The sequence below is a fragment of the Mycobacterium gastri genome (genome assembly GCF_002102175.1).
GTDB lineage: Bacteria > Actinomycetota > Actinomycetes > Mycobacteriales > Mycobacteriaceae > Mycobacterium > Mycobacterium gastri.
In genome coordinates this window covers 1-50,365 of the sequence record NZ_LQOX01000117.1, presented here as the reverse complement: position 1 = coordinate 50,365, position 50,365 = coordinate 1, and the positions used below count along the sequence as shown (strand labels likewise).

At 66.2% G+C, this 50,365-nt stretch carries 45 protein-coding genes and 1 pseudogene; 17 read left to right on the top strand and 29 right to left on the bottom strand.

Annotated features, from left to right (window positions below):
• Positions 1-621: 621 nt before the first annotated feature.
• The 3 genes and pseudogenes from AWC07_RS27005 to AWC07_RS16410 all read right to left on the bottom strand — a co-directional run bounded on the left by AWC07_RS27005 (position 622) and on the right by AWC07_RS16410 (position 2,596).
• The gene (locus AWC07_RS27005) at positions 622-1,224 is read right to left on the bottom strand and encodes a hypothetical protein (RefSeq protein ID WP_139829733.1); all 603 of its coding nucleotides are present in this window, start codon (positions 1,222-1,224) and stop codon (positions 622-624) included.
• A gap of 492 nt (positions 1,225-1,716) precedes the next feature.
• A pseudogene (locus tag AWC07_RS28825) lies at positions 1,717-2,302 on the bottom strand (hypothetical protein); the annotation flags it as partial.
• Positions 2,303-2,596 carry a hypothetical protein gene (locus AWC07_RS16410; RefSeq protein WP_036409700.1) on the bottom strand — a complete coding sequence of 98 codons (294 nt, stop codon included), beginning with the start codon at positions 2,594-2,596 and terminating at the stop codon, positions 2,303-2,305.
• Positions 2,597-3,083: 487 nt separating this feature from the next.
• Here AWC07_RS16410 and AWC07_RS16405 point away from each other — a divergent pair, with 487 nt between their 5' ends.
• The 3 genes from AWC07_RS16405 to AWC07_RS16395 all read left to right on the top strand — a co-directional run bounded on the left by AWC07_RS16405 (position 3,084) and on the right by AWC07_RS16395 (position 6,219).
• Complete coding sequence (locus tag AWC07_RS16405; protein WP_085105145.1) at positions 3,084-5,063, top strand: putative alpha/beta hydrolase; 1,980 nt, start codon at positions 3,084-3,086, stop codon at positions 5,061-5,063.
• 76 nt (positions 5,064-5,139) lie between these two features.
• Entirely contained in the window at positions 5,140-5,601 is a 462-nt protein-coding gene (locus tag AWC07_RS16400) for a hypothetical protein (protein ID WP_051507822.1), read from the top strand.
• A 156-nt stretch (positions 5,602-5,757) separates the two neighbouring features.
• Complete coding sequence (locus AWC07_RS16395; RefSeq protein ID WP_036410331.1) at positions 5,758-6,219, top strand: hypothetical protein; 462 nt, start codon at positions 5,758-5,760, stop codon at positions 6,217-6,219.
• A 23-nt stretch (positions 6,220-6,242) separates the two neighbouring features.
• On the opposite strand, the gene AWC07_RS16390 is transcribed toward AWC07_RS16395, so the two are convergent.
• Complete coding sequence (locus AWC07_RS16390; RefSeq protein WP_036410314.1) at positions 6,243-8,480, bottom strand: prolyl oligopeptidase family serine peptidase; 2,238 nt, start codon at positions 8,478-8,480, stop codon at positions 6,243-6,245.
• Positions 8,481-8,508: 28 nt separating this feature from the next.
• Positions 8,509-9,627, bottom strand: a complete 1,119-nt coding sequence (locus AWC07_RS16385) for a M24 family metallopeptidase (RefSeq protein ID WP_036410315.1) — start codon at positions 9,625-9,627, stop codon at positions 8,509-8,511.
• 46 nt (positions 9,628-9,673) lie between these two features.
• Between AWC07_RS16385 and AWC07_RS16380 the strand changes: the two genes are divergently transcribed.
• The gene (locus AWC07_RS16380) at positions 9,674-10,630 is read left to right on the top strand and encodes a 5'-3' exonuclease (RefSeq protein WP_036410316.1); all 957 of its coding nucleotides are present in this window, start codon (positions 9,674-9,676) and stop codon (positions 10,628-10,630) included.
• Between the two features lie 3 nt (positions 10,631-10,633).
• Here the strand turns inward: AWC07_RS16380 and AWC07_RS16375 are convergent, their stop codons facing one another.
• The 14 genes from AWC07_RS16375 to dop form a co-directional block, all read right to left on the bottom strand.
• Positions 10,634-11,395: a DUF4333 domain-containing protein gene (locus tag AWC07_RS16375; RefSeq protein ID WP_036410317.1), complete on the bottom strand. Its 762-nt coding sequence runs from the start codon at positions 11,393-11,395 to the stop codon at positions 10,634-10,636.
• Positions 11,396-11,452: 57 nt separating this feature from the next.
• Positions 11,453-14,191 (bottom strand): DEAD/DEAH box helicase, encoded by a 2,739-nt coding sequence (locus tag AWC07_RS16370; RefSeq protein WP_036410319.1) that lies wholly within the window; start codon positions 14,189-14,191, stop codon positions 11,453-11,455.
• Between the two features lie 21 nt (positions 14,192-14,212).
• The gene (gene tatC / locus AWC07_RS16365) at positions 14,213-15,070 is read right to left on the bottom strand and encodes a twin-arginine translocase subunit TatC (RefSeq protein ID WP_036410321.1); all 858 of its coding nucleotides are present in this window, start codon (positions 15,068-15,070) and stop codon (positions 14,213-14,215) included.
• 138 nt (positions 15,071-15,208) lie between these two features.
• Positions 15,209-15,490 carry a Sec-independent protein translocase subunit TatA gene (gene tatA, locus AWC07_RS16360; RefSeq protein ID WP_036410323.1) on the bottom strand — a complete coding sequence of 94 codons (282 nt, stop codon included), beginning with the start codon at positions 15,488-15,490 and terminating at the stop codon, positions 15,209-15,211.
• Positions 15,491-15,558: 68 nt separating this feature from the next.
• On the bottom strand, positions 15,559-16,536 hold the full coding sequence (locus AWC07_RS16355) for a helix-turn-helix transcriptional regulator (RefSeq protein ID WP_036410325.1): 978 nt from the start codon (positions 16,534-16,536) through the stop codon (positions 15,559-15,561).
• Positions 16,533-17,531 carry a helix-turn-helix transcriptional regulator gene (locus tag AWC07_RS16350; RefSeq protein WP_036410327.1) on the bottom strand — a complete coding sequence of 333 codons (999 nt, stop codon included), beginning with the start codon at positions 17,529-17,531 and terminating at the stop codon, positions 16,533-16,535. The genes AWC07_RS16355 and AWC07_RS16350 overlap by 4 nt, the downstream gene beginning before the upstream one ends.
• 10 nt (positions 17,532-17,541) lie before the next feature.
• Positions 17,542-18,900, bottom strand: coding sequence for a Pup--protein ligase (gene pafA / locus AWC07_RS16345; RefSeq protein WP_139829731.1), 1,359 nt, complete (start codon positions 18,898-18,900; stop codon positions 17,542-17,544).
• 358 nt (positions 18,901-19,258) lie between these two features.
• On the bottom strand, positions 19,259-19,693 hold the full coding sequence (locus AWC07_RS16340; protein WP_036409998.1) for a type II toxin-antitoxin system VapC family toxin: 435 nt from the start codon (positions 19,691-19,693) through the stop codon (positions 19,259-19,261).
• A gap of 101 nt (positions 19,694-19,794) precedes the next feature.
• Positions 19,795-20,049, bottom strand: coding sequence for a hypothetical protein (locus tag AWC07_RS16335; protein WP_036410005.1), 255 nt, complete (start codon positions 20,047-20,049; stop codon positions 19,795-19,797).
• A gap of 58 nt (positions 20,050-20,107) precedes the next feature.
• Positions 20,108-21,637, bottom strand: coding sequence for a PE family protein (locus AWC07_RS16330; RefSeq protein ID WP_036409996.1), 1,530 nt, complete (start codon positions 21,635-21,637; stop codon positions 20,108-20,110).
• Between the two features lie 208 nt (positions 21,638-21,845).
• Positions 21,846-22,640 (bottom strand): proteasome subunit alpha, encoded by a 795-nt coding sequence (gene prcA, locus AWC07_RS16325; protein ID WP_036409994.1) that lies wholly within the window; start codon positions 22,638-22,640, stop codon positions 21,846-21,848.
• On the bottom strand, positions 22,637-23,506 hold the full coding sequence (gene prcB, locus AWC07_RS16320; RefSeq protein ID WP_036409992.1) for a proteasome subunit beta: 870 nt from the start codon (positions 23,504-23,506) through the stop codon (positions 22,637-22,639). Before prcB ends, prcA begins: the two co-directional genes overlap by 4 nt.
• Entirely contained in the window at positions 23,503-23,697 is a 195-nt protein-coding gene (locus tag AWC07_RS16315; RefSeq protein ID WP_023364687.1) for a ubiquitin-like protein Pup, read from the bottom strand. The genes prcB and AWC07_RS16315 overlap by 4 nt, the downstream gene beginning before the upstream one ends.
• Positions 23,698-23,830: 133 nt before the next feature.
• Positions 23,831-25,327 (bottom strand): pup deamidase/depupylase, encoded by a 1,497-nt coding sequence (dop, locus tag AWC07_RS16310; RefSeq protein WP_036409991.1) that lies wholly within the window; start codon positions 25,325-25,327, stop codon positions 23,831-23,833.
• A 253-nt stretch (positions 25,328-25,580) separates the two neighbouring features.
• Here dop and AWC07_RS28820 point away from each other — a divergent pair, with 253 nt between their 5' ends.
• The 4 genes from AWC07_RS28820 (at position 25,581) to AWC07_RS16295 (ending at position 28,099) form a co-directional block, all read left to right on the top strand.
• Positions 25,581-25,751 carry a hypothetical protein gene (locus tag AWC07_RS28820; RefSeq protein WP_244187611.1) on the top strand — a complete coding sequence of 57 codons (171 nt, stop codon included), beginning with the start codon at positions 25,581-25,583 and terminating at the stop codon, positions 25,749-25,751.
• 232 nt (positions 25,752-25,983) lie between these two features.
• Positions 25,984-26,178: a DUF2314 domain-containing protein gene (locus tag AWC07_RS28815; protein WP_051507803.1), complete on the top strand. Its 195-nt coding sequence runs from the start codon at positions 25,984-25,986 to the stop codon at positions 26,176-26,178.
• Between the two features lie 79 nt (positions 26,179-26,257).
• Positions 26,258-27,445, top strand: a complete 1,188-nt coding sequence (locus AWC07_RS16300; RefSeq protein WP_208622432.1) for a hypothetical protein — start codon at positions 26,258-26,260, stop codon at positions 27,443-27,445.
• 9 nt (positions 27,446-27,454) lie between these two features.
• The gene (locus AWC07_RS16295) at positions 27,455-28,099 is read left to right on the top strand and encodes a hypothetical protein (RefSeq protein WP_051507802.1); all 645 of its coding nucleotides are present in this window, start codon (positions 27,455-27,457) and stop codon (positions 28,097-28,099) included.
• Between the two features lie 4 nt (positions 28,100-28,103).
• Here the strand turns inward: AWC07_RS16295 and arc are convergent, their stop codons facing one another.
• A complete protein-coding gene (gene arc / locus AWC07_RS16290) occupies positions 28,104-29,942 on the bottom strand; it encodes a proteasome ATPase (protein ID WP_085105143.1) in 1,839 nt (612 codons plus the stop codon).
• A 294-nt stretch (positions 29,943-30,236) separates the two neighbouring features.
• Between arc and lppK the strand changes: the two genes are divergently transcribed.
• On the top strand, positions 30,237-30,857 hold the full coding sequence (gene lppK, locus AWC07_RS16285) for a lipoprotein LppK (RefSeq protein WP_036418390.1): 621 nt from the start codon (positions 30,237-30,239) through the stop codon (positions 30,855-30,857).
• A gap of 8 nt (positions 30,858-30,865) precedes the next feature.
• A complete protein-coding gene (locus AWC07_RS16280; RefSeq protein WP_036418388.1) occupies positions 30,866-31,159 on the top strand; it encodes a DUF503 domain-containing protein in 294 nt (97 codons plus the stop codon).
• A gap of 5 nt (positions 31,160-31,164) precedes the next feature.
• Here AWC07_RS16280 and trmI read toward each other — a convergent pair whose 3' ends face one another.
• Positions 31,165-32,007 carry a tRNA (adenine(58)-N(1))-methyltransferase TrmI gene (gene trmI, locus AWC07_RS16275; protein ID WP_036418385.1) on the bottom strand — a complete coding sequence of 281 codons (843 nt, stop codon included), beginning with the start codon at positions 32,005-32,007 and terminating at the stop codon, positions 31,165-31,167.
• A 73-nt stretch (positions 32,008-32,080) separates the two neighbouring features.
• Between trmI and AWC07_RS16270 the strand changes: the two genes are divergently transcribed.
• Both AWC07_RS16270 and AWC07_RS16265 read left to right on the top strand, forming a co-directional pair.
• Positions 32,081-32,950, top strand: a complete 870-nt coding sequence (locus tag AWC07_RS16270) for a RecB family exonuclease (RefSeq protein WP_036413197.1) — start codon at positions 32,081-32,083, stop codon at positions 32,948-32,950.
• Positions 32,947-33,750, top strand: a complete 804-nt coding sequence (locus AWC07_RS16265; protein WP_036413195.1) for a thioesterase family protein — start codon at positions 32,947-32,949, stop codon at positions 33,748-33,750. The genes AWC07_RS16270 and AWC07_RS16265 overlap by 4 nt, the downstream gene beginning before the upstream one ends.
• Before the next feature lie 674 nt (positions 33,751-34,424).
• Here the strand turns inward: AWC07_RS16265 and AWC07_RS16260 are convergent.
• The 4 genes from AWC07_RS16260 to AWC07_RS16245 form a co-directional block, all read right to left on the bottom strand.
• Entirely contained in the window at positions 34,425-35,813 is a 1,389-nt protein-coding gene (locus AWC07_RS16260; protein ID WP_036413193.1) for an FAD-containing oxidoreductase, read from the bottom strand.
• A complete protein-coding gene (locus tag AWC07_RS16255) occupies positions 35,810-36,295 on the bottom strand; it encodes a membrane protein (RefSeq protein WP_036413191.1) in 486 nt (161 codons plus the stop codon). Before AWC07_RS16255 ends, AWC07_RS16260 begins: the two co-directional genes overlap by 4 nt.
• Positions 36,296-36,420: 125 nt before the next feature.
• Positions 36,421-37,275 (bottom strand): ATP phosphoribosyltransferase, encoded by an 855-nt coding sequence (hisG, locus tag AWC07_RS16250; RefSeq protein ID WP_036413189.1) that lies wholly within the window; start codon positions 37,273-37,275, stop codon positions 36,421-36,423.
• 2 nt (positions 37,276-37,277) lie between these two features.
• Positions 37,278-37,559: a phosphoribosyl-ATP diphosphatase gene (locus tag AWC07_RS16245; protein ID WP_036413187.1), complete on the bottom strand. Its 282-nt coding sequence runs from the start codon at positions 37,557-37,559 to the stop codon at positions 37,278-37,280.
• Between the two features lie 186 nt (positions 37,560-37,745).
• Between AWC07_RS16245 and AWC07_RS16240 the strand changes: the two genes are divergently transcribed.
• From AWC07_RS16240 to AWC07_RS16230, 4 genes are all read left to right on the top strand, one after another.
• Positions 37,746-38,588: an alpha/beta fold hydrolase gene (locus AWC07_RS16240; protein WP_036413185.1), complete on the top strand. Its 843-nt coding sequence runs from the start codon at positions 37,746-37,748 to the stop codon at positions 38,586-38,588.
• 244 nt (positions 38,589-38,832) lie between these two features.
• The gene (locus AWC07_RS27655; RefSeq protein ID WP_167380089.1) at positions 38,833-38,973 is read left to right on the top strand and encodes a hypothetical protein; all 141 of its coding nucleotides are present in this window, start codon (positions 38,833-38,835) and stop codon (positions 38,971-38,973) included.
• Between the two features lie 26 nt (positions 38,974-38,999).
• Complete coding sequence (locus tag AWC07_RS26985) at positions 39,000-39,434, top strand: hypothetical protein (protein WP_208622431.1); 435 nt, start codon at positions 39,000-39,002, stop codon at positions 39,432-39,434.
• A 17-nt stretch (positions 39,435-39,451) separates the two neighbouring features.
• Entirely contained in the window at positions 39,452-41,806 is a 2,355-nt protein-coding gene (locus tag AWC07_RS16230; RefSeq protein WP_036413181.1) for an arylsulfatase, read from the top strand.
• A gap of 109 nt (positions 41,807-41,915) precedes the next feature.
• Here AWC07_RS16230 and metH read toward each other — a convergent pair whose 3' ends face one another.
• Entirely contained in the window at positions 41,916-45,503 is a 3,588-nt protein-coding gene (gene metH, locus AWC07_RS16225; protein WP_085105142.1) for a methionine synthase, read from the bottom strand.
• 83 nt (positions 45,504-45,586) lie between these two features.
• Between metH and AWC07_RS16220 the strand changes: the two genes are divergently transcribed.
• Positions 45,587-46,477, top strand: a complete 891-nt coding sequence (locus AWC07_RS16220) for a PAC2 family protein (RefSeq protein ID WP_084293264.1) — start codon at positions 45,587-45,589, stop codon at positions 46,475-46,477.
• Here AWC07_RS16220 and AWC07_RS16215 read toward each other — a convergent pair.
• Genes AWC07_RS16215 through mshC form a run of 3 tightly spaced genes read right to left on the bottom strand, consistent with a single transcriptional unit; the run spans position 46,474 to position 49,836 of the window.
• Complete coding sequence (locus AWC07_RS16215; protein WP_036409031.1) at positions 46,474-47,664, bottom strand: FAD-dependent monooxygenase; 1,191 nt, start codon at positions 47,662-47,664, stop codon at positions 46,474-46,476. The two genes, AWC07_RS16220 and AWC07_RS16215, sit on opposite strands and share 4 nt — an antisense overlap.
• A 21-nt stretch (positions 47,665-47,685) precedes the next feature.
• A complete protein-coding gene (locus AWC07_RS16210) occupies positions 47,686-48,567 on the bottom strand; it encodes an SDR family oxidoreductase (RefSeq protein ID WP_036409034.1) in 882 nt (293 codons plus the stop codon).
• A 24-nt stretch (positions 48,568-48,591) separates the two neighbouring features.
• A complete protein-coding gene (mshC, locus tag AWC07_RS16205; protein WP_036409037.1) occupies positions 48,592-49,836 on the bottom strand; it encodes a cysteine--1-D-myo-inosityl 2-amino-2-deoxy-alpha-D-glucopyranoside ligase in 1,245 nt (414 codons plus the stop codon).
• Between the last annotated feature and the right edge of the window lie 529 nt (positions 49,837-50,365).

The following is a 50,365-nucleotide window of genomic DNA, read 5'->3' as shown; positions in this document are numbered from 1 at the left end:
CACCAACCCAAAAAACCACCACTGACCAGCACAAACAACGCTGATCAGGCATCAAGGGCGGAAACTCCCGCTAGATCATCCTGCGGCTCACCGCAAACCGGACCTGACCAGCCCTCTTCAAGGTCGAGGAGGTAGTAATACAACGCCGGATCATCAAAGTCGGTCCACGGCCCAGGATCTATGAGGGACTTCCTGGTGTCACGGACAAGGCCCCAGGTAATTTCTGACGGTGGCGCCTGGTACACCAGGTACATCATGGGACCTTCGGTCCACGCATGGGAAACCAACCAAAAACACGTAGTATCCCGGCACTTCTCTCCCGGCATTGTCAGCGTTCTTAATCACGATGTGCCGCAACAACTTTTGCAGGACATCGGCGGCGAACTGTCGCTGCCCTTCTGCCGGATCAGTTGATGGGGACATAGTTGTTCACCCATGGTGGTGTCCAGGTCCAGTTCGGCCCAATTTCTACCACTCCACTACCCCCTGCCAGGGGATACATGGTGATCACTCCCTTCTGTCCGCCGCCGGGCACGGTCGGATTGCCTTGGCTTACGTTGGCGATTCGTGAGACTTTCGCCAGAGGGCGGCAGCGATCGGGTTTTGCCGTACGAGCCTGGTTCATGGCGAATACGTGTACTGCTCGCGCACCTCCATCACTGATTCCCACTGGGGGAATCCGGCGATTATTTCCGCATCGGACAACTCCGTCATGTCCGGTGGCGCGCCGTCTAGGCCATCGATGTGTCCGATGTAGATCCGAGCGGTTAGTCCCGACAGGGACAACCAATCGAAGTTCAAGACGTACTCGGTCAATTTTTCAATGGCGGGCATCGCCCTTGGATCAGCGACTGTGCCGGGACGATCCGCGTCTCTTGCCCATATGTCGCCACCATTCCGTGCGATCAGCGGAGGGATATTAGACGTTGTCGGTGTCCAATAGCCTCGTGTGGAGTACCACGGATGCTGGCGACTGGCATCGTTCGACCAAGCGACCTTCCCGACGCCCGTTACCACGACGAGAGCAGTATTTGAACCCTCGAAACCGCTCCATCGGATGTCGAAGATAACGCCGGCGCGCGAGCGCTGCGGCGAAAGGCGCATATCAATAAACTCGGCTTCATTTAGAGCGCCCTGCTCGATTAATGGGTTCGCCTTAGAAACTGTAGTCAGCATGACCTCCGGCGCGAACTCATAAAGTTCGCGAATCGAATAAGCGTTCATATGAAAGATCCTATCATCAGTTTGGCACGGGTATATGCGCAAAGGGATCTGAAGATGACACCGTCCGACCAGTAAACGGGTCCACTTCTTGACCCATAATATTGAGGTAATTCAAATACCTGTGGGGGTACTGGGCTGTTGGTTCCATGACTCGGATCGATACGACGCGTGGATCAATGCCTGGTTGATTTGGCGTTATCGAATAGATCCAACCTTGTCCAGATTTCGCCGGGGTGTCTGAGATAACTCCAGGCGGAACACCGGGCAGGTTGACTCCGCCCGGGCCGATTACATTCGTGGGCGAGTGCTGCTGCGGTAAGACGTCTAGGTATTGTTGCTTTTCGGCGTTAAGCAGTTGGGTTTCGACATGGAAATCAGCTCTTCGTGGATCGCTGGGAGGCAGTGACTAAATAAAGGTTTATAGATATGGTTGTGCTCCCATATCCTCCGGTTGACATCCTTCAACCCAGCGGCAGCTTGCTCACGCGACATCGGCGGCTGCGGCGGTGGCGGCTCTTGTTTCCAGGTGTGGTCGACGGCCTGGACGTGCGGTTTGTGGTCGTGGGGTGTTTCCGGGAAGGTGGTGGCGATTCCGGCCGTCGCGGTCGTGATTTTGGCGCCTACTTCGTGTTCGACCCCGACGAGCTGGGTGGCGCGTTGGCGGATGTCGGCGGCGAAAGCTTGTGCTTGTGCCTGACGAGATGCCTGTTCTGCGGCGGTGCGGCTGGTTCGGGTGTCGGCGACAGAGAGGTCTTCGCCGACGTTGAAGCCGGCGTCGTTGGCGTCTTGGACGGCATAGATGACCCGCCGTTGGGCGGCGCCGATGGTTCCGGCGCCCTCACGCGATGACCGCAGCCTGACGCAGCTGGTCGGCCTTGGCGGTGACGATCACCAAATCACCGCCGGTTCGCGCTCGCAGCGCCTCACCGCCAGCGCCTTCCCAGACTATGGTGTGAGACTGGTTGCGCATCTGCAGGAACACGTCCTCCCACAGGTCCGCGGTCCTGGACCAGTAGTGGGCCGCATCGATGAGATGCTCGGTATCCCAGGCCTGAAGCTGCGACAGGGTCGGAAGCATCTACACCATCCGCGGTCGGACGGCCGCCATCTCCCCCGCCGCCGTCACTTCGTTGCTGCCATACTCCACGGCACCTGCCTCCACCGCACCGGTCGTCGCCTGGGTCCGGATGGTCAATACTTCTGCGGCGAGGCCGACCGCCGTATGAGCGCCGCCCACCGCCGCGGTCGTGGGTTGACACGGCCGCCCCGGTGTCGGTGATGCCAAAACGCTGAACCTAGTGCTTAGCTCACGCCACTGGCTCGCCGAGGCTTTGAGCTGATAGACATCGACGCGCAGCTCACCGGTCTCCATCCTCGGGAAGTCTAATGATGTGGCGAGGGTCGGCAACTCACCGCAGGTCGTCGGTCGCGGTGAACTGGGCCCAAGGGGACGACCAGACGAACTCTTGATCCCGACGCCAGGACCAGTCCAAGCGTTGGCGGGATCCGCCCAGCAATTTGCAGCGACGCCCTGTTGATCGACCAGTACCCCCAGGAAGTCAGCGCGATCGAAACAAGAGCACGCGCGAGCGGAGCAGCCGGCAATGGCATCAGCGATTGTTGCCCAGTTCCGCGGCGACGCAAAGCGTGTCGCGGCCCTGCTCGATGTGGTGTGACAAGCTGCGGCCGATGCACTGCAAGCATTGCAACCGCACAGCTGGCTAGGATGAGTTCGTGATGTTGGTCGACACCGGCAGCGTCATCCGCGCGACGCGCAACTGGACAATAATGCGCCGGCCGCCGCGGAAGGATAGGCTGCGGAACGAGAAACGTCAGGCCGCGAAACATCCGGTGATTCAATGCAACTCCACTGCATCAGCGTCGCCCTGCTGATCGCCGAGGCCGGCGGCGATCCGTGGGCGATCAACCGGAGCCTCCAAGCAGGTCGTCCAGCGCAAATTTCCGATCTGGCCAAAGCTTTCCATGACGCCGGTGCCTCAACGGCCGAGGCCGACGCGGCCTTCAATCAGGCGCTGCGGCGTTTCGAATGGGCCTGGAACCGGGAGAACGGCGAACACCCAATCAACGACTCTGCCGAGGTGCAGCGCGTAACCACGTCGCTGAAGCTCCAGGCTGCGCAATTGCCCAGGATCGCTGTCGATTTGGAGAATATTGCGGCTGCCCTGGCCGAGGCACAGCGCTCCGCCGGGTGGTACATCTCGGCGCTCGAGCAGGACCTTGAGGATATCGACTGCGAGATCGGTGAGGCCCTCGCCGCCGACGATCAGGCCGAGGCCAATGCGCTGTGCGACGACGCCGTTGCCGAAACACAGGCAGTTCTGGCCCAGCTCAACCACATTCGCGACAATTATTCGGCGATTTTGCAAAGTGGGCTCGGCAATCTTCGCGCCGACGGCGTCGACCCGGCAGAGGTCGCAATAGCCGACGAACTCTTGATCCCACCGCCTGACACCGGTCCAGAGCAGGTCAAGCGCTGGTGGGATTCACTCAGCGACGAGCAAAGACGACTGTTGGTCGATCACCACCCGCAGGAGTTGGGCAACCTCAATGGCATTCCGGCCGAAGTGCGCGGCCAGGTCAACCTTGCGGTGATGAACGACGACCTCCGCCGGGTCGAAGATGCCGCCGGACAGCATGGACTGTCACCCGATAGCCTTCGTGGAAACGCGCTTAACAACGTGAGCAACGATGTTTTCAGCAACCCCGGCAAGTACGGCCTGACCGCTGCAGACATCACCAGGTATCAGAACGCGGTGAAGACCAACGAGGGCCTAAACCATGATCGCGGGGACCCCGCGAAGCCGAGGCCTGTCATGCTGTGGGCCTACGATCCGTTGGCGTATAACGGCAAGGGCAGGGCGGCGATCGCAATCGGCAACCCGGATAAAACGCCGAACATCGCCGTCATCGTGCCCGGTACCAACAGCAGCGTAAAGGGAGGCTGGTTGTACGACGGGCACAACGATGCCATCAATCTCTTCGAGCAGTCGACCAAAGCTGACCCGACCCATCCCACCTCAGTGATCGCCTGGATGGGCTATGACGCTCCCGAGTTTGAATTCCAGAATCCCGAAGCGGCCGTGACCGACCCGTCGAAACTGCAACAGGTCGGCACACCCTGGATGGCGCGCCAGGGAGGCGCGGTGCTGGCCGCCGACGTCAACGGCTTGGCGGTTACTCACGATGGTGGCATCCCGTCTCACGTCACCGTCATCGGGCATTCATACGGTTCGACGACAGTCGCCGATGCGTTCGCAAACAGTGGTCTGCGCGCCAACGACGCCGTGTTGATCGGCTGCCCAGGATCCGATCTGGCGCATAGCGCCGCCGACTTCCACCTCAACGGCGGAAACGTCTACGTGGGTGCCGCCTCCACCGACGCGATCAGCTGGATCGGAGAATCAGGTAGCGCCGTGCCCAATTGGGTCAACAACGCACTCGACTACCCGCTCGGGCCACTAGCGGGACTGGGCGGCGACCCCGCTCACGACGGTTTCGGCTCAGTGCGATTCCGCGCCGAAGTAGCCGGCACGCATGACATTACCCCCTGGTTCAATGATCATTCGCACTACTACAACATGGGCAGCGAGGCGCTGCACAACATGACTGAAATTGCCGTCGGCCACGGAAACAATCTCGCAGGAGAAGGAATGCTGGCACCCCACCGAGCCGAAGAACGAATCTCTACCCCGACGCAGGTGCATACGCCGTTCGGAACGATTCCGCTGCCGCATGTCGAGATCCAAACTCCTGTCACCGTCGACCCGGAATGGGACCGGCCAGGGGACTCAGTCACCAATGACCACGAGTTCAAGTAATTGCCTCAGGTCAGGCCTGCTGCGGCTTGCGGTCGTAGCGCTGACGGTGGTTTTAGTCTTGGGAGGTTGTTCGCTTATGTATCCGTTTGCGCACGATGTTGACCACCCCGAACATCCGCTCTCCGACGAGCAGGCCATGGCGCAGGTGGTCGACCCTGCCAAACAAATTGCGAAAGTGGCTGGATTACAGGATGTTTCAGGGGTATTTGGCTGGGAATCCTGCAACGATCAGGGCGACCCACCCTACCGAGGACGTGTCGACATGGGATACGACATGCCGGTGGGTGTCGACCCTCAAACCTATTTTGAGCGGATCGCTAGGGCGATGATCGCCCAGGGTTGGTCAGATGGCCCACCTGCTGGGCTGCATGCTTTTGGTCGCGTAATTCACAAAGACGGCGTAATGGCGATCATCGGCGTGCACTCTGGTGGCAAACAGTGGGGCTCGGTAGAGCTTTCTGGCGAATGTCGCAACATGGGTGCTCACCGCCACGATGGCAAATGGTACGACATCAAGGACCAGCTGAATGCGGGATAAACCCGTGCCCGCAACGGTTTTGCCGCATAGGCAGTGCTTGTCTAGCGGCGAGCTCCATCACCAATGACGATGAGTTCGAATGATCGATTCCGGCGATGGCCAGAACGTCTGGCATGGCCGCTGACGTTGGTTTTCGTGTTGGGAGGTTGTTCGCTGATGTATCCGTTTGCGCACGATGCTGACCACCCCGAACATCCCCTCTCTGACGAGCAGGCCATGGCCCAGGTGATCGAGCCGGCCAAGCAGATCGCAAAAATAGCAGGGCTGCAAGATGTTTCAGGAGGATTCAGCTGGGAGTCCTGCAACGATCAGGGCGATCCACCCTACCGTGGTCGGGTCGACATGACCTTCATCGTTCCGCTTGGCATCGACCACAGCAGCTACTTCGAGCAAGTTGCGGCGACGATGGTGGCTCACGGTTGGTCGTCCGGCGCGCCGCCGGGACAGCACTTGTTCGGAACGGTGGTTCACAAAGATGGTGTCATGGCAACTATCGGAATAAGTCCATTTCTCGGCGCCGATGGGGCGATCGAGCTTTCCGGCGAATGCCGCAATATGAACAACCACCGCACCGACAGCAACGGGTTCAGCATCAAAGACCAGCTTCGTGGCCAGTGAAGCTCACCTATCAGCCGCGCTCGCTAACCCGTCCGCACCAACGAAATCTGGTGCCGCCCAGCCGGTACCGCAACCGTCGACCCGGCCGGCTGACCATCCAGCCGCACCTGCACGCCGTCCGGCAAACCACCGAGAGTGATCTGCGCGGCAAAGTCAGACGCAACCGCAATGCTCGACGACGGCAACGACGCCAGCCCCGCCCGTGCGACATCGACCGTCAGGCTGGCGACTCCGGTGAGCCGCAGCGTCAGATACGGCAGCGCGTCGGCGGGACCGGTTACCCGCCAATCCAATTCGGTGTACAACCCGGGCGTCGGGTCGAAGTGCGGGACGAAGCCGCGGCGCCGGCGAATGCTGTGCATCGGATCCGGACGGGCATAGGAGCGGGCGTCGACTTCCGCGGTGGCTCCGCGCCGGGCCGTCACCGCGGGATCGGCGGTCAGCTCCGACAACCACCACAGCTGATGCGGCCCGATGCCGAGGTCCGCACGCACCAGCTGTGGATACCACGCGAACGTGATGTGGCCCGGATCCGATTGGCGCACACCGGTTCCCATGTGCGCGATCGGATCGTCGAACTTGTCCTGCAGCACCCAGGCGACGTGATCCTCGAGCGGGTACACGGTGAACCGGTAGCGGTAACCCAACCTGTCCAGTTCCAGCACCTGCTCGGCCGCCGACGAAAACGGCACCAACTCGTCGAGCAACCCGTGGGCGATCACGAACGGCAGCCAGCGGGCATTGGCCAGCAGCTCCCAGGTGTCACCCTCGCGGGCACAGTGCGAGTCCAGGTTGAGATCGGCGGGAATGTCGACGTTCGGCAGCAGCCGCACCCCACATGTCGGCGGCCCGGCCAGCACCACGGCCTGAGCGAACACCTCCGGGTACGTCAGCCCCAGCTTGTAGGCCGCATAACCGCCCATCGAGTAGCCGGAAACGACGGTGCGGTTGGGGTCGGTGTCCAGCTGCTCGGCCACCCGCGCCCACACTTCCCACACGTCGAGTTCACCGGCGTCGAAGTACCAGGTCGACGGACCTCGACCCAGCGGCGTCACCACCACCGAGCCGCGGGTCTCACACACTTCGTGCAACAAGCGGGGGTCGATCGCGGCGAACTGGGTCTGCCCCAACGCCAGCGAGTGCAGCAACAGCGTCAGCGGCAACGCCCGGCCCGGCGCGTACGTCGACGGCAGGCACACCGAATACGGCTGCACCCGACCCAGAAACTGCGGGTCGGTGTCCAGCACGGTCCCCGCCGCGACGCCCTGGCCCAGCTCAATCGAGGACACGTACCACCGCGTCGACGGTCCGGTGATCACCGGTTCGGACGTGGTTTCGCGGGCCGCAAGGCGGTCCCATTCGACGGCCACCGCGAACTCGGAGACATCACCGCTGGTCAGCGCTTCGGCCTGGGACGCATCGGACCAGAAGTTGAGGTGCGGCTGCTCCTGCGTGTGAGTGCGGAAGGCGACGTTGTAGACGTTGGGCTGACCGGGCAGCGCGCCCCGCTCGGCCGGCACATCAGCGAACCCGTCCCCCGCTGCGTTGGCCAACCCCGCGGCCAGCCGAACCGTCCACGTCCCGGCCGGCTCCAGCACCGACCGCGGCACCTGCGCCAGAAACGACCGCGCCGGCAGGTCGACGCTGTGCTCGACCGGCGTCGCAACCTGGGTGGTCAGGTCGATCAGCCGGGCGCTGCGACCCGAAACCAGCAGGGCCATATCGATACCCGCCGACCGCACCCCGGCCCCGGCCGGCCACACCGCGGACGCGGTCCGGCCCCGATCGGTGTCGAAGGTGAACAGCGCGATCGGGACCGTGGCATCCACCAAGGTGTTCCAGTCGACCCGCCACCAGGTGTGGGTCTCGGTGAGCCCGATCGCGACGCGGAAGATGTCGGCGCCGTTGCCGGCCGCGGGCCCGCTGGGATACACGTAGGTGCCCCGCGGCGGCGCCTGGATCTGCAGGGCTCCGACCGGCAGACCCGTCGCGCCGTGGTCGTCGTAAAGAAAGTCTGTCCAAAACAGTGCCCCGCCGGCCATGCGGGCAGCCCCGCAGGTTCGCGGAAACTGCTCGCCGAACGGCCATCCCGCAGGCGCTGGAAGCGTCGGCTCGGGCCGCCGAGCGGCGGGCGGCGCGCCCTCGGGCATCCCGTCGACCACGACCAGGTCAGCAGGGGGCGCCGGCGACGGGTGCACCACCGCGTCGGCGACCTGGCGGGCGATACGTAACGGAAGCAGGGTCAGATCCAACAGCGACACGACGCCAACCTACCCGGCGCCAGTGACATCAAACCGGCACCACCACCAACGAGTGCGGCCGGTTGTTGACCGACAGCGCGCCGTCGGCGGTGACGACGACGATGTCCTCGATGCGCGCCCCCCAGCGGTCCGGGAAATAGATGCCTGGCTCGATGGAAAACGCCATGCCCGCGGCCAGCGGCAAGTCGTTGCCGGCCACGATGTAGGGCTCTTCGTGCACGCTCAATCCGATGCCGTGTCCGGTGCGGTGCACGAAATGCTCGGCCAATCCGGCCTCGGCCAGCAGGTCACGGGCCGCGGCATCCACCCGCGCCGCCGTCACCCCCGGACGCACCGCGTCTACGGCGGCGCGCTGGGCCCGCTGCAATATCGAATAGTGTTGTGCCACAGCCGGATCAGGTTCGCCGATGCTGTAGGTGCGGGTGCAGTCGGAATGGTATCCGGGCTCGACGGTCCCACCGATGTCGACGACGACGATGTCACCGACCTGCAGTGTGCGATCCGAAAACCGGTGATGCGGGTCGGCGCCGTGCGGGCCGGATCCGACGATGACGAACGCCACCTGCGAATGTCCTTCGGCGACAATCGCTTCGGCGATGTCGGCGGCGACCTCGGCCTCGGTGCGGCCCGGCATCAGGAACTCCGGCACCCGGGCGTGCACCCGGTCGATGGCCGCACCCGCCCGTCGCAGCGCGTCAATCTCCGCCTTCTCCTTGACCATTCGCAGCGTGCGCAGCACATCAGTGGCCAAAACCGGCAGCGCGCCCAGCGCTTCGGCCAGCGGCAGCAGATGCAGCGCCGGCATGGAATCGCAGACCGCACTCGCTTGGCCGTCGCCCAACGCGGCCGCCACCAGTCGGTAGGGATCGTCGCCGTCGACCCAGGTCCGCACGCGTAGCCCCAGAGCATCGGCAGACTCCGCGAAAGTGGCCAGCTCCAGCCGCGGCACGACAATGGTTGGCTCACCGGAAGCCGGCAGCACCAGCGCGGTAAGCCGCTCGAACGTCTCCGCCCGCGAGCCGATCAGGTAGCGCAGGTCATAGCCCGGGGTGATCACCAGACCGGCCAGGCCGGCGTCGGCGGCCGCGGCTGCCGCCGCTGCCAAACGTCGCGCGTAAACGGCGGCATCGAATCGGCGAGAGTCCATGGCAGCCAGGCTAACCGCGGCTGGCCGGCCTGGCAGGATGGCTCGCATGCCCGCACCCCTGCTGTTACTGGACGGCGCCAGCATGTGGTTCCGCTCGTACTTCGGCGTGCCATCGTCGATCACCGCGCCGGACGGTCGCCCGGTCAACGCCGTGCGCGGATTTTTCGACTCCATGGCGGTGGTGATCACCCAGCAGCGGCCCAGCCGGCTGGTCGTGTGCCTGGACCTGGATTGGCGGCCACAGTTCCGGGTAGACCTCATCCCGTCCTACAAGGCGCACCGCGTCGCTGAAGCGGAGCCCGCCGGCCAGCCCGACGTCGAGGAGGTGCCCGACGAGCTGACCCCTCAGGTCGACATGATCATGGAGCTGCTCGATGCGTTCGGGATCCCGACGGCCGGGGCACCGGGCTTTGAGGCCGACGACGTGGTGGGCACGCTGGCGGCGCGGGAACGCCACGATCCGGTGGTCGTCGTCAGTGGCGACCGCGACCTGCTGCAGCTGGTGACCGACGAGCCGGTCTCGGTTCGGGTGCTTTACCTCGGTCGCGGGTTGTCCAAGGCCACCTTGTTCGGGCCCGCCGAGGTCGCCGAACGCTATGGCTTGCCGACGGATCGGGCCGGATCGGCCTACGCCGAACTGGCGCTGCTGCGCGGCGACCCCTCCGACGGATTGCCCGGAGTGCCCGGCGTCGGTGAGAAGACGGCGTCCGCCCTGCTGGCACAGCACGGCTCGCTGGATCAGATCCTGGCGGCCGTACACGATCCCAAGTCGGGGATGGCCAACGGCTTACGAACGAAACTGCTTGGCGCGCAGGCCTATATCGAGGCCGCCGGTTCGGTGGTGCGGGTGGCCACCGACGCACCGGTCAAGCTTTCAACGCCCACCGACTCACTACCGCTGGCCGCCGCCGACCCGGCGCGCACCGCCGAGCTGGCGACGCGATTCGGCGTCGGGTCATCGATCGGGCGACTGCAGAAGGCGCTGGACGAACTCCCGTCGTGACAGCTACTGCGGCCGGCCGACCTCGTAGGTGCCCTTGTTGTCCTGGAACGTCACCGTCACGCGCTTGGACGCGCCATCGATACTGACGCTGCAGTCGAACGTTGCGCCCTTCTTGACGGTGGGATTGACCCCGTTGTTGCACTTGACGTCTTTGACGTTCTTGGCGCCGTAGCCGTTGGTCTCGTCGGTCAGGATCTGCTGGACGCCGGCGTTCGCCTTATTGACGTCCAGTTTGGTGGTGACGAAAAACCCGGGCTCCCAAAACCCGAGCACCAAGACGACGCCGATGATGAGCACCGCGATCACGCCGACGACACCGCCGATGACCGCCATCGAACGCTTGGAGCCCTTGGCCGCCTGGTCGTAGGGAGCGTATTGCCCGGGATATTGGCCCGGCTGGCCATATTGGCCCGGCGGTACGTATTGACCCGGCTGACCGTACTGGGCCGGCTGGCCGTACTGCGGCGCCCCGTACTGCCCTGGCTGCGCGTATTGCGGAGTAGGACCGACCTGGGTGGCCTGTGAACCGAAGTCGGGCTGCCCGTAGCCGGGCGTGGACTGCGGATACTGCTGCGGATACGCCGGGTCCACCGGCTGTTGGTACTGCGGATACTCGGCGGGTGTGTAAGCCGGAACCTGCCACGTGGCATCCTGGCTCGGCTGCTGCTGCCAAGGTGACCCGGTCGCGGTCGGGTCCGAGGAATGATCGCCCTGCCCGGGCGGTTGCCACGATTGTCTGGGGTCTGATCCCTGCGGTCCGCTCATCGCATCTCCTGTTTCCCTGCGGTCACATTCCGGACATAACCGTAGCTTCGGCCCAGCCTACCCGGCGTCAACTGCGACGACGCCGCGCCGGATGTCGTTGATGGCGCGCTTGGCGACAGCGCGCACTTCGGGGTCCGGGGCGGCGTTGCGCACCTGGTCCAGCAGGTCGAGCACCTGCCGGCACCAGCGCACGAAATCACCTGCAAGCAAAGGAGAACCGCTACCGGTGGCATCGGCGGCAGCCAATGCCGCCGCCAGGTCACCCGTGCGTGCCCACCGATAGATGACGTTGACGAAGCCGTCGTCGGGTTCCCTGCTCTGGCTGATCCGGTGCGTCTGCTCATCGGCACGCAGCTCCGCCGACAGCCGCGCGGTCTGGCCCAGCGCCTGGCGCAACCGCGGTGTCGGCGCCTCTGCCCCCGACGACGTACCCGGCCCGTCACCACCGCGCGATTCGTAGAGCACCGCCGAGACGACCGCCGCCAACTCGGGCGGCTTCAAGTCCGCCCAGGCGCCGGTCCGCAGACACTCGGCCACCAACAGGTCGCTTTCGCTGTAGATGCGTGCCAGCAACCGGCCGTCGTCGGTGACCTGGGGGTCGGTCGGCGGTCCATGGATGAACCCACGCTCGGTGAGCAGACCCACAATCCGGTCGAAGGTGCGCGCCAACGAGTTGGTGGCGGCGGCCACCTTGCGCTGCAGCTGCGCATTGTCCCGTTCGATGCGCAGATAGCGCTCCGCCTGGCGAACCTGAACCTCGACATCGGGAAGGCGGTGGCAGGGGTGGCGGCGCAGTTGCTCGCGCAGCGACTCCAGGTCCGGGTCATGATGGGTGCGTTTCTTGCCGCGGCGTTCAGCCGGCGCGGTCAGGCCCGCGGCGGCCGAGCGTAGCGCCGACGCCAGATCCCGGCGCACCCGCGGCTGGCGGTATTCGACCCGTTTGGGCAGTGTCATCGATCCGACCGGCGGCACCCCGCCCGAATAGTCGGCCGACGAAATGCGCCCGGCCCAGCGGTTTTCGGTCAGCACCAGCGGCCGCGGGTCGGCGCTGTCGCGGGCGGACTCCAATACCACCGCCAGCCCGCCGCGCCGGCCGTGGGTGATGGTGATGATGTCCCCCTTGCGCAGCGCGGCCAGCGCGTCGTTGGCGTCCTGCCGGCGCTGCAACCGGGACGCGCGGGCCTGCGAGCGCTCCAGCTCCGACACCCGCGCACGCAGCCGGGCATAGTCGAGGATCGGCGCGTCCGGGCCGCCGAGTTCGGCGGCGATCTCGTCGAGCATCCGTTTGCCGCGCTCGATGCCGCGGACCAGTCCGACGACCGACCGGTCGGCCTGGTATTGAGCGAATGACTGCTCCAGCAGCCGGTGCGCCTGTTGCGGGCCCATCCGGTGCACCAGGTTGATCGTCATGTTGTACGACGGGACGAACGAGCTGCGCAGCGGAAAGGTGCGGGTGGATGCCAGGCCGGCCACCTCGGCCGGCTCGCTGGTGCTGTCGGCGGGATGCCAGATCACCACGGCATGACCCTCGACGTCGATACCGCGCCGGCCGGCCCGGCCGGTCAACTGCGTGTACTCCCCCGGCGTCAGGGGCAGGTGCTGCTCACCGTTGAACTTCACCAGCCGCTCGAGCACCACCGTGCGGGCCGGCATGTTGATGCCCAGTGCCAACGTTTCGGTGGCGAACACCGCCTTGACCAGGCCGGCGGCGAACAGCTCCTCGACGGTGTGCCGGAAGGCCGGCAGCATCCCGGCGTGGTGGGCGGCCAGACCGCGCAGCAGCCCCTCGCGCCACTCGTAGTAGCCGAGTACGGCCAGGTCGGCGTCGGCCAAGTCGCCGCAGCGGTGATCGATCACCTCCGCGATGCGGGCGCGTTCCTCCTCACTGGTGAGCCGCAACGGGGAGCGCAGGCACTGCTGGACGGCGGCGTCGCAACCGGCCCGGGAGAACACGAACGTGATCGCCGGCAACAACCCCTCGGAGTCCAGTTTCGTGATCACCTCCGGCCGGGCGGGCGGCCGGTAGAAACGCGACCGGCCGTTGTCGCCTCTTCCCGCCTGCCGGCGGGGACTGCGCCAGTCCGACATCCGGTCTGCCTCGCGGCGATGGGCGATGTGGCGCACCAAATCCGGGTTGACCCGCGGCCGTTGTGCGTCGGCGTCGTAGTCGAACAGATCGAAGAGGCGCTTGCCCACCAGAATGTGTTGCCACAGCGGCACCGGCCGGTGCTCATCGACGACGACCGTGGTGTCACCCCGCACGGTCTGGATCCAGCCGCCGAACTCTTCGGCGTTGCTGACCGTCGCCGACAGGCTGACCACCCGCACCTCGTCGGGCAGTTGCAGGATGACCTCTTCCCATACCGGGCCCCGCATCCGGTCGGCCAGAAAATGCACCTCGTCCATCACCACATGGGAAAGTCCTTGCAGCGCAGGCGAATCAGCGTAGAGCATGTTGCGCAGCACCTCGGTGGTCATCACCACCACGGGCGCATTGGCGTTGACGGAGAGGTCTCCGGTCAGCAGTCCGATCCGGTCGCGGCCGTAGCGAGCCGTCAAGTCGGTGTGCTTCTGGTTGCTCAGGGCCTTCAAAGGCGTGGTGTAGAAGCATTTTCCGCCGCCCGCCAAGGCCAGGTGCACGGCGAACTCGCCGACCACCGTCTTGCCGGCCCCAGTCGGCGCGCACACCAGGACCCCGTGTCCGCGTTCCAGAGCGGCACAGGCCCGCTGCTGAAAGTCGTCGAGCGAAAAGGGCAGCTCAGCAGCGAACCGGGCCAGCTCGGGCAGATCTGTCACACCACCGCCCTGATGCGATCGCTACGTGACGTCGTCATGTGATCCGCCGATCACCGACGGCGCCGGTATCGGCTCGGGCGAATCGATGGCCGACGCTTCGTCGTCGGGAATCAACGCCTCCCGCTTGGCTTTCCGTTTGTCGTGCACCCGGGCGATCTGGATGGCCAACTCGAGCAGCACGGTCAGCGCCACCCCGAGCGCGGTCATCGAGAACGGGTCCGACCCGGGCGTGAACACCGCCGCGAACACGAACATGGTGAAGATCAGGCCGCGCCGCCAGGACTTGAGCCGTTCATAGGTCAGCATGCCCGTCATGTTGAGCATCACGATCAGCAGGGGAAACTCGAAGCTGACCCCGAACACCACCAGCAGGTTGATCAGGAAGCCGAAATACCGGTCACCCGACAGCGCGGTCACCTGGACGTCGCTACCGACGGTCAACAGGAAGCCCAGCGCCTTCGACAGCACCAGATACGCCAGCACCCCACCGGCCACGAACAGCACCGCCGCCGGGATCACGAACGCCACCGCGAAGCGGCGCTCCTTCTTGTACAGCCCCGGCGTGATGAACGCCCACAGCTCGTAGAACCACACGGGACAGGCCAGCACGACGCCGGCCGTCATCCCGACCTTGAGCCGCAACATGAACTGGTCGAACGGGGCGGTGGCCAGCAGCCGGCACTGCCCGTCGGCGCTGATGTCCGCCCGCGCCGACTGCGGCAACGAACAATAGGGATGGCGCAGCCACTCCCCCAGGCTCTGCAGCCCGAACACCGAATGCGAGTACCAGATGAACCCGAAAATCGTGGTGACCAGGATGGCGGCCAGCGAGATCAGCAGCCGGGTCCGCAGCTCGGTCAGGTGATCGACCAGTGACATCGTCGCGTCAGGATTGACGCGGCTACGCCTGTTGCGAGGGTTCAGCCGCTTGAGAACAGCGGCGGCACGCGCTGAGGCCCGGAAACCATTCCCCACGTTCGATCGGTGACGCTTGGGCGCCGAGACGGTGGTGCCGGGCTACGCCGGCCGCGCCTCGGTGTGACCCGGCTCGGCACTGGCCGGAGGTTCGACCCGCTGCGACTGCACCGGCGTTGGGTTGGTTGCCGTGTTGGTTGCCGTGTTCGTTTCGATGGCAGGCGCTTGCGGTTTGGTCTCGCTCTGCATTTCCCGGATCTCGGACTTGAAGATGCGCATTGACTTGCCCAACGACCGCGCCGCATCGGGGAGCTTCTTGGCGCCGAACAGCACGATCACCACGACAGCGAGGATCGCCCAGTGCCACGGACTAAGACTGCCCACTTTGATTACCTCCAGACGTTGACCCCGATGCTACCGCAGCAGAGCCGCCAAGCCGCCTGGCCGCGCCGTCACCCCTGCACAGCGGCCCGGTAGGCCTGCACTGCGGCTTCCGCGGCCGCCCGCACGCGCCGGGTGAGCGAGTCCGGCGCCAGCACCCGCACATCGGAGCCCAAGCCCAGCATCAGACGAGTCATCCACTCCTCCGAGGCATAGGTCATGGCCACCTCACAGGATCCATCGGGCAGCTCATGCACCTCCCGTATCGGGTAGTACTCCAACATCCACGACGCCGACGGCGCCACCCGCAGCGCCGCCGACGGCAGCGACGGATCCGCGTCGAACAGCGCCGTGTCCGGCGGCGCCTGCAGCGCCGGTTCCGGGGGCGCGGCCGGCTCGTCCAGCTCCCAGGTGTCGACGATCCGGTCGAACCGGAACAGCCGAACCCCTTCGGCCTCGCGCGACCAGGCCTCCAGGTAGCTGTGGCCGCCGATCAGCAGCACCCGAATGGGATCGACGGTCCGGGTGGTGAGGGTGTCGTGCGACGCCGAGTAATAGTCAATGCTCAGCGCCCGTTTGTCGCGCACCGCGGCGCGCACCGTCGCCGCCGCCGCGTGCTCGGCCGGCGCCGGCTGGTCGGCGGCCGAAACCGTGCTGTCATAGCCGGCCGCGCCGGCCGCGCCGGCCGCCGCCGAGATCTTGGCGATCGCGCTGCGGGCCGCCCGCGGATCGACGACGCCCGGAATGTCCGCCAGCGCCCGCAGCGCCACCAGCAGACCGGTGGCCTCCGGAGACGTCAGCTTCAACGGCCGGTCGATGCCCGCCGAGAACGTCACCTCGATGGTGTCCCCGGAGAACTCGAAGTCGATCAGATCTCCCGGGTAATAGCCGGGCAGCCCGCACATCCACAGCTGGTTGAGATCCTCTTCGAGCTGCGTGGCCGACACCCCGAGGTCGGCGGCGGCCTCCGCGCGGGTGATCCGGGGGTTGGCCTGGAAGTACGGCACCATGTTGAGCAGCCGCACCAGCCGGGTGGACACCGCAGTCATAGCGCTGCCTCGGCGTGGGCACGTAATCGGGCCAACACGTCGTCGCGCAGGGCGGCCGGCTCCAAGACGATCGCGTCGGCTCCGTAGCCGGCAATCTCGCGCGCCAGCCGGTCACTGGATCCGATGTCGAGTTCGATCACGTCGCCGTCGCGACCGGCCAGTCTCCGTGGCCCGACGGGTCGCCCGGCTCGGCGCAGCGCGGTGGCCCGCCCGCCGGCGACCCAGACCGTGGCCCGCATACCCGTCGGCGCCTCGGTGACCTTCTCAGCCACGATGCCACGCAGGTCGACGTCGTCGGGCACGGCGACCGCACCGACCGGGCCGATCGGGGTGATCTCCGCACCGATCCGCGACAGCCGGAAAACGCGGGTGGCGTCGCGGTCCCGGTCATGGCCGACGAGATACCAACGGCCCTGCTCGGTGACCACCCCCCACGGTTCGACCGTGCGGGTGGTGTAGGGCTCGGCCCGCGACGACCGATGCGGGAACTGCACCGCCTGCCGAGAGTCGATGGCGGACAACAGGATTCCCAGCACATGTTCGGATCCGCGCAGCCCGGTCAGCCCGGCCGGGGCGGCGATGGTCACCGGCGCCCCGCTGTCCAAGGGATCGACGTCCACTCCGGCGGCCCGCAGCTTGAGCAACGCGCCCTGGGTCAAGGTGATCAGTTCCGGCGACTCCCACAATTGGGTGGCGACGGCAACGGCGGTCGCCTCGTCCGGGTTCAGGTCGACGGGCGGCAGCGCGTAGGCGTCGCGGTTGATGCGGTAGCCCTCGCCTGCGTCCAGGTTCGACACCTTGCCGACCTCCAGCGGGATGCCGAGGTCACGCAGTTCGTTCTTGTCGCGCTCGAACATCCGGGAGAACGCGTCGGCGGTCGGGCTGTCGGCATAGCCCGCAACGGTGGCGCGGATCTTCTCGGCGGTGATGTAGCCGCGAGTGGACAGCAGCGCGATGACGAGATTGACCAGCCGTTCGACTTTCGAGGTCGCCATTAGCTTTGAATTACATGCTCGCGATCAGCCGTTTGACCCGCTCGTCGACCGAACGGAACGGGTCCTTGCACAGCACCGTGCGCTGCGCCTGGTCGTTGAGTTTGAGGTGCACCCAGTCGACGGTGAAATCCCGTCCCGCGGCCTGCGCGGCGCTGATGAACTCACCGCGCAGCCGCGCGCGCGTGGTCTGCGGCGGGTGGTCGACCGCGTCGGCGATCTCCTCGTCGGTGGTGACTCGTGCCGCCAGACCCTTGCGTTGCAGCAGATCGAAGACACCGCGCCCGCGTTTGATGTCGTGGTAGGCCAGGTCCAGCTGGGCAATCTTGGGGTCGGACAGCTCCATGTTGTAGCGGTCCTGGTAGCGCTGGAACAGCTTGCGCTTGATCACCCAGTCGATCTCGGTGTCCACCTTGGCGAAATCCTGGCTCTCGACCGCGTCGAGCTGGCGCCCCCACAGGTCGACGACCTGCTCGATCTGCGTATTGGGTTCCCGGTTTTGCAGGTGGTCAACGGCGCGGGCGTGATACTCGCGCTGGATGTCCAGCGCGCTGGCCTGGCGCCCGCCGGCCAGCCGCACCGGCCGGCGGCCGGTGACGTCGTGGCTGACCTCGCGGATGGCGCGGATCGGGTTGTCCAGGGAGAAATCACGGAAGGCGACCCCCGCTTCGATCATTTCCAGCACCAGCGCAGCGGTGCCCACTTTCACCATGGTGGTCGTCTCACACATGTTGGAGTCGCCGACGATGACGTGCAGCCGCCGGTACTTCTCGGCGTCGGCGTGCGGCTCGTCACGGGTGTTGATGATCGGACGTGATCGGGTGGTGGCGCTGGAGACGCCCTCCCAGATGTGCTCGGCGCGTTGGCTCAAGCAGAAGGTGGCCGCCTTGGGGGTCTGCAGCACCTTGCCGGCCCCGCAGATCATTTGGCGGGTGACCAGGAAGGGCAGCAGCACGTCGGAGATCCGGGAGAACTCGCCTGCCCGCACGATGAGGTAGTTCTCGTGGCAGCCGTAGGAGTTGCCCGCCGAATCGGTGTTGTTCTTGAACAGGTAGATGTCGCCGCCGATGCCCTCGTCGGCAAGGCGCTGTTCGGCGTCGATGAGTAGGTCCTCGAGCACCCATTCGCCGGCCCGGTCGTGGGTGACCAGCTGTACCAGGCTGTCGCATTCGGCGGTGGCGTATTCGGGATGACTGCCCACGTCGAGATACAGGCGCGCGCCGTTGCGCAGGAAAACGTTGGAGCTGCGCCCCCAGGACACCACCCGCCGGAACAGGTAGCGCGCGACCTCGTCGGGGCTGAGCCGACGATGGCCGTGGAAGGTGCAGGTGACACCGAACTCGGTCTCGATGCCCATGATTCGTCGCTGCACGTAATCGAGGGTACTGGTTGTCTTGACGCAGCGGTGAGTAAGCCGCGCCCATTCTGCGACGACGACAGGCGTCGGGCAGATCGGCGGACCAGCGGACCGTCTTGTTGTCAGTGCCCGGGAGTCGGATCGCACGCATGTTCGGCCTGCGGCGTCTGGGACATGACCTGCCGGTTCCCCGGTTGCGACCAGCCCGCGGAGTTTTGCGACCTCGAGCACACCGTGGCTATCCGTGTTCGGGCTCACCCGCCCGAGCGGCCGCCCACCGCATCAACAGCGAACGCGCCCTCAAACGACGCCCATTTCGCCAAGCGCGACATGCCACCGCCGTTCTGACCATCCCAACTCCCCTCGGATGCCGTCACAGCAGCGCCGACGGGTGATCCCAGCGCACGCCGGCGAATCGCCCGAAATCGCTGTCGTAGGACACGATGCTGGCGCGATGCTCGACGGCGAGCGCGGCCAGGTGAGCATCGTTGACGAGGTTGGCGCCCGTTCCCACGTGTGTCAGCATCCTCGCCAGGATGTCGGCGTGTCGGGCGGTCGGATTCACCAGTGCCGCGCTCGGTGCAGTCAACCAATTGGCAACCTGACCGATCGCGTCGTCAGGAGACAGCGGGCGGGGGAACAACCCCTGCCTGGTCGCTAGCCGCACGAACGCCAACAAGGGGACCCACGCGAATCCGATGCTGTCGCCACCGGATAGCGCGCCGTCGAGCCAGCGCAGGGACGGGCTGTGGTGCTCGCTGGCGGTATTAACCGCATACAGCAGGACATTGGCGTCGACGATTTTCATGAACCGCTATGACCCACGCCGACGCAGAGCGAAGCGATGAGGTGGCGGCGCGCCCCCACAAGTGGGAGGTACCCCCACCCGCTTGCGGGGGAGAGCGGCGCTCATGACCGACGTCGCTGACGACGCACGAGTTCTTCGTCCTCGATGTCGGCCGCAAGCTGCAAGGCCCGGTCGAGATTGACCGCGGGGACACCCAAGTCTGCCGTGCGCGTGCTGAACCGGCGCGGCGCGGGCCGGCCGGAGGCGCCGTCTCGTATGGCGTCGTTGAGCGCTTTCTTGAAGGACACCTGCCGCTCGGCCATCCGTCGCCGCACCAACTGCTCGACGTCGTCGTCCAACGTCACCGTCGTCCGCATGTTTGGCAGCATAGCATCAAGATCATTGACAGCATGCTGTCAAGTGCGGCGGTTTGCCTCAGCCGGGTGGGCCGGGCGCGCCGGGCTGACCGAGCAACAGCCCGCGGGTACCGCCGTTACCCCCAGGCCCAGCGAGCCCGATCGAAATGCCGGGTCCGCCGGCCGCCCCCGCCCCACCGGCGCCACCGTTGCCAATCAGAATGGCGTTGCCGCCGCGACCGCCGGTACCGCCGGTGCCACCGGCCCCGGTGGTGCCGGGCCCGCCCTGGCCGGCGGCCCCGCCGGCGCCACCATTGCCGTACAACCAGCCACCGTTGCCGCCGTCGCCGCCCGGGTTGCCGTTGCCGCCGATGCCGCCACTGCTGACGGAGCCGGGCGCGCCGACCCCGCCGCTGCCGCCATTGCCGCCGTTGCCGATCAGCCGGGCGTCGCCGCCGCGACCGGCACCTGTCCCGATGAACGGCAGCCCGCCGTCACCGCCGCTCCCGCCGTCGCCGCCGTCGCCGTACAGCCACCCGCCGGCCCCGCCGGCCCCGCCGTGGCTGCCCGGCGGAAGCAAATGCGAGCCGGCCCCGGCACCGCCGCCGTCGCCGCCGTCGCCGCCGGTGCCGAACAGCCCGGCGTCGCCGCCTAGCCCGCCGCTGCCGCCGTAGCCGCCGAAGCCGTTCACGAAACCGCCGGCGCCGAAGCTTCCGCCGTGGCCGCCGGCGCCACCGGCACCGCCGTTGCCGTACAGCAGCCCACCGCCGCCGCCGAACTGACCGAAGCCACCATTGCCACCGCTGCCACCAACGCTGAAGAGGCCGCTCCCGGGCGCACCAGCCCCGCCATCACCACCGGCCCCGCCGGCCCCGCCGTTGCCGATCAACCCGGCCGCGGCGCCCAAGCCGCCCGCGCCGCCCTGGCCGCCGGCGCCGCCCCCGGTGCCGACGTCGGGGCCACCCGTCCCGCCGTTCCCACCGGCCCCGCCGGCCCCGCCGTTGCCATACAGCAGCCCAGCGGCGCCACCGTTGCCGCCGCTACCGCCAGCGCCGCCAGCCGCACCTGCTGGGCCGGCCGCGCCGGCGGCGCCCTTGCCGCCGTTACCGCCGTTGCCGATCAGCCCGGCCGCCCCGCCGTTACCACCGGCGACACCGGGGCTCGTGCTGTCCCCGCCGTTGCCACCGTTGCCGTACAGGATTCCGCCGGGCCGGCCGGGCTGGCCAACCCCCCCGACGGTCCCGCCGTCGGCGCCGTCGCCGATCAGCGGTCGCCCCACCAGGGCCTGGACGGGCGCGTTCACCGCATTCAGCAGATTCTGCTGGACGTTGGCCGCCTCGGCGCTGGCATACGCACCCCCACCGGCGGTCAAGGCCCGCACGAACTGGTCATGAAACGCCGCCGTCTGCGCGCTGACGGCTTGATAGCTCAGGGCGTGCGCACCGAAGATTCCCGCGATGCCCGTCGACACCTCATCGGCGCCTGCGGCCAGCACGCCCGTTGTCGGCAGCGCCGCCGCCACGTTCGCCGCGCTGATCACCGATCCAATTCCGGCCAAATCATTGGCGGCCGCCAGCAACGCCTCCGGCGCCGCGATCACAAACGACATCTGGGACCTCCCATCTCATGGCGGGCCGGTCGCAATGGATGAATCGGCAGGAGCAAATGTTATCTCGCTCCGGGTGCCACTGCTGCGTATTCCCCAAATCCATGGGCTAGCCGTGGGCTAGCCGGGTTGCTGAGGGCGCCTACCCGTGCCCGAGAGCCGGGCGCCAGCAAAGCCGAACTGGCCAAGCAGCTGGCCGCCTAGTCCTCGCCTACTCCGACGATTTCGCGTCCGTGGAGTCCTTGGAATCCTTGACGGCCTTGGATGCCTTAGCGACCTTGGAGGCCTTGGCATCCGATTTCTGCAGCAGCGTTTCCAGCTGGGCGCCGGTGATCCGGCGAAAAGCCCGACGCGGCCGGTTGGCGTCGAGGATGGCCACCTCCAGGTTGGCCACACCGAGGGCGGGCGGACCGTTACCTGAGGTGTCGGCACTGCTCGCCCGCAACGCCTGCACCGCGATTCGCAACGCGTCGTGCAAGTCGGCGTTTTCGGCGTAGGACTCCTTGAGGGCGTTGACGATCGGCTCGGTGGTGCCGCCCATCACCACGAAATGCGGCTCGTCGGCGATCGATCCGTCGTAGGTGATCCGGTACAGCTCGGGCGGCTTGGTTTCGCCGTAATGGGCAACCTCGGCCACGCACAGCTCGACTTCGTAGGGTTTGGCCTGCTCGGTGAAGATGGTGCCCAGCGTCTGCGCGTAGGCATTGGCCAGCTGGCGGCCGGTGACGTCGCGGCGGTCGTAGGCGTAGCCGCGGGTGTCGGCGAATGTGATGCCGCTGCGGCGCAGATTGTCGAATTCGTTGAACTTGCCCGCGGCGGCAAAGCCCACCCGGTCGTAGAGTTCGCTGATTTTCTGCAGTGACCGCGATGGGTTCTCCGCGACGAACACCACACCACCGGCGTAGGCCAGCGCCACCACACTCTTGCCGCGCGCGATTCCCTTACGCGCGAGCTCGCTGCGCTCGCGCATCGCCTGCTCAGGCGATATGAAATATGGGAAGCTCACTTCTCACCGCCATTTGGACCGAAAGTGTCAGCGCGCGAACGGCTTTCGATGACTTCCCGGGCCAGCTCGGCGATCCGGCTCTCCGGCACGTCCGTGGCACCGTCGGCGTCGATGGTGACCGCGGTCGGGTAGATGCCGCGGACCAGATCCGGGCCGCCGGTGGCCGAGTCGTCGTCGGCGGCGTCGTAGAGCGACTCCACCGCCACCCGCAACGCGGAATCGGCATCGGTGACTTGAGAATAGAGCTTCTTAATCGACGACTTGGCGAAGATCGATCCCGAGCCCACCGATTGGTAGCCTTCTTCCTCGATGTTCCAGCCACCGGCGGCATCGAACGAGACGATCCGCCCCGCGGTCTGCGGGTCGGAGGCATGCATGTCGTAGCCCGCCAGCAACGGCAGCGCCACCAGGCCCTGCATCGCTGCCGCCAGGTTGCCGCGCACCATGATCGCGAGCCGGTTGACCTTGCCGGCGAACGTCAGCGGCACCCCTTCGAGCTTCTCGTAGTGCTCGAGTTCGACGGCGTACAGGCGGGCGAACTCGACGGCGACCGCTGCGGTGCCGGCGATGCCGGTGGCCGTGTAGTCGTCGGTGATGTACACCTTTTTCACGTCGCGCCCGGCGATCATGTTGCCCTGGGTCGAGCGCCGGTCCCCGGCGATGACGACGCCACCGGGGTACTTCAGCGCGACGATGGTAGTGCCGTGCGGCAGCTGTGCACCGGCGGATGGTACGCCGACGCCGAGGTTTGCTGGCAACAATTCCGGCGCCTGGCGGCGCAAGAAGTCAGCGAATGAGGAGAGGTCTACAGCGGATCCGGAAAGTGCCGATTTAAGGGATAAGCGATCAGGCAACGGCCAGGTCACTGTCCGCCCTTTTGGACGTACGCGCGGACGAAGTCTTCGGCGTTCTCCTCGAGCACGTCGTCAATCTCATCGAGCAGATCGTCCGTTTCCTCGGCCAGCTTTTCGCGACGCTCCTGGCCCGCAGCAGTGCTGCCGGCGAAGTCGTCGTCGTCTCCGCCGCCACCGCCACGTTTGGTCTGCTCCTGAGCCATCGCCGCCTCCTGCTCTCGTCATGGCCTGCTCACAGGCCGCGGGCGCCGTACCGCACGCCCGCTGGTCTTTCTCTAACAGTACCGGTCAGCGCCGACGTTTCCGTGTTTACGCTCCCTGCCGTGCTAACGGATCTCAGCTGGTGAGTTGTTCCACCAGTTCGGCGGCGCTGTCCACGGACTCCAGCAGCGCGCCGACGTGGGCTTTGCTGCCCCGCAGCGGCTCGAGCGTGGGTATCCGCACCAGCGAGTCACCGCCGAGGTCGAAAATGACCGAGTCCCAGCTGGCGGCGGCGATATCGGCACCGAACCTGCGCAGACATTCGCCGCGGAAGTACGCCCGCGTGTCGGTGGGCGGGTTGTCCACCGCCTCGAGCACCTGGTGTTCGCTGACCAGCCGCTTCATCGAACCGCGGGCCACCAAGCGGTTGTACAGGCCTTTGTCCAGCCGGACATCGGAATACTGGAGGTCGACCAGATGCAACCGGGGAGCCGACCAGCTCAGATTCTCCCGGTGCCGGAAACCGTCGAGCAGCCGCAGCTTAGCCGGCCAGTCCAGCAACTCGGCGCATTCCATCGGGTCGCGCTCGAGCAGGTCGAGCACGTGCGTCCAGGTTTCCACGATGTCGGACGCCCGAGAGTCGGGGTCGCGGCTGTCGACCAGCTTGGCCACCCGGTCCAGATACGCCCGTTGCAGCGCTAGACCGGTCATTTCACGGCCGTCCACCAGGGCCACGGTCTGGCGCAATGAGGGATCACGACTGATCGCATGGACCGCGCGCACCGGCCGGGCCAACGCCAGATCGGTGAGGTCAACCCCGTCTTCGATCAGATCGAGCACCAGCGCCGTGGTGCCGAGCTTGAGGTAGGTCGACGTTTCGGCAAGGTTGGCATCGCCGATGATGACGTGCAGCCGCCGGTACCGGTCGGCATCGGCGTGCGGTTCGTCGCGGGTGTTGATGATGCCGCGTTTCAGCGTCGTCTCCAGCCCGACCTCGACCTCGATGTAGTCGGCGCGCTGCGACAGCTGGAATCCCGGCTCGTCGCCGGAGGGCCCGATACCGACCCGGCCGGAGCCGGTCACCACCTGGCGGGATACCAGAAACGGGGTGAGCCCGGCGATAATGGCCGAGAACGGCGTTTGGCGAGACATCAGATAGTTCTCGTGGGACCCGTAGGATGCGCCCTTGCCGTCGACGTTGTTCTTGTAGAGCTGCAGTTTCGCAGCGCCGGGGACGCTGGCAACGTGGCGCGCGGCCGCCTCCATCACCCGCTCACCGGCCTTGTCCCAGATCACCGCGTCGAGCGGGTCGGTGCACTCGGGCGCGGAGTACTCGGGGTGCGCGTGGTCGACGTAGAGCCGCGCCCCGTTGGTCAAAATCATGTTGGCCGCCCCCACCTCGTCCGCGTCGACCACCGGCGGCGGGCCCACCGTACGGCTCAGGTCGAAGCCCCGGGCGTCCCGCAACGGCGACTCCACCTCGTAGTCCCAGCGGGTGCGTTTGGCGCGCTGAATGCCGGCGGCAGCGGCATAGGCCAGCACCGCCTGCGTCGAGGTGAGGATCGGGTTGGCGGTCGGGTCCGACGGCGATGAGATGCCGTACTCGACCTCCGTGCCGATAATCCGTTGCATGCTTTAGAGCCTAGGCCCGGCGACGAGGCGGCCCGCGTAGCGGGCCGTTGAGGAGGCGGGCAATCGGGCTAGGCCCGGCGACGAGGCGGCCCGCGTAGCGGGCCGTTGAGGAGGCGGGCAATCGGGCTAGCCCGGCGACGAGGCGGCCCGCGTAGCGGGCCGTTGAGGAGGCGGGCAATCGGCAGTCACGGAGTGAGCCCGCAGCAGATGGCGGCGCTGCAAGCCACCCAGGCCGCGCTAGACCGGCGGCCATATGCGGGTGGTCACGCCCGGCATGGCGAAATTCGGACTGCCCGACGTCGTGGTGAACCAGTTGCCGCAGTCGGTCAGCCCGCAGGTCGGAGATCTGGTCAGTTCGTTGTGTCAGGTGATCACCGACGGATTCGTCGTCCAGATTCGTCGTCCAACGGCGCGGAGAGTTTGATCTCGATCTCCGCCCATTAGTTCCGCTGGCACCGAGACGGCGCCGCTCACCCTGAAAGTGGGGACGCCCGAAGACGGTGATCCCGACAACCGGCTCCTCGAGCTCACCTTTGATCGCGGGACCGGTGAGGATGTTCACGCTAGGCGGCACGCGATGACGGGCTGGCACCCGGTGAATTCCTGGACCTGAAAGCCCCCTTCGAAGGTGGGTGGCATCCGGGAGTGGATGTGGGGTGGAGGTCGCGAGCTGGACCGATGACGCGATCACCGGGTTCCTCGTCAACGAGCCGGGCAGCAGCCTGGGCCTGCATGCGGGCCAGACCGTCCAAATCGCCGAATCGACGATCTTTGACTACATGCACAAACGGAGCGACGGCGTCATCGACGGAAACGAGACCGAGCGACTGATCTGCAGCCACCTGAATTAGGCACCCGGTCTACGCATTTCGCCACTGCACCCGGCGTGACGGGTCCGGCTCGCTTATTTGAGGACTAGGGTAAGCCGGCATGAAAGTCTCCCCGGGCCGCCTTCCGACGCGCCAATCACCGGCGATTGCCGCGGCTGAAAGCTGGTTCTTGCAGCGCGGCCTGCCGGCTGTGCTGACGAGGCGGTCCCGTTGGCGACGGCTGTGGTCCAGGTCGGCGCCCGCCCTGGCGGCATATGCGGCGCTTCACTGCTGGACTTTCCCGTTGTTCCTGATCACCAACGGCGAAGATGTCAACATCGGCGAGAACCCCACCCCGCGAGATTGGGTCGTTCTGACGCTCGTCGCGCTGGCACCCGTTCCGATTGTCATGGTCGGCTGGCTGGTGTCTCGGATGTCGGACAGCCGTAAACGTGCGATCGCGGCGACCGTAGCGCTCAGCATCGTGAGCGTCGTGATCGTCATCGAAACAGACCCGTCCCGTCTGCCGGACGCAGCGATCTTCACGGCAGTCGTGCTGCTGCTGACCGCCACTGGTGTCGGATCGGTAGTCGGCTGGGCGCTGCGCACCACCGTCTCGCAACTCGCCATGATGGGGGCTTTGGCGGTCCGGGCGTTGCCGGTCGTACTACTGACCACATTGGTGTTCTTCAACGGCAACATTTGGCTGATGGCCGCCACGATCGGTGCGGGCCGACTGGGACTCGCCATCGGTTTTCTGCTCAGCATCGCGGCCGCATTCGTCGTCTCGGCTACCAAGGAGCGCGTCCGGCCCATGCTGCAGTCACCCGCGGCGCTGCCCAGAGACTGCGAACAGCTGGCCGACACACCGTTTGCGACGATGCCAGATGCTGTCCGCAGCCCGCCGCTGACCAGGACAGAACGCATCAACATGGTCTTCGTGCTGGCCGTCTCACAACTGGTGCAGATCATGGTGGTGGCACTGCTCACCGCGGTGATCTACGTGACACTCGGGCTGATCGTGCTGAGCTCGGCGTTGCTCGATGAATGGACCCGAGGCGCGCCCAGCAGCTCGTCCGTGTCAGGTTTGACGTTTCCGGTGCCGGATTCGCTGATCCACCTGTGCCTCTTCCTGGGCGCGTTGACCTTCATGTACATCAGCGCCCGCGCGGTCGATGACGCCGAATACCGCACCATGTTCGTCGACCCCCTGATCTGCGATCTCCATGCCACCTTGATCGCCCGTAACCGTTATCGCGCCAGCATCGCCGGCAAGTCCAGTGTTGACGCCGCTGACCCCAGTGATTAATTTCGCCTGATGTCCACCACCGAAGACGGAGCAGTCGTATTGGAACCGCCAGCCGACTTGTCCGGGAAGCGTTATGGCGAAGTACTTCTGGTCACCCCCGGCGAGGCAGGTCCGCAGGCGACCGTCTACAACAGCTTCCCGCTCAACGACTGTCCCGCCGAGCTGTGGTCGGCACTGGACCCGAAGGCGATCGCTACCGAACATGGTGCCGCGGCCGCTCTGCTCAACGGTCCACGCTACTGGCTGATGAACGCCATCGAAAAGGCGCCTCAGGGTCCGCCGGTGGTCAAGAGCTTCGGCGGGATCGACATGCTCCGGCAGGCCACGGTCTTGTTGTCGTCGATGAACCCCGCACCCTACACCGTCAACCAGGTCAGCCGGAACACCGTCTTCATCTTCAACGCCGGCGAAGAGATCTACGAACTGCACGACCCCGCAGGGCAGCGCTGGGTCATGCAGACCTGGAGCCAGGTGGTCGACCCCAACCTGTCCCGAGCCGACCTAGCCAAGCTGGCGGACCGGCTGAACCTGCCCAGCGGGTGGACCTATCAGCCGCGCAGGCTCACCGACGAGCTGCGCATCGACACCACCGCCCGCGCCGCCCGCGTCCTGCAGGACGACCTCGCCAACAGCTATTCGCTGGTGATGGCCTGAAGCGCTACAGGTACTGGCCCAGGTTCGACTCGGTGTCGATAGCCCGGCTGGCGCTCGACGACTTGCCGGTGACCAGGGTGCGGATGTAGACGATCCGCTCGCCCTTCTTGCCCGAAATCCGCGCCCAGTCATCGGGGTTGGTGGTGTTGGGCAGGTCCTCATTCTCGGCGAACTCGTCGACGATCGAGTCGAGCAGATGCTGAATCCGTAGGCCGGGCTGCCCCGTCTCGAGCACCGACTTGATCGCGTTCTTCTTCGCCCGGTCGACGACGTTTTGGATCATTGCCCCGGAGTTGAAGTCCTTGAAGTACATGACTTCCTTGTCACCGTTGGCATAGGTGACCTCCAGGAACCGGTTGTCGTCGATCTCGGCGTACATACGCTCGACGACTTTCTCGATCATCGCCTTGATGCAGACGGTGCGGTCGCCGCCGAACTCGGCGAGGTCGTCGGCGTGCAACGGCAGCGCCTCGGTCAGGTACTTCGAGAAGATGTCTTGCGCCGCTTCAGCATCCGGGCGTTCGATCTTGATCTTCACGTCGAGACGTCCGGGCCGCAGGATCGCCGGGTCGATCATGTCCTCGCGGTTGGAGGCGCCGATCACAATGACGTTCTCCAGCCCTTCCACCCCGTCGATCTCGCTGAGCAACTGCGGGACCACCGTCGTCTCGACATCGGAGGAGACCCCGGTGCCGCGGGTGCGGAAGATCGAGTCCATCTCGTCGAAGAACACGATCACCGGCGTGCCTTCGGAGGCCTTCTCCCGGGCCCGCTGGAAGATCAGCCGAATGTGGCGCTCGGTCTCGCCGACGAACTTGTTCAGCAGTTCGGGGCCCTTGATGTTGAGGAAGTACGACTTGGCCTCGCGGGCGTCGTCGCCGCGAACCTCGGCCATCTTCTTGGCCAGGGAGTTGGCCACCGCCTTGGCGATCAAGGTTTTACCGCAGCCGGGCGGGCCGTACAACAAAACGCCCTTTGGCGGGCGCAGCGCGTACTCGCGGTACAGCTCCTTATGCAAGAAGGGCAGTTCCACCGCGTCGCGGATCTGTTCGATCTGGCGAGTCAGGCCACCGATGTCCTCGTAGCTGACATCCGGCACCTCTTCCAGCACCAGGTCCTCGACCTCGGCTTTGGGGATGCGCTCGAAGGCATACCCGGCCTTGGTGTCGACCAACAGCGAGTCGCCGGGGCGCAGTTTGCGCGGGCGGGTGTCGTCGTTGAGAGCCCCATCGTTAGAGGGAGCGCCGTCGGGCAGGTCCTCGGCGACCAACGGCTCGGCCAGCCACACGATGCGTTCCTCGTCGGCGTGGCCGACCACCAGGGCCCGGTGACCGTCGGCGAGGATCTCACGCAAGGTGGAAATCTCGCCTACCGATTCGAACCTGCCGGCCTCGACGACGGTCAACGCCTCGTTGAGCCGGACCGTTTGGCCCTTCTTGAGGGACTTGGCGTCGATGTTCGGAGAGCATGTCAGGCGCATCTTGCGACCCGATGTGAAGACGTCGACGGTTTCGTCGTCGTGGGTGCCCAGCAGCACGCCGTAGCCGCTGGGCGGCTGCCCCAGCCGGTCGACCTCCTCACGCAGCGCCAGCAATTGCTGGCGGGCTTCTTTAAGAGTTTCCATTAATTTCGAATTGCGCGCGGCAAGGGAGTCGATACGGGCTTCGAGCTGATGCACATCGCGGGCGGGTCGCGACGGGCTCTGGTGTGCGAGCGCGTTCTCCAGTTGTTCGCGCAGTAGCGCGGCTTCACGCCGCAGCTGTTCCAGTTCGGCAGCATCGGTGCTGGGCAGGGGCATATCGCGGGGTGTCCCGAATGCTTCAGAACGCTCTGATTCAGCCATGTTGCCCTCCTTTCCCGCACCGGGAGGGGTGCGGCGGATACCTCAACGCTACCGGCCATGGCGAGTTCATGTGCGGAACCAAATGCCGCCGGAAATAACAAGTTGTTTCGCGCTGGTAATCTCGGCTTCCACTCGGCCCGATCGAAAGGAGCGCCGCCACCGTGAAATCTCTTGCCACGGCCAGCGCGGCCGGCGCTCGCGTCGGTGCCGGAGCCGGCGGTGTGACGTCCATTGCAGTGTGGGCTTCCTTTCCGCGACTCGCCGTGTATCGCCGATAGCCGGGCGGGCTACTGGATGCACCGCCACCTCTGCAGAGCCTGCATGGCCGCGAGCGTCGTCGCCATCGTGTCGGCGACGGGGCTCGCGGGGTGTTCACGGCACGAGTCCGCGACGTCCGCTGTACCGTCGGTGCTGCCCACCACGTCCACCGCGGTCGCGCTAAGGCCAGCCGCTTCCCTACCTTCGGCCGACGCCTTGGTCGAGGTGTTGTCCAGGCTGGCCGACACGGCGGTTGCCGGAGCCGACAAGGTAAACCTCGTCGAGGGCGCATCCCCGGAGACGGCAGCCGCCCTGGACCGGTTCACCACCGCTGCCCGAGACGGCGGCTACCTGCCACTGAGTTTCGCGGCGAGCAACGTCGCGTGGTCAGACGTGGACCCGTCCAGCGTGACGGTCACCATCGTCGTCACCACAGCCAAACCCGACAATCACGAATTCACTTTCCCGATGGAATTCAAACCCGACCAGGGCGGCTGGCAGCTATCCCGGCGAACCGCGGAGATGTTGTTGGCCCTCAGCAGTTCTCGAGTCTCGTCACCGGGTCCCGGCCCGCCGCCGGCCGCTGTGCCGGCAACAGAACCCAGCCCCGCACCGGCCCCGGAGCCCAACCCGCCCTCTCCGACGCCGTCCGGCTGAGCGCGCAGATGTGGATCGGCTGGCTCGAGTTCGACGTGCTGCTCGGTGACGTGCGATCACTGAAGCAAAAACGATCGGTGGTTCGTCCCGTTGTCGCCGAGCTGCAACGCAAGTTCAGCGTGTCGGCCGCCGAGACGGGGTCGCGAGACCTTTACCGACGCGCGGGCATCGGAGTGGCCGTGGTTTCCGGGGACCGCAACCACGCCGTCGACGTCCTCGACGCTGCCGAACGGCTGGTAGCCGCACACCCCGAGTTCGAGCTGCTGTCGGTGCGCCGGAGTCTGCACCGCAGTGACGATTAGCAAGACTAACCGTCACGTCCCGGGCGCTTGCGACCAAGCGGCGCAGGAGCGACGGCTCCGGGCGCCAGCCGGCGGGCAGCCACCAGAAACGCGGTGTGACCGCGCATCGAATGCTGCGGCCGCACGGCCAGCCCGACGACATTCCAGCCGCGCTGCAACGTCTCCCACGACCGCGGTTCGGTCCAACATTGTTGAGCCCGCAGCGCCTCGACGATCCTGGAGAGTTGGGTGACGGTGGCCACGTAGATCACCAGCACCCCGCCCGCCGACACCAACCGCGCCACCGAGTCCAACACCTCCCACGGCGCCAGCATGTCCAGCACTGCCCGGTCGCACGAACCGTCGGGCAGGTCGGAGTCGGCGACGTCGCACACGATCAGCCGCCAGTTCTGCGGAGCCCCGCCGTAGAAAGTCGTCACGTTGCGGCGGGCGTGTTCGGCATGATCGGCACGTTGCTCGTAGGAGATCACCTGCCCTTCCGGCCCGACCGCCCGCAACAACGACAGGGTCAGCGCGCCGGACCCGGCACCCGCCTCCAGCACCCGGGCGCCGGGAAAGATGTCGCCCTCGTGCACGATCTGAGCGGCGTCTTTGGGGTAGATCACCTGCGGCCCGCGCGGCATCGACATCACGTAGTCGACCAGCAGCGGGCGCAGCACCAGGAACAACGCGCCGTTGCTGGATTTGACCACGCTGCCCTGCTGCAGCCCGATTACCGCATCGTGGGCGATCGAGCCGCGGTGGGTGTGGAACTCGCTGCCCGGGGTGAGCACCATCGTGTAGTGCCGCCCCTTGGCGTCGGTCAGCTGCACGCGTTCGCCGGCGGCGAAGGGACCGGTTGCTGACACGCCGTCAAGCGTGCCAGCCGACTCGCTGTAACCGGTGTCCGGGGTTGTCAGTGTCCGGTCCTAGGCTGCGGGCATGACGGACCAGCCGACACCGCGCGCGGATCTGGGGATCCGGCCGGCGCTGTCACCGTCGCGGGCGGCCGACTTCAAGCAATGTCCGCTGCTGTACCGGTTCCGGGCGATCGACCGGTTACCCGAGGCCCCGTCGGCACCCCAGCTGCGCGGATCGGTGGTGCACGCCGCACTCGAGCAGCTCTACGCCCTGCCCGCGGTACAGCGCGGCCCGGAGACCGCGAGGTCGCTCGTGGACTCCGCCTGGGAGCTGGTGCTTTCCGGAGGGCCGGACCTGGCCGATGAACTGCAACCACAACAACTGCTCGACGAGGCGCGCGCCTTACTGTCCGGGTATTACCGGCTGGAAGACCCGACGCGGTTCGACCCGCAATGTTGCGAGCAACGCGTGGAGGTGGAGCTGGCCGACGGCACGCTGTTGCGCGGCTATATCGACCGGATCGACGTCGCCGCGACCGGAGAGGTGCGGGTGGTCGACTACAAGACGGGTAAGGCGCCGCCGGCCGCGCGGGCGCTGGCCGAGTTCAAAGCCCTGTTCCAAATGAAGTTCTACGCGGTGGCGCTGTTCCGGTCGCGTGGCGTGCTGCCCGCCCGATTGCGACTCATCTATCTGGCTGACGGCCAGGTACTGGATTACTCGCCGGACCGTGACGAACTGCTGCGTTTCGAGAAGACGTTGATGGCAATCTGGCGCGCGATCCAATCCGCGGGCAAATCAGGAGATTTCCGTCCGAATCCGTCGCGGCTGTGCGATTGGTGCCCGCACCAGGCGCATTGCCCGGCCTTCGGCGGGACGCCGCCGCCATACCCCGGCTGGCCGGATTACGCCGGCGCCGACACCGTTTCGCGCCCGACCGAACCGGCGGCATGAACGGTTGCTTCTACCGCCGCCTCGGCGGCGACGGTGACTATCAGGCCTTTGACTCCACCGACTACACGCGAAGCAACTGGAATCCCGAAATCCAGCATGGCTCACCTCCGTTGGCCCTGCTGACAAAGCTGATCGAAGAGCTGTCGGCGGGCTCGGGGCTACGGATCGGCAGGCTCAACCTCGACATCCTCGGGGCCATCCCGGTGGCCCCGGTGCGGGCCAGAGCCTGGGTGGAACGCCCGGGCTCGCGGGTCTGCCTGATGGTCGCCGAACTGCACGCCGACCGCGAGGGCGGACCCGCGAGGGTGGTGGCCCGGGTGACGGCCTGGCTGTTGGCGGTCAGTGACACCGCCGACGTCGCAGCAGCGCGGTACCCGCCGCTGCAGGAAGGACCCGCCGAGCCCCTTCCGGCCGTCTTCGCCGATGCCGGGTGCTATTTCGATGCGATCAACTGGCGTCCACAACAGTCCGACGGCCAATCCGGCGCCGTCTCCTGGTTCACCCCGATGGCCCACATCGTCGACACCCACCCCACCACGGCGCTGCAGCGGCTGGCGGTCGTGGTGGACTGCGCCAACGGTGTCGGTGCGGTCCTGGACCCGAATCAGTTCGTGTTCATGAACACCGACACCGTGGTGCACCTGCATCGGCTTCCGATCGGCGACGATTTCGCGCTGCGGGCTCGCGCATCGGTCGGGCCGGATGGCGTGGGAGTGACCACCGCGGAGGTCTACGACAAGGCCGGCTTCATCGGCACCTCGGCTCAGACGCTCCTCGTCCAGCGCCGGGTGCCGGGCTAGTCCGATGGTGCTGCTTCAGCCACCGCGCTCAGCGGAGGCCCGGGCCCGGCAATCACATCTTTCACATTGGTCTCTGGCCGACCCGATGCGCGTTGACTCATCAGAAATGCCCGCCTTTCAGCGACAAGCTAAGGGACCCAATGGAATTATCGCCGAAAGCGGTTGTGGGGCTGCGCCCCGGTGTGGGCAGATGGAAATCGCGTGCTGGTGCGGTTGGGTGCGTGGCTGACGGCGCCCAGTGTGCGCTGGCGGCGCCCAGTGTGCGCTGGCGGCGCCGAGTCTGCGCTGACGGCGCCGAGTGTGCCGTCAGGGCGGGCCGACCGTGGATTTTCCCGCCCTGCATACACTCTCAGACCCGCCAGTGCACACTCGATGCAGCGGCATGACAGCCGACTCGGTCAGCACGTGAGACATATCCGAACGCCTGCCATCACAAGAGGGTTGAGCGAAGGTACGGTATCGGCGTGCCGAAAAACAGAGCCCAAGGTGTGCCGAAAACAGAGCCAGGCAGCCAAGACTGCGCAAGACGACATCGTTGACCACCAGCATTCGTGGTCACCATAAATTTCCGAGTGAGGCGGACACGACCAACACCCCAAACCCGAGCAGCCTGATGTGGCTGATGGGAAGTCGCAGTTGCGTTCTACAACTCGGGCCGCTAGATCAGCGCCGTCCTAGGCGAGCGGCTCCATCTCCTGCAGCATCGTGGGAACGAGTTCGCTGACCGTGGGGTGGATGTGCATTGTCCGCGACAGCGTGGTGTAGGGCGCTTTTGCCGACATGACGTCCAGGATGGCGTGGATGACCTCGTCTCCCCCGACGCCGAGGATGGCCGCACCCAAGATCTGGTGGGTGTCCGCGTCGACCACGATTTTCATAAAGCCTTGCGTCTCACCCTTTTCCACGGCCCGGCCGACTTTGGTCATCGGCCGCTTACCGACCAGCGCCTTGCGGCCCGACGCACGAACCTGAGCGACGGTCATTCCGGCGCGCCCCAGCGGCGGGTCGATATAGAGGGCATAGGTGAGGATGCGGTCGCTGACACGACGCGAGTCGCCGTCGAGCAGGTTGGCGGCGACGATCTCGAAGTCGTTGTACGACGTATGGGTGAAGGCGCCCTTGCCGTTACAGTCGCCCAGCGCCCAGATGTGGTCGACGTTGGTCTTGAGCTGGTCATCGACCACGATGTAGCCGCGGGCGTCGGTCTGAACACCGGCCGCATCCAGGCCCAAGTCGCCGGTATTGGGTTTCCGGCCTACCGCCAGCAGCAGGTGACTACCCGCAATGGTTGCGGCACCGGCACTGGGAGTCAGCTCGAAGCCACCGAAGCCACCGAAGCCATTGTCCCGCTTGATAAGTCGCACATCATCGGCATTGACGACGACATCGATGCCTTCGGCTTCGAGGATCTCCCTGATGCTGACCGAGACGTCTTCGTCTTCGCGGGAGGCCAGGCGTGGGCCGCGCTCCACGACGGTCACCTTTGCTCCGAAGCGGCGATACATCTGAGCGAACTCCAGCGCGATGTAGCTTCCGCCGACGATCACCAGATGCTCAGGCAGCGTGTCGAGTTCGAGGATGGACACATTGGTGAGGAACTCGACGTCGGCAAGCCCGGGAATGTCGGGCGCCACGGCGCGGCCCCCGACGTTGAGGAAGATCCGGTCAGCTTGCAGGAGTTGATCACCGACTCGCAACGTGTGCGCATCCTCGAATCGGGCGTGCCCGCGGAACACGGTGCAGCCGTCCATGCTTTCCAACCAGTCCTCGACGGCCTTGCGGTCATTGAGCATGACGCCGTCTTTGCGGGCCTTGACTTTCGCCATGTCCACGCTGACCGCTCCCGTGCCGATCCCGTATTCGCCGCCGCGGCGGGCCACATGGGCCGCGTGGGCGCTGGCCACCAGCGTCTTGGTGGGGATGCAGCCGTTGTTGACGCAGGTGCCGCCGATCAGCTTGCGCTCCACGAGGGCGACCCGCTGACCTGCGCCCGTCAGGCGGCCGGCCAGCGGCGGGCCGGCCTGGCCGGCACCGACGATGATCGAGTCGAACCGCTGCGTCATAGCGCGGCCGCCGATGCGACGACGGCGAATCCGCCCAACACGGCGACCGAATCCTCGAGTAGTGCGATCGGCAGGTCGCGGCCGCCGCTGGCGGCTACCAGCCAACGGCGCGCGTGAAAGCCACCCAACGTACCCAGTACCGCACCGACAACGCCGGCACCGAGTCCGCCGAACTTGTAGCCCCAGGCGGTGCCGATCACCGCACCGGCGAACCCGCCCAGGATGATGCGGACCGCGAACACCGGCGCGGCGGTGCGCGGCGGCGTCTTGGGGAGCTTGTCGTTGACCAGTTCGGCGACCGCAAGGACGCTGAGGGCCACCACCGTCACGATGTTGCCCACCCAGGATGCCCAGGTGTGCTGCAGCGTTGGGAACCAGCCGAGGTAGCCGGCCCAGGAGACTGCCGCGGGAGCGGTCACCGATCGCAACCCGGCGACCACGCCGATCAACAAAGCCAAGACGAGGACGAGTACGTGCGTCACAGCAATCCCTTCCGGGTACAGAAGAACAGCCTGGCGACGATACGGCAGACCGCCCACGGATGACACCGGCAATCAGCCCACCGCGGACGCTAACACAGCAACGGCACGACGGGGCATTACCGCGGTCAGAATCGGCAGAACCTGATATCGGACGCCAGAATCGCTTTGGCCCCGATGGCGGCAAGCTGGTCCATGACGCCGTTGACGCCGCGACGCGGCACCAGCGCACGGACCGCGACCCATTCCGGATCCGCCAGCGGAGCAATGGTCGGCGACTCCAGTCCGGGCGTGATCGCGGTGGCCTCGTGCAGCACTGCACGCGGACAGTCGTAGTCCAGCATCAGATACTGCTGGCCGAATACCACGCCTTGCACCCGGGCGACCAACTGATCGCGTGCCTCGCTGTGCTCCACGCCGTCCCGGTCGGCGCCTTCGATGAGCACCGCCTCCGAATCACACAGCGGCTCACCGAATGCCACCAGATTGTGCAGGCTCAGGGTGCGACCCGAGCCCACCACGTCGGCGATGGCGTCGGCCACCCCGAGTTGCACCGAAATCTCCACAGCCCCGTCGAGCCGGATCACGGTTGCGTCAATACCCTTGGCGGCCAAGTCTTTTCGGACGAGGTTCGGATAAGCGGTGGCGATCCGCTTTCCGGCCAGGTCGGCCGCCGTCCAATCACGCCCGGCGGGACCGGCGTAGCGGAAACTCGACGACCCGAAGCCCAGGGCCAAACGTTCCCGAACCGGTGCGTCGGAATCGCGGACCAGGTCGCGTCCCGTGATCCCGAAGTCGAGCTCTCCCGAACCCACGTAAATGGCGATGTCTTTGGGCCGAAGGAAGAAGAACTCGACGTTGTTGGCCGGGTCGACGACGGTCAGGTCTTTGGAGTCGGTGCGGCGCCGGTAGCCGGCTTCGGCCAGGATCTCGGTGGCCGGCTCGCTCAACGTGCCCTTGTTGGGAACGGCCACGCGCAACATGCTCACAGCTTCCGGTAGACGTCGTCGAGGGACAGTCCGCGCGAGATCATCAGCACCTGTGTCCAGTACAGCAACTGGCTGATCTCCTCGGCCAGGGCATCGTTGGCTTCGTGCTCGGCGGCCAGCCATACCTCGCCGGCTTCCTCCAGGATCTTCTTGCCCAGCCAATGCACGCCGGCGTCCAGCGCAGCCACCGTTGCGCTGCCGGCGGGCCGGTTGCGGGCACGATCGCCGAGTTCGGCGAACAGATCCTCGAAGGTCTTCACGGCCAGCGATTGTTTCATGCGCCGGCGAGCGGAGTCACGGCGGTTTCGTCGTACCCTTGCTCGGCGGCCAACTCCGACCTGTGATTGCCCCTGTGGCCGTCCGACTGCTGGGCGCGGCCGGTCTCGGGCGGCCGGCTACTGTGTTAGCTTGGCCGCAAGATTGCGTTCGACGACTTTCGTTCGCGCCGAACAGGGTTTTCGATAGTGCTCCCAGATATTCGGTGGACAACGTCTGGAGTGCGGTTGCGCCGACGAGTCAGTCGTGCCGGGGATCTGAACTGGCTGTTTCTTCCCGGCGGCCCGGGAATCGGTTCCGAGAGCCTGCACGAACTGGTCGACACAGTCGACGTGCCCGGCTGCTCGTGGATGGTCGACCTGCCTGGTGATGGCTCCAACATCAACGCTCCAGGAGCACCCGCCGATCCCTACCGCCGATGGCCCCACGTTCTGCTTGAAGCCGCCCACGCCGTTACACATCCCGTTTTTGTCGGACATTCCACCGGGGGCGAGTACCTGCTCTCTGTTCCCGCATTGGATGGATGTTTGGAAGGTCTGGTGCTCATCAGCACCGCCCCCGACGCATCGTGGATACCGGTGTTCGAGCAGATGACACGTCATAATCCCTTACCCGGGGTTGACCAAGCCACAGCCCGGTACCTATCCGATCCCACCGACGACAACCTTCGCTGCGTCACCATCGAATCTGCGCCGTGGAACTTCGCCCCCGCCACCATTGCCCGTGGGGTGGAAATCCTGGCGCGCATGCCCTACAACAGTCAGGCTGCGCAATGGTCCGAAGCCAATTTCGATCGTGACTACCAATCAGCCTGGTGGCCAACAACACTGCCCACACTCGTCGTGAGCGGCTCGGCAGACCGCATCGTGACGCAAACGTTGTGGCAGGACAAGCAATTCCACACCCTGAATACGGCCTGGCGCGTCATCGACAAGGCGGGCCACTTCCCCTGGATCGACCAACCAACTGCCGTACGCGACGCCTTCGCAGCACTCGCGCGACAGATCTGCAACCGCCACGCCACGGACTAACCCGCCAGACATCGATGACCCGCACGGCCGGCCAAGCCTCCCAGCGTGCTCGGCGCGCTCTGCCGGTCCACCGAAGGCCTGGCAACTACGTGGCTGATGATCCCGAGGAGGTGATCGGCGACCGGCGCCAGGCGCCCAGTGCGACACCAACCGATTGTTTCCATGCGCACCCGTTCCGGTCCAACGGCACCATCGACTCTGGCCCCGTTCTTGGTCGCCAGAGCACTGATGCCAGAGCCCTCTCGTGGCCACGCAGGCCCCGGTGGGTATGCCAGGGCGGGTCCGCGCCGGCAGCGCCACGATAAGCGGTGCGGTGCTGTTGCTCGTCACGGCATTCCGCGAACTGCTCGGCGGTGACGACGCCGACGATCGTTTGGGAGGTTAGACATGGCATCCGAAATGGAATCCGAAATGGCTGATGGAGCAGCACGTCCCAACATCCTGATCATCTGGGGCGACGACGTGGGGATGTGGAACATCTCCGCATACCACCCTGGGATGATGGGTGGCTCGACACCCAACATCGACCGGATCGCCGACGAGGTCATGATCTTCATGGAGTTCTACTGCTTCACCGAGACGACACTGCACGGATTACGTAATGGCGACTGGAAAGTGCTGCTCAAGACCCAGGACCGGTGGTTCAACGGCTTCCAGCAGAAGCTGACCACCCCACTGATCACCAACCTCAAGCTCGACCCGTTCGAACGTTTCCATAAAGCGCGGGGATTCGACGAATGGCAGGAGAACCTTGCGACGTTGCATGAATTCCCGCCTCGGATGCGCAGTTTCGGCCTCGACGTCGACGAGTTGTTGAACCAACTCAACCCAGCCCGACACCGTTAGCCGAAGCGAGGAAATCCATGGCAATCACCGAATATCAGCCCGGCACAACGTTTCCCGGCGTCATAGGCCGCACCGCTGACGAGTCGACGCCGGCCTGGCCCGCTTTCAAGCGACCTCCCGAGGGCGCGCCGAATGTGGTGTTCATCGTGCTCGACGACACCGGATACGGGCACCTGGGCTGCTACGGCAGTCCGATCTCGACCCCGAACATCGACGCCCTGGCCGCCGACGGCCTGCGCTATTCCAACATGCATACCACCGCGCTGTGCTCCCCGTCGCGGTCCTGCATCCTCAACGGCCGTAACCACCACTCCAACCACCTCGCGTGTCTGACCAACGGGTCGACCGGATTTCCCGGCTCCGACGGTTACATACCCTTCGAGAACGGCTTCCTCTCCGAAATTCTGCGGGCCCAGGGCTACAACACCTACTGCGTCGGTAAATGGCATTTGGCGCCGGAGGAAACGATGACCGCGGCCGGGCCCTACGACCGCTGGCCGCTGGGACGCGGGTTCGAGCGCTACTACGGCTTCCTGGGCGGCGACACCCACCAGTACTACCCGGATCTGGTGCGGGACAACTCGCAAACCGAACCCGAGGCCACCCCGGAGCAGGGCTATCACCTGACGCCCGATCTGGTGAACAAGGCCAAGGCAATGATTGCCGACGCCAAGCAGGTCGCCCCGGACAAGCCGTTCTTCCTCTACTTCGCCCCCGGCGCGACGCATTCACCCCACCATGTGCCCAAACAATGGGCCGACCGCTACGCCGGCAAGTTCGACAGCGGCTGGCAGGTCTACCGCCAGCAGGTGTTCGCGCGACAGAAGGAACTCGGGCTGATGCCCGCAACAGCCGAGCTGTCTGCACCCGACCCCGATGTCGCGGACTGGGAAACGCTGCCGGCCGACGAACGCCGGCTCTACGCGCGGATGATGGAGGTATTCGCCGGCTTCCTCGAACACACCGACCACTACATCGGCGAACTTGTGCAGTTCCTCAAGGGCCTGCACGAGTACGACAACACGGTGATCATGCTGGTCTCGGACAACGGGGCCAGCGCCGAGGGAGGCCCCACCGGCTCGGTCACCGAGGTCCGCTTCTTCAACAACGTCTCCGACACCGTCGAGGAGGGGCTGGCGCGCATCGACGAGATCGGCGGCCCCACGGTGTTCAACCACTTCCCGTGGGGCTGGACCCACGCCGGCAACACCCCGTTTCGGCGGTGGAAGCGCGAGACCTACCGCGGCGGATCGAGCGACCCGTTGATCGTCACCTGGCCGCGCGGTATCGCCGCCCGGGGCGAGGTGCGTTCCCAGTACACCCATTTGATCGACATGGTCCCGACGGTGCTCGACGCGCTGCGCATTGACCCACCGACGGCGATCGGCGGGGTCACCCAGTCGCCGATGGAGGGGGTCAGCTTCGCGCACACCTTCGACGACGCCGCCGCCCCCACTCGCCACCTCACCCAGTACTTCGAGATGCTGGGACACCGCTCGATCTACCACGACGGGTGGCGTGCGGTATGCCCGTGGCCGGGAACGTCGTTCGCCGAATCCGCCCACAAGTTCGGCGACGTGATCACCGCGGCGATGCTCAGTCAGCTCGATGAATGCGGGTGGGAGCTCTACCACGTCGCGCAGGATCCCGCCGAGACCACCAACCTGGCCGGGCAGGAGCGGGCGCGGCTGATCGCGATGATCACGCTCTGGTACAGCGAAGCCGGAAAATACAACGTGCTGCCAATCGACAGCCGCGGCCTGGCCCGCGCTTTCGTGGAACGCCCGCAGATTGCCGCTGCAAACCGCACTCGATACGTGCTCTATCCCGGCACCCAGGCTATTCCGGCGGCCGCCGCACCGAAGATCCTCAACCGGCCCTACTCGATCAGCGCTGAGGTTGAGCTCACCGAGGAATCGTCGGGCGTCCTGCTGTCCATGGGCGGCAATGACGGGGGAATCACCTTGTACGTCAAGGACTGTCAGCTCTGCTATGCGCACAACTACGTCGCCAAGGAGATCTTCACGATCCGCTCGGCCCAACGGATCCCAGCGGGGCGGCACTTCCTCAGCGTGGAATTCGCCCCCACAGGTCCGGTGGACCTCAAGAACGGCAGAGGCACTCCTGGCGATGTGGCGCTGTTCGTCGACGGCTCTGAGGTCGGCCGCGGCGAGTTTCCGGTGACCACCCCCCTCCGGTTGGCCCAAGGCGGGGCGATGCTGGTCGGCGCCAACACCGGCTCGTCGGTAACCCCCGACTATAACCCGCCATTTGCGTTCGACGGCCGAATCCACCGCGTGATCATCGACGTCAGCGGCGAGCACGTCGAGGACTACCAGGCGCAGATGAAGATCGCGCTCACCAAGCAGTAACGCCGCGAATACCGTTGGTGTGCAGTTGTTTCGGTGAGCTGAGCCGCCCGGCGACTTGCCAGCGAGGACGGTGCTGACCTCGGTGCCGCGCGCTCAGCGGAGTACCGGGCTAAACGTTGAAGTACTTGGCCTCGGGATGGTGCAGGACGAACGCGTCGGTCGATTGCTCGGGATGCAGCTGCAACTCCTCGGACAACGTCACCCCGATGCGGTCGGGCTGCAGCAACTGCATCATCTTGGCGCGGTCCTCGAGGTCCGGGCACGCCCCGTAACCGAAGGCGAACCGGGCACCCCGGTAACCCAGCTTGAAATAGTCCTCGACGGCGTCTGGGTCCTCGGCGGCCATCGTACGGTCGGCCGAGTACCTGAGCTCCTCTCGGATACGCCGGTGCCAGTACTCGGCCAGCGCCTCGGTGAGCTGCACGCCGATACCGTGCACTTCGAGATAGTCGCGGTAGGAGTTGGCCGCAAACAACTCGTTGGCGAAGTCGGCGATCGGCTTACCCATGGTCACCAGCTGGAACGGCAGCACATCCACCTCACCCCGCTCCCGAGCCAGCTCCCGCGACCGGACGAAATCAGCGATGCACAAGAACCGGCCGCGCTGCTGGCGCGGGAACCGGAAGCGGTACCGTTCTTCGGCGTCGGGCGCTGGCTCGGTGAGCACCACGACATCGTCGCCCTCGGACACGGCCGGGAAGTAACCGTAGACCACTGCGGCGTGCGCCAGGATACCGTCGGTGGACAACCGATCCAGCCAGTAGCGCAGGCGCGGCCGCCCTTCGGTCTCGACGAGGTCTTCGTACGACGGGCCGTCACTATTGGGACCGCCACGTGTTCCGCGTAATCCCCACTGGCCCAAGAACAATGCGCGCTCGTCGAGCATACCCGTATAGTCGGCGACGGCCAGTCCCTTGACGATCCGCGAACCCCAGAACGGCGGGGCGGGCACCTCGACATCAGCCGCGACGTCGGAACGTTCGGGAACCTCGACCGGCGCTTCCGCGGCTTTACGTTGTGCCGCAATGCGTTTGGAGCGCTCGTGACGGGCCTTGCGCTCGGCTTCCTTCTTGCGCGCTGCTGCCGCCTCCGGGCTATCGGTGTCCGGCGCTTCGCCCCGCTTGGCGCTCATGATGGTGTCCATGAGCTTGAGGCCTTCGAAAGCGTCGCGCGCATAGTGCACTTCGCCTTCGTAGATCTCGGCGAGATCGTTTTCGACATAGCTGCGGGTCAACGCCGCGCCGCCGAGCAGCACCGGGAATTTTTCGGCGACCCCCCGGGTGTTCATCTCCTCGAGGTTTTCCTTCATCACCACAGTGGATTTCACCAGCAGGCCCGACATTCCCACCACGTCGGCGCTCTTGTCCTCGGCGACTTCGAGAATGGTGGCGATGGGCTGCTTGATGCCGATGTTGACCACCTCGTAGCCGTTGTTGCTCAAGATGATGTCGACCAGGTTCTTGCCGATGTCGTGGACGTCGCCCTTGACGGTGGCCAGCACGATCCGGCCCTTACCCGTGTCGTCCTCGGATTTCTCCATGTGCGGTTCCAGATACGCCACGGCGGTCTTCATCACCTCGGCGGACTGCAACACGAACGGCAGCTGCATCTGGCCCGAGCCGAACAGCTCACCGACCGTCTTCATGCCGGCCAGCAGGTTCTCGTTGATGATCTCCAGCGGCGGCTTCTGCGTCATCGCCTCCTCGAGATCGGCTTCCAGGCCGTTGCGTTCGCCGTCGACGATGCGTTGCGCCAGCCGCTCGAACAGCGGCAGCTTGGCGAGTTCGGCCGCCCGCGATTCCTTCGACGACGCCGCCGACACCCCCTCGAAGAGCCGCATCAGCTCCTGCAGCGGGTCGTAGCCGTCGCGTCGGCGGTCATAGACCAGGTCCAGCGCCACATCGCGTTGCTCGTCCGGGATCCGGTTGATCGGAAGGATCTTCGAGGCGTGCACGATCGCCGAATCCAGCCCGGCTTCCTGGCATTCGTGCAGGAACACCGAGTTGAGTACTTGGCGCGCAGCCGGATTGAGGCCAAAGGAGATGTTGGACAGCCCCAGCGTCGTCTGCACCTTCGGGTGACGTCTCTTCAATTCCCGGATGGCCTCGATGGTTTCGACGCCGTCTTTGCGGGATTCCTCCTGCCCGGTGGCGATGGTGAAGGTCAAGGTGTCGATGAGGATCGACGACTCGTCGACGCCCCAGTTGCCGGTGATGTCGTTGATCAGCCGCTCGGCGATCTCGACCTTCTTCTCGGCGGTGCGCGCCTGGCCCTCCTCGTCGATGGTCAGCGCGACGACGGCCGCGCCGTGTTCGGCGACGAGTTCCATGGTCTTGTGGAAGCGCGATTCCGGTCCGTCGCCGTCCTCGTAGTTCACCGAGTTGATCGCGCAACGGCCACCGAGGTGTTCCAAACCGGCTTGCAGCACCGGGGTTTCGGTGGAGTCCAGCATGATCGGCAGTGTCGAGGACGTGGCCAGCCGGCTGGCCAGGGCCTTCATGTCGGCCACGCCGTCGCGGCCGACGTAGTCGACACACAAGTCCAGCAGGTGCGCGCCGTCGCGGGTCTGGTCCTTGGCGATGTCCAGGCACCTCTGGTAGTCCTCGGCGATCATTGCCTCACGAAAACCCTTGGAGCCGTTGGCGTTTGTGCGCTCGCCGATCATCATAACCGAGGCGTCCTGTGCGAACGGAACCGCGGTGTACAGCGACGACACCGACGGCTCGTAGCTCACCTGGCGTTCGGGGCGCGTGACGTCGGCGACCGCGGCGGCCACCTCGCGGATGTGGGCCGGCGTGGTGCCGCAGCAACCGCCGACCAGCGACAACCCGAACTCGGCGATGAATCCGGACAGCGCCGCGGCCAGTTCATCGGGCCGCAGCGGGTACTCGGCGCCCTTGGCGCCCAGCACCGGCAGGCCGGCGTTGGGCATCACCGACACCGGGATGCGGGCGTGCCGGGACAGGTAGCGCAGGTGCTCGCCCATCTCCGCGGGTCCCGTCGCGCAGTTCAAGCCGATCATGTCCACACCGAGGGGCTCGACCGCGGTCAGCGCCGCACCGATCTCACTGCCCAGCAGCATGGTGCCGGTGGTTTCCACAGTGACGTGGGCGATCACCGGAATGTGGCGGCCGGCCTGCTTCATCGCCCGCCGCGAGCCCAGCACCGCCGCTTTCAGTTGCAGCAGGTCCTGGCAGGTCTCCACCAGGATCGCGTCGGCCCCGCCGTCAAGCATTCCCAGGGCGGCCTCGGTGTAGGCGTCGCGGATGACGGCGTACTCGGTGTGACCCAGAGTGGGCAGTTTGGTGCCCGGTCCCATCGAACCCAGCACGTAACGCTTGCGGTCCGCGGTGCCCAGCTGGTCGGCGACCCGGCGGGCGATCGCAGTGCCCTTCTCCGACAGGTCACGGATCTTGTCGGCGATGTCGTAGTCGCCGAGGTTGGACAGGTTGCAGCCGAAGGTGTTGGTCTCCACCGCGTCCGCGCCCGCTTCGAAATAGTTGCGGTGGATGGTTTCCAGCACGTCAGGACGGGTTTCGTTGAGGATCTCGTTGCAGCCCTCCAGGCCGCGGAAGTCGTCGAGGGTGAGATCGGCGGCCTGCAGCTGGGTGCCCATCGCGCCGTCGCCCACCACCACACGCCGCGCCAAAACGTCAAGCAGATCAGTGTCGTAGCGGTGTTCGTTCGCGGCAGTCACACAGCAAGGATAGTCGGCCTATGGATTCGCCTCTGTCGTTGACAGCGCTCTGACAGGTCAGTTGCAGGCCGTACGCTGATCGTGTGACTCTGCCGGATGCCGAGCCCGAGGGCGGCCAATTGCTGCCCGAACTGCACAACACCGTCGTCGTGGCGGCGTTCGAGGGCTGGAACGACGCCGGGGACGCGGCCAGCGATGCGGTGGCGCACTTGGCGGACATCTGGGATGCGCGTCCCATCGTGGAGATCGACGACGAGGCGTACTACGACTACCAGGTGAACCGCCCGGTCATCCGTCAGGTCGACGGAGTCGCCAGGGAACTGGAGTGGCCGGCCATGCGCATCTCACATTGCCGCCCGCCCGGCAGCGACCGTGACGTGGTCTTGATGCACGGGGTGGAGCCGAACATGCGCTGGCGCACGTTTTGCGCCGAGCTGCTCGCCATCGTCGACAAGCTCAACGTGGACACCGTCGTCATCCTCGGAGCGCTGCTGGCCGACACCCCGCACACTCGTCCGGTGCCGGTCTCGGGTGCGGCCTACTCGCCCGACTCGGCACGGGTCTTCGGGTTGCAGGAAACCCGCTACGAGGGACCGACCGGTATTGCCGGCGTGTTCCAATATGCGTGCGTGGCGGCCGGTATCCCGGCGGTGACGTTCTGGGCGGCGGTGCCCCACTACGTGTCGCACCCACCGAACCCGAAAGCCACGGTGGCGCTGCTGCGCCGCGTCGAAGACGTGCTCGATGTCGAGGTGCCGCTGGGTGACCTGCCGACACAGGCCGAAGCCTGGGAGCGCGAGATCACCGAGATGGCCGCCGAAGACGACGAGCTGGCCGAGTACGTGCACTCGCTGGAACAGCACGGTGACGCCGCAGTCGACGTCAACGACGTGCTCGGCTCAATCGACGGCGACGCGCTGGCCGCCGAGTTCGAGCGCTATCTGCGGCGGCGTCGCCCGGGGTTCGGGCGCTAGTCACGTTCCGGCTGCCCCAGCCGAAGCATGGGGATGACCGCCGTCGGTTCACCGGCCAGGGTCGTTTCGACGAACCGGTTGACCAACGGACGCCACGTGAGCCGAAGTGTGGCGCGGCGGATCGCGGACTGCGACGATGCCGGCCACAGCCAGCCGGAGGCGGCCCGGCCGCTCGCTTGCTTCTCCTCCACCACCGGGCGCCACAGCCGCTCGTAAAAGCTCAACGCGCGCTCCACCGACGAGGTGTTGCGCAGCTGTTCTGCCAACACGTAGGCGCTGGCAACGGCCAGCGACGCGCCCTGACCGATCAGCATGGAGACCGCGAAGCAGGCGTCGCCGATCAGCACCACTCGCTTGCTACTCCAGCGCGGCAACTCCAGCTGCGCGACCCGGTTGTCGTCGACCTCCTCGGATTCCGGGCATCGGTCGAGTACCTCAGTGACCCACCCACCCATCCCCGCGTACTTGTCGCGGAAGGCGGTGCGAGCATCGCGCGGCAGCTTCGCGTCGGACGCCCGATACACCGCCGACACCGCGGTGCGGCCGTCTCGCAGCACCTGGAGGCCCAGCTGGCGGTCGACGGTGTCGGTGAGGATGACGTGATCGCCGGCCACTCCACCGATGCTGGGCGGGTCGAGCAGGAAGGCGGCGCAGCGGAGCCCGCGATGGTGCAGATAGCGCTCCTCGGGACCGAACACCAGCGCCCGCACAGTGGAGTGGATACCGTCGGCGCCGACCAACAGATCGGCGTCCAGCTGCGCACCGCCGTTGAGCGTCACGGTTACCCGCTCATCGCATTGCGCCACCTCGGACACCGTCGCGCCGAAGCGCAGATCCACCTTTGGCGGCAGGTTGTCCCGTAGCACCGTTTCCAGGTCGGGACGTAGAACCCGGCACAGCCGGCCGTCCAGCGCCTTGACGATCTGCCGGTATGGGATGGCTGCCTTTCGGCGACCGTGCTGATCGACCACGCTGGCTTCACCGACGGGATAGGCGACGCCTTGAATTGCGGGCAGAACCCCGATCGCCTCGGCGGCCTCGTAGCCGGCGCCATAGAAGTCGATCACGTGGCCACGGGCCCGAGGGCCCGATTCGCGTTCCAGCAGCACCACCTCGGCGCCGAGCGCCGCCAACCGCTCCGCCAGGGTGAGCCCGGCGACTCCGGCGCCGCAGACGAGCACTTTCACAGCGTCACCCGCACCGGGCGGCTACTGCTGCTCCAGAGCCTGGTTGTAGGCGCTGGTGGACCGACCGAGCGCAGCCGCTTCGGCATCCATGCGGGGCAGCAACTCGGCGGTGGTCCTGCGGATCGGGCGTTCCCCGATCGACGTCGAGAGCACCGGCTTGAGCCACCGCAACAACCCCACCCAGCCCGGGCAGAACACGCGCGTCTTGCGGGCCTCGATGCCCTCGACGAACGCCACCGCGCACTTTTCGACCGACGTCGTCTTGTTCAGCGGCCAGGGCAGTCTGGCAAGGAGTTCGGTGAACGCCGGCAGGTCGGACTTGGTGTCACGCACCAGTGGGGTGTCGATCCAGGACATGTGGGCCGAGCCGACATCCACGCCGTGGTGGGCGACCTCCAGTCGAAGCGCGTTGGCGAATATCTCGACTCCGGCCTTGGACGCGTTGTAGGGGGCCAGCCCGGGAGCCGCCGCGTAGGCCGCCAGCGACGACACGATCAGCACGTAGCCGCGGCGCTCGATGACCGCCGGCAAAGTGGCACGCACGGTGTGGAAGACGCCGAGCAGGTTGACGTCCAGCACCCGCTTGAACGCCTCCGGATCGACCTGGAGCACGGAGCCGTAGCTGGCGATGCCGGCATTGGCGATGACGACGTCGATACCGCCGAACTTTTCGACGGCCTGGTCGGCCGCGGCCTGCATCGCGGGCAGGTCACGAACGTCGGCCACCGCCGTGAGCACGCGGTCGTCGCCGCCAAGCTCGGCGGCAATGGTGGTCAGCTCGGCTGCGCCCACATCGGTGAGCACCAGTTTGGCGCCCTTGTTGTGCAGCCGACGAGCGACCTCGGCCCCGATTCCACGGGCAGCGCCTGTGATGAAGACGACCTTGTCCTGCACCGATGTCATGGCCGAAAACGTACCACTGCGGGACTACAGGTCCACCCCTAACAGCGCATCGATCGTGGTTGCCACCGACGCCGGCGCGGTCTCGTCGTAGCCGCCGTATTCGAGCGCATCAGTGGTCCAACCATCCAGTGCCGCAATAACTTTGGGTGTATCGAGGTCGTCGGCCAGGTAGCGGCGCACTCGGGCGATAACGTCGGTGGCATCCGGACCGGCGGGTAGTGCGGTCGCAGTGCGCCAGCGTTGCAGCCGGCCGGCGGCCTCGTCGAGCACCTCCTGGGTCCAGAGGCGATCCGCCCGGTAATGCCCACCCAGCAGACCCAGCCGGATGGCCGACGGTTCGACGCCCTGGGCGCGCAGCGTCGACACCAGCACCAGATTGCCGCGGCTCTTGGACATCTTGTGTCCGTCCCAGCCGATCATCCCCGCGTGCACATAGTGCCTCGCGAATCGCCGCTCACCGGTGACGCATTCGGCGTGGGCGGCGGTGAACTCGTGATGCGGAAAGATCAGGTCGCTGCCACCACCCTGGATGTCGAGCCCGCTGCCGATACGGCTGAGGGCGATAGCGGCGCATTCGATGTGCCAGCCAGGTCGGCCGGGACCGAATGGCGACGGCCAACTGGGTTCGCCCGCTCGCGCGGCGCGCCACAGTAGCGCGTCCAGTTCGTCGCTCTTGCCGGGCCTGGCCGGGTCGCCGCCGCGCTGCCCGAACAGTCGCAGCATGGTGTCGCGATCACACCCGGACTCGTAGCCGAACTGCACCGTGGCGTCCGCCCGGTAATAGATGTCGGGGTACTCCCCTATTTCCGGGTCGACTGTGTAGGCGGCCCCGGACGCCACCATCTTTTCGATGAGTTCGACCATTTCCGCGACCGCCTCGGTGGCTGCGACATAGTCGTGGGGCCGCAATATCCTTAACGCCGCCATGTCGGCGCGGTAGAGGCTGACCTCGCGCTCGGCGAGTTCGCGCCAGTCAACGCCATCGCGGTCGGCACGCTCGAATAGTGGGTCGTCGACGTCGGTGACGTTCTGTACGTAATGCACGTCGTGGCCGAGGTCCAGCCACAGCCGATGTACGAGGTCGAAGGCAAGATAGGTGGCGGCGTGTCCTAGGTGCGTGGCGTCGTAGGGGGTGATCCCGCAGACGTACATGGTTGCTCTGGTTCCGGGCGTCACCGGGCGCACCTGCCGGTCGGCGGTATCGTATAGCCGCAGCTCCGGCCCGCGTCCCGGCAGGTTGGGAACCGGGGCAGAAGACCACGACCGCATGCCCTCGACCTTAAGCCCGGCGACGATGCGGCCCGCACGGCGGGCCGAGGAGGAGCCGGGCAATCAGGTCGGGTCCGGCGACGATGCGGCCCGCATGGCGGGCCGAGGAGGAGCCGGGCAATCAGGTCGGGTCCGGGCTCGGTGCGGCCCGCACGGCGGGCCGAGGAGCAGCCGGGCGGCCGGGTCCGGCGACGATGCGGCCCGCGCAGCGGGCCGAGGAGGAGCCGGGCAATCAGGCCGGGTCCGGGCTCGGTGCGGCCCGCACGGCGGGCCGAGGAGGAGCCGGGCAATCAGGTCGGGTCCGGGCTCGGTGCGGCCCGCACGGCGGGCCGAGGAGGAGCCGGGCAATCAGGCCGGGTCCGGGCTCGGTGCATCGAGTGTGAACGTCGGACTTCGATTGTGCAGCTATGGCGACTGAAGTGCGTGTCGACCGCCCTGTGCGCACACTCGACGGTCGGGTGGCCGGAGGGGATTGCACCCTCCGGCTCCCACAGATCCGGACGTGAACCTCTCGATTCATCCGGCTCTT

Excerpts from the sequence above, each read along its gene's own strand:
- AWC07_RS27005 (WP_139829733.1), bottom strand. The coding sequence starts at position 1,224 with ATGAACGCTTATTCGATTCGCGAACTTTATGAGTTCGCGCCGGAGGTC.
- AWC07_RS16410 (WP_036409700.1), bottom strand. The coding sequence starts at position 2,596 with ATGGAGACCGGTGAGCTGCGCGTCGATGTCTATCAGCTCAAAGCCTCG.
- AWC07_RS16405 (WP_085105145.1), top strand. The coding sequence starts at position 3,084 with ATGCAACTCCACTGCATCAGCGTCGCCCTGCTGATCGCCGAGGCCGGC.
- AWC07_RS16400 (WP_051507822.1), top strand. The coding sequence starts at position 5,140 with ATGTATCCGTTTGCGCACGATGTTGACCACCCCGAACATCCGCTCTCC.
- AWC07_RS16395 (WP_036410331.1), top strand. The coding sequence starts at position 5,758 with ATGTATCCGTTTGCGCACGATGCTGACCACCCCGAACATCCCCTCTCT.
- AWC07_RS16385 (WP_036410315.1), bottom strand. The coding sequence starts at position 9,627 with ATGGACTCTCGCCGATTCGATGCCGCCGTTTACGCGCGACGTTTGGCA.
- AWC07_RS16380 (WP_036410316.1), top strand. The coding sequence starts at position 9,674 with ATGCCCGCACCCCTGCTGTTACTGGACGGCGCCAGCATGTGGTTCCGC.
- AWC07_RS16375 (WP_036410317.1), bottom strand. The coding sequence starts at position 11,395 with ATGAGCGGACCGCAGGGATCAGACCCCAGACAATCGTGGCAACCGCCC.
- tatC (WP_036410321.1), bottom strand. The coding sequence starts at position 15,070 with ATGTCACTGGTCGATCACCTGACCGAGCTGCGGACCCGGCTGCTGATC.
- AWC07_RS16355 (WP_036410325.1), bottom strand. The coding sequence starts at position 16,536 with ATGACTGCGGTGTCCACCCGGCTGGTGCGGCTGCTCAACATGGTGCCG.
- AWC07_RS16350 (WP_036410327.1), bottom strand. The coding sequence starts at position 17,531 with ATGGCGACCTCGAAAGTCGAACGGCTGGTCAATCTCGTCATCGCGCTG.
- AWC07_RS16340 (WP_036409998.1), bottom strand. The coding sequence starts at position 19,693 with ATGAAAATCGTCGACGCCAATGTCCTGCTGTATGCGGTTAATACCGCC.
- AWC07_RS16335 (WP_036410005.1), bottom strand. The coding sequence starts at position 20,049 with ATGCGGACGACGGTGACGTTGGACGACGACGTCGAGCAGTTGGTGCGG.
- AWC07_RS16330 (WP_036409996.1), bottom strand. The coding sequence starts at position 21,637 with ATGTCGTTTGTGATCGCGGCGCCGGAGGCGTTGCTGGCGGCCGCCAAT.
- AWC07_RS16315 (WP_023364687.1), bottom strand. The coding sequence starts at position 23,697 with ATGGCTCAGGAGCAGACCAAACGTGGCGGTGGCGGCGGAGACGACGAC.
- dop (WP_036409991.1), bottom strand. The coding sequence starts at position 25,327 with ATGCAACGGATTATCGGCACGGAGGTCGAGTACGGCATCTCATCGCCG.
- AWC07_RS28820 (WP_244187611.1), top strand. The coding sequence starts at position 25,581 with ATGCGGGTGGTCACGCCCGGCATGGCGAAATTCGGACTGCCCGACGTC.
- AWC07_RS16300 (WP_208622432.1), top strand. The coding sequence starts at position 26,258 with ATGAAAGTCTCCCCGGGCCGCCTTCCGACGCGCCAATCACCGGCGATT.
- AWC07_RS16295 (WP_051507802.1), top strand. The coding sequence starts at position 27,455 with ATGTCCACCACCGAAGACGGAGCAGTCGTATTGGAACCGCCAGCCGAC.
- arc (WP_085105143.1), bottom strand. The coding sequence starts at position 29,942 with ATGGCTGAATCAGAGCGTTCTGAAGCATTCGGGACACCCCGCGATATG.
- lppK (WP_036418390.1), top strand. The coding sequence starts at position 30,237 with ATGCACCGCCACCTCTGCAGAGCCTGCATGGCCGCGAGCGTCGTCGCC.
- AWC07_RS16280 (WP_036418388.1), top strand. The coding sequence starts at position 30,866 with ATGTGGATCGGCTGGCTCGAGTTCGACGTGCTGCTCGGTGACGTGCGA.
- AWC07_RS16270 (WP_036413197.1), top strand. The coding sequence starts at position 32,081 with ATGACGGACCAGCCGACACCGCGCGCGGATCTGGGGATCCGGCCGGCG.
- AWC07_RS16265 (WP_036413195.1), top strand. The coding sequence starts at position 32,947 with ATGAACGGTTGCTTCTACCGCCGCCTCGGCGGCGACGGTGACTATCAG.
- AWC07_RS16260 (WP_036413193.1), bottom strand. The coding sequence starts at position 35,813 with ATGACGCAGCGGTTCGACTCGATCATCGTCGGTGCCGGCCAGGCCGGC.
- hisG (WP_036413189.1), bottom strand. The coding sequence starts at position 37,275 with ATGTTGCGCGTGGCCGTTCCCAACAAGGGCACGTTGAGCGAGCCGGCC.
- AWC07_RS16245 (WP_036413187.1), bottom strand. The coding sequence starts at position 37,559 with ATGAAACAATCGCTGGCCGTGAAGACCTTCGAGGATCTGTTCGCCGAA.
- AWC07_RS26985 (WP_208622431.1), top strand. The coding sequence starts at position 39,000 with ATGGCTGATGGAGCAGCACGTCCCAACATCCTGATCATCTGGGGCGAC.
- AWC07_RS16230 (WP_036413181.1), top strand. The coding sequence starts at position 39,452 with ATGGCAATCACCGAATATCAGCCCGGCACAACGTTTCCCGGCGTCATA.
- AWC07_RS16210 (WP_036409034.1), bottom strand. The coding sequence starts at position 48,567 with ATGACATCGGTGCAGGACAAGGTCGTCTTCATCACAGGCGCTGCCCGT.
- mshC (WP_036409037.1), bottom strand. The coding sequence starts at position 49,836 with ATGCGGTCGTGGTCTTCTGCCCCGGTTCCCAACCTGCCGGGACGCGGG.